This is a genomic window from Bradyrhizobium sp. B025 (assembly GCF_042257955.1).
Lineage (GTDB): Bacteria > Pseudomonadota > Alphaproteobacteria > Rhizobiales > Xanthobacteraceae > Bradyrhizobium > Bradyrhizobium diazoefficiens.
Window position 1 is genome coordinate 2,805,631 of the sequence record NZ_CP170150.1, and the last position, 56,881, is coordinate 2,862,511.

Consider the following 56,881-nt stretch of genomic DNA (forward strand, 5'->3'; position numbering starts at 1 on the left):
GCTGATCCGCATGATGCTCGGCCGCGAACTGGCCGAGACCACCGGCGCGCGGGCGGCGACACGCGAGCATCAGGCGCGCGAGATCTGCGCGAGCTTCGAGAATTACGGCAAATCCGGCTATGTCGCGCCGTTCAATCTCGAGCTGCGCCATGGCGAGGTCGTCGGCCTCGCCGGCCTGCTCGGCTCGGGCCGCACCGAGACGGCGCGGCTGGTGTTCGGCGCCGAGCGCGCCGATCGCGGGCAGGCGAAGGTTGAAGGCGCGCCCGTGCGGCTGCACTCGCCGCGCGTCGGCGTGCGCCACGGCTTTGGCTATTGCCCGGAGGAACGCAAGACCGACGGCATCGTCGCCGAGCTCAGCGTGCGCGAGAACATCGTGCTGGCGCTCCAGGCCAAACGCGGGCTGCATCGGCCGCTGTCGCGCCGCGAGCAGGACGAGATCGCGCGCCGCTACGTCAGGATGCTGGACATCCGTCCGTCCGATCCGGAGCGCCCGGTGGGCCTGCTCTCCGGCGGCAATCAGCAAAAAGTGCTGCTGGCGCGCTGGCTCGCGACCTCGCCGCGGCTGCTGGTGCTGGACGAGCCGACCCGCGGCATCGACGTCGGCGCGCATGCCGAGATCATCCGCCTGATCCGCGACCTCTGCGACGAAGGCCTCTCTCTGCTCGTGATCTCCTCGGAGCTGGACGAGATCGTGACCTATTCGGATCGGGTCGTGGTGCTGCGCGACCGCGCCCATATCGAGGAGCTCGCGGGCGAGGCGATCGACGTCAGCAACATTCTCGCCGCCATCGCGGCCGACGGCGCCGCCACAGCGCATGAGGGGCGGGCATGACAGCGCTGTTGCCGCGCCGCGGCCTTGCCCAGATCCTGGCGCTGATCGTCATCCTCGCGGTCGACCGCGTGGTGTCGCCGCAATTCTTCGATTTGCGTCTTCAGGACGGCCGGCTGTTCGGCAGCCTGATCGACGTGCTCAACCGCGGCACGCCGGTGGCGCTGCTCTCGCTCGGCATGGTGCTGGTGATCGCGACGCGCGGCATCGACCTCTCGGTCGGCGCGATCATGGCGATCTCGGGCGCGATTGCGGCGAGCCTCGCCGACAGCCACGGGCTTCCGATCGTGCTGGCGGCCGCGCTTGGTGCCGGCCTCGTCTGCGGATTGTGGAACGGCTTTCTCGTCGCGGTGCTCGGCATGCAGCCGATCGTGGCGACGCTGATCCTGATGGTGGCGGGGCGGGGCATCGCCCAGCTCATCACCGAGGGACGTATCGTGACGTTTTCCTCGCCCGACCTGGTCTGGCTCGGCAACGGTGCCATCCTCGGCCTGCCGGTGCCGGTCGCGATCGCCTTGGTCATGCTGATCCTCACCGGCGCGGTGGTGCGCGGTTCGGCGCTCGGGCTTCTGATCGAGGCGACCGGCGGCAATGCGCGGGCGAGCGAGCTTGCCGGCGTCGGCACCCGCGCGATGATCCTGTCGGTCTATGTCTGGTGCGGCGTCTGCGCCGCGCTGGCCGGCGTGATTGCGGCCGCCGACATCATGGGCGCGGATGCCAACAATGCCGGCCTCTGGCTCGAGCTCGACGCGATCCTGGCCGTGGTGATCGGCGGCACCTCGCTGTTCGGCGGCCGCTTCAGCCTCGTTCTGGCCGTACTCGGCGCGCTGATCATCCAGACCATGAACACCGGGATCCTGCTGTCCGGCTATCCGCCGGAGTTCAATCTGCTGGTCAAGGCGGTGGTCGTGCTCGCGGTTCTGCTGCTGCAATCGCCGAAATTCTCGGGGCTTGCCGGTATCGCCGCGCGGCTGCGGAGCGCGAAAGCATGAAAGGCCTGCCGCCCGTCCTGATCACGGCCATCGTGCTCGTCGCGGGCTTTGCGCTCTGCGCCGTGCAATTCCCCAACATCGCCTCCACCCGCGTGGTCGGCAATCTCCTCACCGACAACGCTTTTCTCGGCATCGTCGCGACCGGCATGACCTTCGTCATCATCTCCGGCGGCATCGATCTGTCGGTCGGCTCGGTGATCGGCTTCACCACCGTCTTCGTCGCGCTCGCGATCGAACGCTGGGGCGTGCCGCCGCTGGTCGCCTTCGTCGCCATCCTCGCGCTCTCGGCGGCGTTCGGTGCGGCGATGGGCGCGGTCATCCATGTCTTCGATCTGCCGCCTTTCATCGTGACGCTGGCGGGGATGTTCCTGGCCCGCGGCGCGAGCTTCCTGCTCTCGACGGAGTCGGTCCCGATCACCGCGCCGGTCTATTCCACCGTGTCGGACTTCGCCCTGCGGATGCCCGGCGGCGGGCGGCTGACCGCGATTGCGATCATCATGCTCGTGATCGTGATCGGGGGCGCCTTGCTGCTGCATCTCACGAGGTTCGGCGCCAATGTCTATGCGCTCGGCGGCAGCCGGAGCACCGCAAGCCTGATGGGCGTTGCGGTCGGCAAGATGACGGTGAAGATCTACATGCTGTCGAGCCTGCTCGCAGGCATCGCCGGCATCGTCTTCTCCTTCTACACCAGCGCCGGCTACTCGCTTTCCGCCGTCGGCGTCGAGCTCGACACCATCGCCGCCGTCGTGATCGGCGGCACGCTGCTCACGGGCGGGCAGGGCTCGGTGATCGGCACCTTCCTCGGCGTGCTGATCCAGGGCCTGATCCAGACCTACATCAATTTCGACGGGACGCTGTCGAGCTGGTGGACCAAGATCGCGACCGGCGTGCTACTGTTCGCCTTCATCGCCTTGCAGCAGGGGCTGGTCGCGCTCGCGCGCCGGCCCGCGGCCAAGAGTGCGGGAGCTGCCACATGACCTCGCGCATTGTCGTCATCCCGACGCGCCGGGCCCACTCCAATCACGCGGAGGTGGCCCGCTCGATCGGCGTCGACATCATCGCCGGCCGTTACGCGGAGGGGACACGCCTGCCTGGCGATGCCGAGATGATCGCGATGTTCGGCGTGTCGCGGCCGGTGCTGCGGGAGAGCGTGAAGACGCTGGTGGCCAAGGGCCTGCTCACCACCAAGGCCCGCGTCGGCACCGTCGTGCGCGAGCGCGCGGCCTGGAACATGTTCGATGCCGACGTGCTGGCCTGGCATCTCGACGCCGGCATCGACAAGCGCTTCCTCAACGACCTCGCAGAGATTCGTCTTGCGGTCGAGCCGCGCGCGGCCGAGCTCGCAGCGAAGCAGAGGTCCGAGGAGGACGTCGCCGAACTGCGGCGCAGCATGGAGCGCATGCGGCGTGAAGCCTCCGACTCGGTGGGCTTTGCCGATGCCGACCTCGCGCTTCACGTTGCCGTGGCGCGGGCCTCCGGCAATCTGTTCATGCGTTCGATCGGGCATGTCATCGAAGCCGCCTTGCGCGCCTCGTTCCTGCTCAGCGCCCCGGTCGAGCCGGAGGACCGCGACGCCGTGCTGCTCTGGCATCAGAAGATCGTCGACGCGATCGCGGCCGGCGATGCCGAGGCGGCATCGGAGGCCATGGTCTTTGTCATTCACAACGGCATGAGCCGCCACGAGGACACGGTGATCGAGACCGCCCCGGCCGAGGTGCTGCCGTCAGCCGATACTGGAGAATAAGCGTGACCGACCTTCGCATTGCCATCGTCGGATTCGGCAAGATCGCGCGCGACCAGCATGTCGGTGCGATCGCGGCGGTACCGGGCGCGACGCTCGCGGCTGTTGCCAGTCGCAATGCCTCGCTGCCGGAGCTGCCGCATTTTGCCACCATCGAAGAGCTGCTGGAGAAGGGCCCGGCGATCGACGCGGTCTCGCTCTGCACGCCGCCGCAGGTGCGGCGCGCCCAGGCCGCCACGGCGCTCGCCGCCGGCAAGCACGTCATGCTGGAGAAGCCGCCCGGCACCGGCGTTGCCGAGCTCGATCCGCTGATCGCGATGGCGGCCGATGCCAGCCGCACGCTGTTTGCGACCTGGCATTCGCGTTATGCGCCGGCGGTCGAGCCGGCCCGCGAATGGCTGGCGACACGCCGGATCAAGTCCGTGCACATCAACTGGAAGGAAGACGTCCGCGTCTGGCATCCCGGCCAGGCCTGGATCTGGGAGCCGGGCGGGCTCGGCGTGTTCGATCCCGGCATAAATGCGCTGTCGATCCTGACCCGCATCCTGCCCAAGCCGGTGTTCGTCACCGCGGCCGAGCTTGCCTTTCCGGCCAACTGCCAGGCCCCGATTGCCGCGAACCTGACGCTGACCGATATCGGCGGCCTGCCGGTCACCGCCGAATTCGACTTCCGCCAGACCGGGCCGCAGAGCTGGGATATCCTCGTGGAAACCGATCAGGGCCGGATGAATTTGTCCGGCGGCGGGCGTCGGATGGCTGTCGACGGCAAGGCCATTGCCGAGGCGCCCGATCAGGAATATCGCGAGCTGTACCGGCGCTTTGTCGAACTCGCGGCGACCGGCGCAAGCGATGTCGATCTGGCGCCGTTGCGTCTCGTTGCCGACTCTTTCCTGCTCGGCAGGCGCACGATCGTCGAACCGTTTGTGGACTGAACATGGCTGGCTCAAAAATAACAAAAGACGTCTTCGGAACGCTGCCGGACGGCCGCAATGTCGAGCGCATCGTGCTGCGCGGCGAGGGCGGCTTTGAAGCCCGTATCATCACCCATGGCGCGGTGATCCAGGCGCTGATCGCGCCGGACGCCAAGGGCGGCTACGACGATGTCGTGCTCGGCCACGACGCCTTCGCCGGCTATCTCGCCGAACGAAAATTCCTGGGCGCAACCGTCGGCCGCTACGCCAACCGTATTGCCAGGGGACAGTTCTCGCTCGATGGCGAGACGGTGCAGCTTCCCGTCAACAATGGCCCGAATGCGCTGCATGGCGGCCTCGACGGGTTCGACCGCAAGCTCTGGGCGATCGCCGGGATCGAAGAGGGCGCCGAGCCCGCGGTGACGCTCACTTATACGAGCCCGCACGGCGAGGAGAATTATCCGGGCCGGCTCGATGTGCGCCTGACCTATCGCGTCACCGGCCCCGCCGAGCTGTCGCTGATGATGGAGGCGCGGACGGACCGGCCGACCATCGTCAATTTGACCAACCACAGCTTCTTCAATCTCGAAGGCGCGACATCAGGCACGTCCATTCTCGACCACAGACTGACGGTCGCAGCCGAGCATTTCCTCGCGATCGATCCCACCGCCATTCCGCTGCCGGAGCCGCCGCGCAGCGTTGTCGGCACGCCGTTCGACTTCCGCAACCCGCATGCCGTAGGCGAGCGCATCCGCGAAAACGATCGGCAATTGCAGAGCGGCAGGGGTTACGACCACACCTACTGCCTCGGCCGCTACGGCAAGCTCGCGCTCGCGGCACAGCTGGAGGCGCCGCGTTCGGGACGCATCATGGAGCTGTTCACCAATCAGCCCGGCATCCAGGTCTATTCCGGCAACTATCTCGACGGCACGATCGCGGGCAAGGGCGGCAAGCTGATCCGGCAATCGGACGCCATGTGCCTGGAGCCGCACATCTGGCCTGACGCGCCGAACCGGCCGGACTTTCCGAGCCCGCGCCTCGATCCGGGCCAAGTCTACCGGCATCACACCGTCTATCGCTTTGCAGTGAGGGCGCCATGATGGAAGAAGTGCCGACCTCCGTACTCTCCGCCGAGCAATGTCATCTCGGCGAAGGGCCGACCTATGACGTCACCACCGATACCGCCTGGTGGTTCGATATCCGCGAAGGACGCCTGTTCGAGGCGCATCTCGGCAGCGGCAGCATCCGCGTCCACGCGCTCGGCCGGATGGCGAGCGCGCTCGGACGCATCGATGCCGACCGGCAGTTGATCGTCGCGGAGGACGGCCTCTACATTCGCAGTCTCGCCGACGGCGCGATGACGCTGTTCCATCCGCTCGAAGCGGACAATCCCGCGACGCGTTCCAATGATTGCCGCGTGCACCAGTCCGGTACGTTCTGGATCGGCACCATGGGCAAGAAGGCCGAGCCGAAGGCGGGCGCGATCTACGCGCTCCATCGCGGCAAGATCTCGACGCTGTTTCCTGGCATCAGCATTCCCAACTCGATCTGCTTCTCGCCGGATGGCGCGACCGGCTATTTCACCGACACCCCGCGCGCCATGCTCTACGCCGTCCCGCTCAATCCCGCGACCGGATTGCCGCGCGGCGAGCCGGAGGTGCTGCTCCGCCACACCGGCATCGGCGGCCTCGACGGCTCGGTGTGCGACGCCGACGGGCAGATCTGGAATGCGTGCTGGGGCGCGAGCCGGATCGACGTCTACTCTCCGCAGGGCGAGCGCCTGCGCTCGCTGAGTGTGCCGGCCAAGCAGGCGAGCTGCCCGGCCTTCGTCGGCCCTGACCTGTCGCGTCTCCTCGTCACCTCGGCCTGGCAGGATATGGACGCGGCGGCACGCGCTGCCGATCCGCAAGCCGGCTGCACGTTTTTATTGGAGGCATCCGCGCGCGGTCGCGCGGAGCCCGACGTCAAGCTCGCATAGGAGGCCCGGAGCCGCACACGACGAACGTTCTCGACGACACGAAAAACAGTCTGACACCCAAGGGAGTGAAGCATGCTGAAACTGAAGACGACATTCCTCGCGCTGGCGCTGGCCGGCGCTGCGACGATGGCCGCGGGCGTCACCGCCTCCGCGCAGGACAAGGCGACCGTCGGCATCGCCATGCCGACCAAATCGTCGGCGCGCTGGATCGACGACGGCAACAACATGGTCAAGGTGCTGAAGGAGCGCGGCTACAACACCGACCTGCAATATGCCGAGGACGACATCCCGAACCAGCTCTCGCAGGTCGAGAACATGGTGACCAAGGGCGCGAAGGCGCTGGTGATCGCCGCGATCGACGGTACCACGCTGTCCGACGTGCTCAAGCAGGCGAAAGCAAAAGGCATCACGGTGATTGCCTATGACCGCCTGATCCGCGGCACGCCGAACGTCGACTACTACGCGACCTTCGACAATTTCCAGGTCGGCGTGCTCCAGGCGGAGTCGCTCGTGCAGGGTCTCGGCCTGAAGGACGGCAAGGGTCCGTTCAACATCGAGCTGTTCGGCGGCTCGCCCGACGACAACAACGCCTACTTCTTCTACAACGGCGCCATGAGCGTGCTGAAGCCCTACATCGACAGCGGCAAGCTCGTCGTCGTGTCCGGCCAGATGGGCATGGACAAGGTCGCGACCCTGCGCTGGGACGGCGCCACCGCGCAGGCCCGCATGGACAACCTGCTCAGCGCCTACTACGGCAACAAGAAGGTCAACGCCGTGCTGTCGCCCTATGACGGCCTCTCGATCGGCATCATCTCCTCGCTGAAGGGCGTGGGCTATGGCAGCGCCGACCAGCCGATGCCCGTCATCTCGGGCCAGGACGCGGAGGTGCCCTCGATCAAGGCGATGCTGCGCGGCGATCAGTATTCGACCATCTTCAAGGACACCCGCGATCTCGCCAAGGTGACCGCCGACATGGTCGACGCCGCGCTCGCCGGCAAGCAGGTCACGGTCAACGACACCAACACCTATGAGAACGGCGTCAAGAAGGTTCCGTCCTATCTGCTCAAGCCGGTCGTGGTCTACAAGGACAATTGGGAGAAGGTTCTGGTGGACAGCGGCTACTACAAGAAGTCGCAGTTCCAGTAGACGTTCTTGTTCCGTCATTCCGGGGCGATGCGTAGCATCGAACCCGGAATCTCGAGGTTCCGGGTTCGCCCTTCGGGCGCCCCGGAACGACCGCGATTTAGGACACCAAAGCCATGACCGCCATGCTGGAGATGCGCAACGTCAGCAAGAGCTTTGCCGGCGTCCAGGCGCTGCGCGACGTCAACTTCTCGGTTCACGCCGGGCAGATCCACGCGCTTGTCGGCGAGAACGGCGCCGGCAAGTCCACGCTGATGAAGGTGCTCAGCGGCGTCTATCCGCACGGCAGCTACGAGGGCACCATCATCTTCGAGGGCGAGGAGCGCCGCTTCCGTGACATCAACGATTCCGAGGCGCTCGGCATCATCATCATCCACCAGGAGCTGGCGCTGATCCCGTTGATGTCGATCGCCGAAAACATCTTCTTGTCGCATCCGCCGTCGAAATTCGGCGTGATCGACCGCGACGAGGTGTACCGGCGCACCCGCGAGCTGCTGGCGCAGGTCGGCCTGAGGGAATCGCCGGATACGCTGATCACCGACCTCGGCGTCGGTAAGCAGCAGCTGGTCGAGATCGCCAAGGCGCTGTCCAAGCGGGTGCGCATGCTGATCCTGGACGAGCCGACCGCGAGCCTCAACGAAGCCGATAGCGCCGCGTTGCTCGAACGCCTGATGGCGTTCCGCGAGCAGGGCATCGGCTCGATCCTGATCTCGCACAAGCTCAACGAGGTGGCCAAGGTCGCCGACCACATCACCGTGCTGCGTGACGGCCGCACCGTCGACAGCATCGACTGCCGTGCCGAGCCGATCCAGGAAGACCGCATCATCCGCAGCATGGTCAACCGCGATCTCGCCCATCGCTTCCCCGAGCGCAGCGTGAAGATCGGCGAGCCCGTGCTCGCCATCGAGAACTGGTCGGTCTATCACCCCATTCATCCCGAGCGGCAGGTCATCAAGAACGTCAATTTCGGCGTCAAGCGCGGCGAGGTCGTCGGCATCGCCGGGCTGATGGGCGCCGGCCGCACCGAATTCGCCATGAGCCTGTTCGGCCGCTCCTGGGGCACCAATATCAGCGGCCATATCCGGCTCGAAGGCAGGGAGATCGTGCTGCCGAGCGTCGCGGCCGCAATCGATGCCGGCCTTGCCTATGTCACCGAGGACCGCAAGCAGCTCGGGCTGATCCTCGCCGACGACGTCCGCAAGAACATCACGCTCGCCAGCCTCGACCAGGTCGCGCCGGGGAGGGTGATCGACGACATCGCCGAGCTGAAGGTTGCCAGCGACTACAGGAATCGCATGCGCATCCGCTGCTCCGACGTCTACCAGGAGACCGGCCAGCTCTCCGGCGGCAACCAGCAGAAGGTAGTGCTGTCGAAATGGCTGATGACCGACCCCAAGGTGCTGATCCTGGACGAACCGACAAGGGGCATCGACGTCGGTGCCAAATACGAGATTTACTGTATCATCAACGAGCTTGCGGAGGCCGGCCGCGGCGTAGTGGTCATCTCCTCGGAGATGCCCGAGCTGCTCGGCATCTGCGACCGCATCTGCGTGATGAACGACGGCGCTTTCGTCGGCGAGTTCTCCGGCACGGAAGCGACGCAGGAGAAGATCATGCGCGCCATCATGCGCAACCAGAGAAGCAACGGAAACGGCGTGCCTGAGGCCGCGGAGATGGGAGGATTGCAGCCATGACCGACAAGACGGTTTCGCTGCCCGAGGAGCGCCGGCACGGCAGCTTCATCAAGAACAATTTGCGCAATTACGGCATGCTGATGTCGCTGATCGCGATCATGCTGTTCTTTCAGGTCATGACCGGCGGCACGCTGCTGCAGCCGCTCAATTTGACCAACCTGGTGCTCCAGAACAGCTACATCGTCATCATGGCGCTCGGCATGCTGCTGGTGATCGTTACCGGCCATATCGACCTCTCGGTCGGTTCGGTCGCGGGCTTCGTCGGCGCGGTGGCCGCCGTGCTGATGGTGACGTACAAGGTCGACTACACGCTGGCCTTCATCGCCTGCCTGCTGCTGGGCGCGGCGATCGGCGCGGCGCAGGGCTATTGGGTGGCCTATTTCAAGATCCCGTCCTTCATCGTGACGCTGGCCGGCATGCTCGTGTTCAAGGGTCTTGCGCTTGCGGTGTTGCAGGGCCAGTCGCTCGGGCCGTTCCCGGCGACCTTCCAGAAACTGTCCTCGGGCTTCATTCCGGAGATACTGCCCGAGGCCGGCACGCTGCATCCGACCTCCATGCTGATCGGCGCCGTGCTCGCGCTCGGCCTCGTCTATGTCAGCGCCAAGGGCCGGTCGCGCGAGCAGTCGCACGGCATCGAGGTCGAGCCTTATGCCTTCTTTCTCGGCAAGAGCATTTTGCTGGCCTGCGCCGTGCTCTACTTCACCTATCTGATCGCCTCGCATCGCGGCCTGCCCAACGTGCTGGTGATCATGGGCGCGCTGATCGCGCTCTACGGCTTCGTCACCCGTCGCACCGTGATCGGGCGGCAGATCTACGCGGTCGGCGGCAATGCCAAGGCGGCAAGCCTGTCGGGCATCAAGACCGAGCGGCTGACCTTCCTCACCTTCGTCAACATGGGCGTGCTGGCCGCGCTCGCCGGCCTCGTCTTCGCCGCGCGCCTCAACACCGCAACGCCGAAGGCGGGCTTGGGCTTCGAGCTCGACGTCATCGCTGCCTGCTTCATCGGCGGCGCCTCGGCCTATGGCGGCGTGGGCCGCGTCGGCGGCGCCGTGGTCGGCGCCATGATCATGGGCGTGATGAACAACGGCATGTCCATCCTCGGCATCGGCATCGACTATCAGCAGGTCATCAAGGGCCTGGTGCTGCTGGGAGCGGTGTGCATCGACGTGTATAATCAGCGGCGGTGAGTGGACTGTTGTAGGGTCGGCAAAGGCGCGTAAGCGCCGTGCCTACCACCTTTCCACGATCGCGCGAGAAGTGGTGGGCACGCGCCCACCCTACGGCAGCCGCTACTGCGTCGTGAACAGCACCGCCGCGATGGCGACGGAGAGGCTGACCGCCGAGACGGTCGCCACGGTCGACAGTACCCCCATCCGCCTGAGCGCGATGGCGAACGCGATGATGATGGGGGTCGCGGTCATCAGCCCGATTTGTGCGTCGCTCATATCGTTGCTCGCCGCTCCCTAAAATCCTGAGGCGGTTCCTACCGTGATCCGGGCGGGTGGACGTTGCGTCGGCGCAAACAAGCCGGCGCAATCCACCAGTTTGTCCGCCGACAAACTCGGATCGGGGCGGGTCAGCTAAGTCTGTCCGGTGTCCTGATCCGGAAGGCAGATGTCGGTAACCGATTGCGAACAACAGGGAACCGGCTGGGGCATCCTCGAGGAACTCCCCGGCGATCCCATGATCTGGGTGCTGATCTTCAGCGAGTTGGCCGCGTTCGGCCTGTTCTTCGGCGCCTTCATCGTCGCCCGCGCAATTCATCCCGCGATGTTCGCGGCCGGACAGGCCACGCTCGATGCGCATCTCGCCGGGCTCAACACAATCGTCCTGGTGACCAGCGGCTGGGCCGCGGCCCGCGGCACGGCTGCCGCACGGGCACAACGCAAGCAGGCCGCGCGCGGCTGGCTGTTCGGTGCCATGGCCCTCGGCGGCGTCTTCATCGCGATCAAGCTGCTCGAATATGCCGGCGAGATCGCGCAGGGAAACGGGCTGGAGACCAGCCCGTTCTTCACGCTGTACTTCCTTCTCACCGGCTTTCATCTCCTGCATGTCGGCCTCGGCATCGTGATCCTGGCCGTGGTTTCCCGGGGGGCGGAGGTGATCGGCGTCGAGACGGGGGCCGCCTTCTGGCACATGGTCGACCTGCTCTGGATCGTCATGTTTCCGATCCTGTATCTGGTGCGCTGATGATGCCGGATCGTCTCGACCTCACATGGATCGTGCTGGTCGGCCTCGCGCTCGCGACCGTCCTGGTGCCATCCCTTGTGACGCGTCCGCTGCTCGGCAACGCCCTGCTGCTGGCCTTCGCCGCGCTCAAGGGGCGCCGGATCGTGCTCGATTTCCTCGATCTCCGCGCCGCGCCGGCGCTCTGGCGCGGCCTCGTGAGCGCCTGGGTCGTCATCGTCGTGCTCTTTGCCTGGTCCGTGTCGGCCGTCGTCGCCCTGATCTGACGCGCTCATTGCGCCCTGACAAAGAACCGGCCGCGCGAAGCGGCAATAAATCACAGCATCGGACCTCGACAGGAATCAACCGGAAAGGATTGGCAATGGCTGAACGCCTGACCAAGTCGGCCGCTCGAAACGTCTTCTACGGCGGCTCGGCTTTTTTCTTCGCCATCTTCATAGGGCTGACGGCGCACAGCCACTACTACATGGCCACGACCTCGACGGACGCGTCGACGCTGACGTCGTCGGTCGCCCGCGGCAAGCATGTCTGGGAGAAGAACTCCTGCATCAACTGCCACACCTTGCTCGGTGAGGGCGCCTATTTCGCGCCCGAGGTCGGCAACGTCTGGGATCGCTGGGGCGGCAAGGAAGATCCGGCAAGCGCGCGCGAAACGCTGAAGGCCTGGATGCAGTCGCAGCCGTCGGGCGCCGAGGGCCGGCGGCAGATGCCGCAGTTCAACCTGACCGACCAGGAGCTCAACGATCTTGCCGACTTCCTGCAATGGGTGAGCACGATCAAGCGCCAGGACTGGCCGCCGAACAAGGCCGGTTGAGCGCCGCTAATCCTCTTTCAAGACAGAGAGAACCGAGATGAAATATCAGACCCAGAAAGTCGCGATGCTGTATTTCTACGGCGCGCTGACGCTGTTCCTGGCCCAGGTCCTGTTCGGCCTGCTCGCCGGAACCATCTACGTCCTGCCCAACACCCTGTCGACCCTCCTGCCGTTCAACATCGTCAGGATGATCCATACCAACGCGCTGATCGTATGGTCGCTGATCGGCTTCATGGGTGCGACCTACTTCCTGCTCCCGGAAGAGACCGAGACCGAGCTGTACAGCCCGCTGCTGGCGAAGATCCAGTTCTGGATGTTCTTCGGCGCGGCCGGCGTCGCCGTGGTCGGCTATCTCTTCCACTACCACGAGGGCCGCGAATTCCTCGAGCAACCCTTCATCATCAAGGTCGGCATCGTCGTGGTCTGCCTGATGTTCCTGTTCAACGTGACCATGACGGCGCTGAAGGGCCGCAAGACCACGGTGACCAACATCCTGCTGTTCGGCCTGTGGGGCGTTGCGATCTTCTTCCTGTTCGCGTTCTACAATCCGGCGAACCTCGCCGTCGACAAGATGTACTGGTGGTACGTCGTCCATCTCTGGGTCGAAGGCGTCTGGGAGCTGATCATGGCCTCCGTGCTCGCCTACCTGATGATCAAGCTCAACGGCATCGACCGCGAGGTGGTCGAGAAGTGGCTCTACGTCATCATCGGCCTTGCCCTGTTCTCGGGCATCCTCGGCACCGGCCATCACTTCTACTGGATCGGCGCGCCCGGCTACTGGCAGTGGATCGGCTCGCTGTTCTCGACGCTCGAGGTCGCGCCGTTCTTCACCATGGTGATCTTCACCGTGCAGATGACCTGGAAGGCCGGCCGCAAGCATCCGAACCGCGCCGCGCTGCTGTGGTCGGTCGGCTGCTCGGTGATGGCGTTCCTCGGTGCCGGCGTCTGGGGCTTCCTGCACACGCTGTCCTCGGTGAACTACTACACCCACGGCACCCAGGTCACCGCAGCGCACGGCCATCTCGCCTTCTTCGGCGCCTATGTGATGCTGAACCTGTCGGTGATGGCCTATGCGATCCCGCAGCTGAAGGGACGCGCGCCATACAACCAGTGGCTCAGCATGACGAGCTTCTGGATCATGTGCACGGCCATGATGACCATGACCTTTGCGCTGACCTTCGCCGGCGTGGTCCAGGTCCACCTCCAGCGCGTGCTCGGCCAGAGCTACATGGACGTGCAGGACCAGCTCGCGATGTTCTACTGGGTCCGGCTCGGTTCCGGCGTGTTCGTCGCGATCTCCGCGCTGATGTTCGTCTGGGCGGTGCTGGTGCCGGGCCGCGAGAAGCAGGCGACCGTGCCCGCCGCGCTGCAGCCGGCTGAGTAAACGCAAATGGCGGCCGCGGTTCGCCGCGGCCGCCTGCTTCCTGGAAAGTCCGGAGAGACATCATGAAACCTGCCCTTCACACGGTGACCTCGGCGCCCGCGTTGCCGGCCTATGTCGCAACCGGCAATGAATGCGCGCTGTTCGAGCACGCCTGGCGTCATCAGCTTCCGGTCCTGCTCAAGGGGCCGACCGGTTGCGGCAAGACGCGCTTCGTCGCGCATATGGCGGCACGGCTCGGACTGCCGCTCCACACCGTGGCCTGCCACGACGATCTCACCGCCGCCGATCTCACCGGCCGCTATCTGCTGAAGGGCGGCGACACCGTATGGACCGACGGTCCGCTGACGCGCGCGGTGCGCGAGGGCGGCATCTGCTATCTCGACGAGGTGGTGGAAGCGCGCAAGGACGTCACCGTGGTGCTGCATCCGCTCACCGATGATCGCCGCATCCTGCCGCTGGAGCGCACCGGCGAGGAGCTGGCGGCACCGAAGAGCTTCATGCTCGTCGTGTCCTACAATCCTGGGTACCAGACGCTGCTCAAGGCGCTGAAGCCCTCGACGCGGCAGCGCTTCGTCGCCATCGAGTTCGGCTTCTTAGCCCCAGAGCAGGAGGTCGCGGTGGTGTCCGCCGAGAGCGGGCTGCCGCCGGATCGCGTGCGGCCGCTGGTTGCGCTCGCCGGGCGGCTGCGCGCACTTAGGGGGCACGATCTGGAGGAGGGCGTCTCGACGCGCCTCGTCGTCTATTGCGCCACGCTGATTGCGGCAGGCACGCCGATCGCCGATGCCGTGCTGGCCGGCATGATCGAGCCCCTGACCGACGACGGCGACGTCAAGGCCGCGCTGCTCGACGTCGCGCGCGCCGTGATCGGGTGAGGCCGGGCCCATGCTCGACTTCCTCGAACTGGAGGAGACGGTCGGCCGTGCCTGGCACCGGATGGTCGGCGGCACCGCGAGCTATCCGGTTCACGTCGATCACGCGGTGTCGCTGGCGGAGGTGAGGGGCCGGATCGCGGTGATGTTCCGTGCGCTCGGTGGCGAGGCCGGCGTGCAGATCGCAAGCGCCGGCGCCCGCAAGTCCGGTCACCGGCTCGGCTGGCGGCAACGCATCGGCCTCGGCGACGAGCGTCTCGAGCAGCCGGGCCGCGACGCCGCAACCATCTTCCTGCCCGATCGCATCGCGATCTTTCCCGACCGCGAGCTCAACGCATGCCTCTATCGCTGGCTCGCGGCATGGTTCGCGGTCGCGCCGATCGAGACGATTGTGGAGGCCGATCCGCTCAGGCGCGATCTGCTGGTGCTGCGCCGCGCCGCCGAAACGGCGGTCTTTGTGCTCACGCAGTTTCCCGGGCTCGTCGCCGATTACGCGCAGCTTGCCGCGGCAACCGCCGCGGCCCGGCCGCGGCGTCCGTTGCCGCGCATCGAGCAGGAGATCGAGCAGATCGTTCTCGCCCTGCTCGGAGCGGGACCTGCGCCCGCGGGCAAATTATGGCCGGCGATGATGGGAACGGAGCCGCTGCCGGACAAGGCGCCGCCGGGCTATCATTCGATCCTGCCGTGCCCGCTCTGGGGCGATTGCTGGACGCGCGAGCTGTCGCCCGCGCATGCCGGCGAGGACGAGTGCGCTGATGGCGCGGAGCCCGCAGCCCAGGACAATCGCAAGCGTTTCGCCGTCCGCGAGCGCGAGGACGGCGCCAATCGCCGCGATCCCTTCGTGCTCAACCGTTTCGAAAAGATCCTCGCGATGGCCGAGATGGTCAATGTCGATCGCCCGGCCGACGACAGCGATGACGAAGACGCACAGAAGGCGGCCGACGATCTCGAGGAGATCACGCTCAGCCGCCGCAGCGGCAAGCCGGCGAGCCGCTTCAAATTCGATCTCGACCTGCCGCCGGAAGCCCTCGACGCCTCGCGCCTGAACGCGGATTTGACCTATCCCGAATGGGATTATCGCAGCAGCTCCTATCTGTCCGATCATTGCCGCGTGCTCGCCGGCGCGGCCTCCGAGCGAGGTGAGAGCTGGACGCCGGACGAGACCATGCGCCGCCACATCCGCCAGGTGCGCCGCCGCTTCGAGATCCTGCGGCCGCGCCACGAATTGATGCGTGCGCAGGCCGACGGACACGATCTCGATCTTGATGCGCTCGTGCGCGCGCGGTGCGATCTTCGCGCCGGCGGCAATGGCGCGGGTCTTGATCGCGTCCACACGGCGATGCGGCCGCAAGGGCACGATCTCGCCGTCACGCTGCTCGCGGACGTCTCACTCTCGACGGATGCCTGGGTTGACGGCTACCGCGTGCTCGACGTCGAGAAGGAGGCGTTGCTCGTGCTCGCACACGGGCTGTCGGCCTGCGGCGACCACCACAGCATCCTGACCTTCACCTCGCGCCGGCGGTCCTGGGTGCGGCTCGAAACGATCAAGGCGTTCGGCGAACCGATGAGCGGACTGGTCGAGCGCCGCATCGGCGCGCTCAAGCCCGGTTATTATACGCGGATCGGCGCCGCAGTGCGCCACGCCTCGGCCGAGCTGGCGCGCCAGCCGCAGCGCAAGAAGCTGCTGCTCGTCCTCACCGACGGCAAGCCGAACGACGTCGATCACTACGAGGGGCGCTTTGCGGTCGAGGACACCAGGAAGTCCGTGCAGGAAGCGCGCCGGCTCGGCATCGCCGTCTTCGGCGTGACGGTCGACGCGACCGCGCAATCCTATTTTCCAACGCTGTTCGGGCGCGGCGGCTATGCGATCGTCGGCAACATCAAGCGATTGCCTGCGGCGCTGCCGGCGATCTACCGGCAGGTGGCGCATTGAGGCGGGAACGCCGCGGCACCGCGTTCTTGCCTGAGCTATTGCCCATGCGGTGAGTATATGATCGAATGTCCGAATGGACCAAGGCCGGCCAAAACCCGATCTCATCATCTTCGATTGTGACGGCGTGCTCGTCGATAGCGAGCTCTTGAGCTGCCGGTGCTTGTCCGAGGTGCTGGCCGAATTCGGCCTCGCGCTCAGCGAGGAGCAGGCGCTCGAGCTGTTTCTCGGGCGCAGCACCAGGGCGATCGAGCAGCACTACCGTGATCTCGGGCAGGTCGTGCCGGATGGCTTCCTGCCGCGATTGAAGTCGCGTGTGCTGGAGACGTTCTCTGCTTCGCTCGAGCCGATCCCCGGGGTAGGGGCGGTGATCTCCGGGCTCGCCGCGCCGTTCTGCGTGGCCTCGTCCAGCGACATCGACCGTGTCTCGCTCTCGCTCGATGTCACCGGCCTTCGGGCGCATTTCGGCGCGCGGCTCTACACAGCGCAGATGGTCAGGCACGGCAAGCCGGCGCCGGATCTCTTTCTCCACGCGGCGGCGCAGATGGGCGCGGAGCCCGCGCGCACGCTGGTGATCGAGGACAGCGTCAGCGGTGTGCAGGCCGGCAGGGCGGCCGGCATGACCGTATGGGGATTTGTCGGCGGCAGCCATTATCGCGCCCGCGACGGCCGGGCTATATTGTCCGCCGCCGGGGCCGATCGGGTCTTCGCGCGCATGAGCGATTTCTGGGAGATGTGAGCCCGCATGGCCGCCGAGAACGACAAGTCGAGACTCGACGACGCCGCGCGGGCCGGCTGGCTCTATTTCATTGCCGGCCACACCCAGGACGAGATCGCAAAAATGCTCCAGGTCTCGCGCGCCTCGGCGCAGCGGCTGGTCTCGCTCTGCCTTGCCGAGCGGCTGATCACCTTCCGGCTCGAACATCCCATCGCCGCCTGCATGGAATTGGCGGCGCGTCTGAAGGAGCGGTTCGATCTCGTCCATTGCGAGGTGGTGCCAGAAGATCCCGCCGCGCCGCAGGCGACCGCCGGCATTGCCGAGCGCTGCGCCAACCTGCTCGATTCCACGCTGCGCTCCGAAACGCCCGTCATCGTCGCGCTCGGCACCGGGCGGGCGGTGCGCGCCGCGGTCGAGCGCGTCACGCCGATCGACCGGCCCAATCACCAGATCGTCTCGCTGGTCGGCAACATCTCCGCCGACGGTTCGGCGAGCTTCTACGACACCGTCGGGCGGCTCGCCGACCGCACCGGGGCGCGGCACTACCCGATGCCGCTGCCGTTCCTGATGTCGTCGGAGGACGAGCGCAACAGGATGGTGCGCATCGAGCCGATCGCCAAGGTGAAGGCGGTCGCGGCCAAGGCGGATCTGCGCCTCGTCGGCATCGGCCAGATGGACCAGAAGGCGCAGGTCCACATCGACGGCTTCGTCACCCGCGACGAACTGTTCGAGATGATGCGGCAGGGGGCGATCGGCGAGATCACCGGCTGGGCCTATGACGCCAAGGGTCGCCTGCTCAAGGCCGGCACCAACAAACGCCTCACCAGCATCCCGCCGGAAGTGCCGGCGAAGACCACGACCATTGGCGCCGCGGTCGGCGCGGCCAAGGTCCCGGCGATCGCGGCGGCGTTGAGCGGGGGCCTGATCAACGGCCTGATCACCGACGAGGCGACGGCCAGGGCGATCCTGGAGCGGTAGGCCGTTCGCTGTAGCGGCAACGGAGCTGCGCTCCCTCTCCCGCTTGCGGGAGAGGGCTGGGGAGAGGGTGTCTCCGCAGTGGGGCCCCCCAAGAGGAGAGAACCCTCACCCGTATCGCATCTTCGATGCGATACGACCTCTCCCGCAAGCGGGAGAGGTGATGCAGGCCGCGGCGCCCGTTCCGAACAACTATCGTCGCTTCTGCGCAGCACGACCTCCCGCCCCCTCCCGCATCGCAGCACTCAGAAGTTGCCCAAACGCCTGCGCGCCTGCTTGACAATCTTCCGTCCGTGAGTTGAACATACGCCCAACGCGTGGGCATATGCTCAAAACGCGAGTTTGAGGGAGGTCACCGTGAAACACGTCCTCGGCGCCGTCTGCGGCGCGTCCGTCCTGCTGGCCATCCCCGCGATGGCCGAAACCACCCTGACGATCGCCACCGTGAACAACGGCGACATGATCCGCATGCAGGGGCTGACCGGTGAATTCACCAAGAAGAACCCCGATATCACTGTGAAATGGGTGACGCTGGAGGAGAACGTGCTGCGCCAGCGCGTCACCACCGACATCGCCACCAAGGGCGGCCAGTTCGACGTGCTCACCATCGGCACCTATGAGGTGCCGATCTGGGCCAAGAAGGGCTGGCTGGTGCCGCTCGCCAATCTCGGCGCCGATTACGACGTCGCCGACCTGCTGCCCAGGATCAAGGACGCGGTCTCTGCCGACGGCAAGCTTTATGCCGCGCCGTTCTACGGCGAGAGCTCGATGGTGATGTACCGCACCGACCTGTTCGACAAGGCCGGCCTGAAGATGCCGGAGAAGCCGACCTGGGATTTCGTCATCGACGCCGCCAAGAAGCTGACCGACAAGAACGCGGGCGTCTACGGCATCTGCCTGCGCGGCAAAGCTGGCTGGGGCGAGAACATGGCGTTCCTCTCCGCGATGGCCAATTCCTACGGTGCGCGCTGGTTCGACGAGAAGTGGGTGCCGCAGTTCAATACGCCGGAATGGAAGACGACGCTCACGACCTATGTGAACCTGATGAAGGACGCCGGCCCTCCCGGCGCGAGCTCCAACGGCTTCAACGAGAACCTGGCACTGTTCAACGCCGGCAAATGCGCGATGTGGATCGACGCGACGGTGGCGGCGTCCTTCGTCACCAATCCCAAGGACTCCAAGGTCGCCGACAAGGTCGGCTTTGCGCTCGCGCCCAACACCGGGCTCGGCAAGAACGCCAACTGGCTGTGGGCCTGGAATCTCGCGATCCCCGCCGGCTCCAAGAAGGCGGAAGCGGCCGAAAAGTTCATCGCCTGGGCAACGAGCAAGGACTACACGAAACTCGTGGCCTCGAAGGAGGGCTGGGCCAACGTGCCGCCGGGCACCCGCACCTCGCTCTACCAGAACCCTGAATATCTGAAGGTCGCGCCCTTCGCCAAATTGACGCTGGCCTCGATCGACGCCGCCGATCCGAACAAGCCGACGGTGAAGCCGGTGCCTTACGTGGGCGTGCAATATGCCGCGATCCCCGAATTCCAGGGCATCGGCACCCAGGTGGGCCAGCAGTTCTCGGCGGCGCTTTCGGGCTCGATGACGGTCGATGCCGCGCTCACCGCGGCGCAATCCGTGACCGAGCGCGAGATGAAGCGCGCCGGTTACATCAAGTGAACCCGAGCTCTCCCTCCTGAGCTCAAACTGGCGGCCATCCTCCAGTCCAGCCCCGGATGGATGGCCGCCTTCTTTCGGCAAGCGGAGAAGTCAGGGATGGCAACCCGGCAGACGCAGTTTCTGGCGCGCGCGCTCCTGACCCCGGCCGTCGGGCTGCTCTTCATCTGGATGATCGTCCCGCTCGCGCTGACGATCTATTTCTCGACGCTGCACTACAGCCTGCTCGATCCCGGCTCGGAAGAATTCGTCGGGCTGGAAAACTTCCGCTACTTCCTCACCGATCCCGCCTTCCTCGCGTCGCTCCAGAACACGCTGGTGCTGGTCGGCTCGGTGTTGGCCATGACCATTCTGCTCGGCATTCCGCTGGCGTTGCTGATGGACCAGCCCGTGATCGGCCGCAACATCGTGCGCCTGATGGTGATCGCGCCGTTCTTCGTGATGCCGACGGTGAGCGCGCTGGTCTGGAAGAACCTGTTGATGCATCCGGTGTCCGGGCTGTTCGCCTGGCTCGCCAAGCTGCTCGGATTGACGCCGATCGACTGGTTCAACGACGTGCCGCTGTTCGCGGTGATCCTGATCGTCGCCTGGCAATGGCTGCCGTTCGCGACGCTCATCCTGCTGACCGCGCTGCAATCGCTCGACGAGGAGCAGAAGGAGGCCGCCGAGATGGATGGCGCGAGCGCCGTCTCGGCCTTCATCTACATCACGCTGCCGCATCTGGCGCGTCCCATCACCGTGGTGATCCTGATCGAGACCATTTTCCTGCTCACGGTGTTCGCCGAGATCTTCGTCACCACCGGCGGCGGGCCGGGCCTGCAGACCACCAACATCGCCTTCCTGATCTATTCGCAGGCGCTGATCCAGTTCGACGTCGGCAGCGCCTCCGCCGGCGGCCTCGTCGCGGTGGTGATCGCCAACGTCGTCGCCTTCTTCCTCGTCCGCATCGTCGGCCGCAATTTGGAGGCTTGAAGCATGGCGCGGATGGCAACGACGCAGCGGGTGGTGATCTCGACGATCGGGGCGTGGTTCTTCGGCTTCCTGATCTTCTTCCCGATCCTCTGGATGGTGCTGGCAAGCTTCAAGACCGAGCTCGAGGCCTTCGCCATTCCGCCGTCCTTCCTGTTCTTCCACTGGACCACGGAAAATTACGCGACCGTGCAGGAGCGGAGCGACTATCTGCACCACGCCATGAACTCGGTCATCATCGCCGGCGGCTCGACGCTCATTGCGCTCTTGATCGCCATCCCGGCGGCCTGGTCGATGGCGTTCGCGCCGACCAAGCGCACCAAGGACATCCTGCTCTGGATGCTCTCGACCAAGATGATGCCGCCGGTCGGCGTGCTGGTGCCGATCTACCTGATCTACAAGACCTTCGGCCTGCTCGATTCCCGCATCGGCCTCGTCTTCATCCTGTGCCTCGGCAATCTGCCGATCGTGATCTGGATGCTGTTCACCTATTTCAAGGAGATCCCGCGCGACATCCTCGAAGCCGCGCGCATGGATGGCGCCACCATCGGCCGCGAGCTGGTCTACGTGCTGACGCCGATGGCGATCCCGGGTCTGGCATCGACCCTGCTGCTCAATCTGATTCTGGCCTGGAACGAGGCGTTCTGGACGCTGAACCTGTCGACCTCGAACGCCGCGCCGCTCACCACGTTCATCGCCTCCTATTCGAGCCCGGAAGGGCTGTTCTGGGCAAAGCTGTCGGCGGCCTCGACGCTGGCGATCGCGCCCATTCTCGTCCTCGGTTGGTTCAGCCAGAAGCAGCTCGTACGCGGGCTGACCTTCGGCGCGGTGAAGTAGAGGGGCTGCCGGATCATGGGTCAGATCACACTTCAGGACGTGCAGAAATCCTTCGGCCCCGTGCACATCATCAAGGGCGCAGATCTCGACATTGCCGACGGCTCCTTCGTGGTGTTCGTCGGTCCCTCCGGCTGCGGCAAGACCACGCTGTTGCGGCTGATCGCCGGCCTCGAGGACGTCTCCGGCGGCAAGATCCTGATCGACGGCAAGAACGTCGTCGACACGCCGCCCGCCAAGCGCGGGTTATCCATGGTGTTCCAGTCCTACGCGCTCTATCCGCACATGAGCGTGCGCGGCAATATCGGCTTCGGCCTGAAGATGGCGGGGCTGCCCAAGGACGAGATCAACCGCAAGGTCGAGGCCGCCGCCGCGACGCTGAACCTCACGCCCTACCTCGACCGCAAGCCGCGCGAGCTTTCCGGCGGCCAGCGCCAGCGCGTCGCGATCGGCCGCGCCATCGTGCGCGAGCCCAAGGCGTTCCTGTTCGACGAGCCGCTGTCGAACCTGGATGCCGCGCTCCGCGTACAGATGCGCATCGAGGTGACGCGGCTCCAGAAGCAGCTCGGCACCACCGCGATCTACGTCACCCATGACCAGGTCGAGGCCATGACCATGGCCGACAAGATCGTCGTGCTCAACGGCGGCAAGATCGAGCAATATGGCTCGCCGCTGGAGCTTTACGAGAAGCCTGCCAATCTCTTCGTCGCCGGCTTCATCGGCTCGCCCAAGATGAACTTCGTCACCGGCGAACTCGCCAGGCAGCAGGGCGCGGCCACGATCGGCGTGCGGCCGGAGCACCTCAGGATCGAGCGCGATGGCGCCGGCGGCTGGCAGGGGACGATCGCGGTCGCCGAGCATCTCGGCAGCGACACCTTTCTCTACGTCGATGCCGGTCCGCTCGGCATGCTGACCGCGCGCTACATCGGCGAATTGAGCCTGCATGCCGGCGATCACGTGTCGCTGGTGCCGGACCCCGCGCGGATCCACCGCTTCGATGCGAGCGGCAACGCGCTTCGCGGCTGACAAGAGACGGCAAAGAACGGAAAGACCAACATGTACCTGGAAAAATTCAAGCTGAACGGCAAGACCGCGTTCATCACCGGCGGCGGGCAGGGCATTGGGCTCGCCTGCGCCGAGGCGCTCGCCGAAGCCGGCGCCAGGGTCGTCATCGGCGACCGCGACAGCAAGGTCGCCGACAGCGCCAAGGCCAGCCTGAAAGCCAAGGGGTTTGACGCCGAGACCGCGATCATGGACGTGACCGATACCAGGCGCGTCGCCGAGGTCGCCAATGACCTCGTCGCCCGCCACGGCAGGGTCGACATCCTCGTCAACAATGCCGGCATCGCCCGCAGCGAGACGCCGGCGGAGACCGTGACCGACGAGCACTGGCTCAACGTCATCGACGTCAACCTCAACGGCACCTTCTGGTGCTGCCGCGAATTCGGCAAGCACATGCTGAAGGCGCAAAGTGGCGCCATCGTCAATGTCGGCTCGATGTCCGGCTTCATCGTCAACAAGCCGCAGGAACAGTGTTTCTATAATGCCTCCAAGGCCGGCGTGCACCATCTGACCAAGTCGCTCGCCGCGGAATGGGGCGCGCGCGGCATCCGCGTCAACGCGGTGGCGCCGACCTATATCGAGACGCCGCTCAACGCCTTCGTGAAGAGCAATCCCAAAATGTACGACGCCTGGATCGGCGGAACCCCGATGGCGCGGATGGGGCAGGTCGAGGAGATCGCCTCCGTCGTGCTGTTCCTCTCCTCGGAAGCCGCGAGCCTGATGACCGGCAGCATCGTGCTGGTGGATGGCGGCTACACTTGCTGGTAGGCTTGCCGTCAAAACTGACGAGAGCGACCAGGAGCGACAATGCCGCGAGCGTATATCGGCGTCGACGTGGGGACCACCAGCACGCGGGCAGGGGTGTTCGACGAGGCCGGCACGCTGCTGGCGACGGCGCGGCACCCGATCAGGATCTGGCACGAGGCCGGCGATATCGTCGAGCAGTCATCCCGGGACATCTGGGAGGCCTGCGCAAAATCCGTGCGGGCGGCGATGGCGGAAGCTGCCATTGCGCCCGACAGCGTCGGCGGCATCGGCTTCGACGCCACCTGTTCCCTCGTGGTGCTCGACCGCCAGGGCGAGCCGCTCACCGTCAGCGCCTCAGGCGAGGCGCAGCGCAATGTCATCGTCTGGATGGACCATCGCGCCACCGCCGAGGCGCGGCTGATCAACGAGACCGAGGATGCGGTGCTGCGCTATGTCGGCGGCTCGATCTCGCCCGAGATGGAGATGCCAAAACTGTTGTGGCTGAAGCGCCATCTGCGCGCGAGCTTCGATGCCGCAGGCCACTTCTTCGATCTGGCAGATTACCTGACCTGGCGCGCAACCGGCTCGCTGCAACGCTCGACCTGCACCGTCACCTGCAAGTGGAACTATCTCGCCCATGACGGTGGCGGCTGGAGCGCGCAATTCTTCAAGCGCATCGGGCTGTCCGACTTCGTCAACGAGAAATACGCCCGCATCGGCACCGAGATCGTCGCGCCGGGCACGCGGCTCGGCGCAGGCCTCACCCGCACGGCCGCCGCTGAGCTCGGCCTGTCGCCGGGAACGCCGGTCGGCGCATCCCTGATCGACGCGCATGCCGGCGGCATCGGCGCGATCGGCGGTCGCGACGGCTCGGGCGGAACGACCGATGTCAGCGACCGCCTCGCCTACATCATGGGAACGTCGGCCTGCATCATGGCGACGACGAAGGAGCCGTGCTTCGTGCCGGGCGTGTGGGGGCCTTATTATTCCGGCATGGTGCCGGACTTCTGGCTCAACGAGGGCGGGCAGTCGGCGGCGGGCGCGGCGATCGACCATCTCCTCAAATCGCATCCGGGCTTTGCCGAGGCGAGCGCGGCTGCGCGGGGCGAGGGCCTCGACCTCATCGACTTCCTCGAGCGCCGCATCATCGCGCGCGCCGGCGATGCCAGCCGCGCCGCGCTGCTCGCCCGCGATGTCCACGTCCTGCCCGAATTCATCGGCAACCGTTCGCCTTACGCCGACCCAGATACGCGCGCGGTGATCGCGGGCCTCGATCTCGACACCGATGCCGCTTCGATGGAGCGGCTGTTCGTCGCTGGCCTTTGCGGGCTCGCTTACGGGCTTGCCGAGGTGATCGAGGCCTTTGCCGCGCATGGCGTCCGCTCCAGCATCATGATCATGGGCGGCGGCGCCAGCCGCAGTCCGCTGGTGCGCCAGATCATGGCCGACACCACAGGCCTCACCGTCGCGCTGCCGCAGACCAGGGAGCCGGTGCTGCTCGGCGCCGCGATGCTCGGGGCGGTGGCCGGCGGCGCCTGTGCCTCGATCGGCGAGACCATGGCAAAGATGTCGGCGCTGGGACGCACGAGCGAGCCGACCGCGCCTGATATGGCCGCGTTTCACGCCCGCAAGCGCGAGGTGTACAAGTTGCTGCGCGAGGTCGATCGCGGCAGCCGTGCCGCGATGCGCGACATCGCAAAGGACTGAATTCGGGGTTGAAACGAATGCTGATTGCTAGCGGCGATGCGCTGATCGATTTCGTGCCGACGCGAAACGCCGATGGACGCGAGGCGGTGATGCCCGCGGTCGGCGGCTCCTGCCTCAACGTCGCGATCGGCATGGCGCGGCTGGGCGCGCCGACCGGCTTCGTCGGCGGCATCTCCACCGACCTGTTCGGACGTTTGATCGCGGACCACGCAACCGCCTCGCATGTCGAGCTCGGTCTTGCCACCCGCAGCGATCACCAGACCACGCTCGCTTTCGTGCGCATCGTCGCGGGCGAGTCGCATTACGCCTTCTACGATGCCGAGACGGCGACACGGAACTGGACCTACCGGCGCGGGTCCATTCCCTTCGATACGGTCGAAGTCCTCCATGTCGGCTCGACCACGCTGGTCAACGACCCGGGCGCCGCCGAAACGAAAGCCCTGATCGCGGACGCGCGGATGTCGTCGACCATCTCGTTCGATCCGAACTGCCGCCCCAACCTCGTCAAGGACAAGCCGGCCTATCTCGCCCGCATGGCCGAGTTCGCGCATAGCGCCGATCTCATCAAGATGTCGGACGTCGACTTCGCCTATCTCTTCGGCGACGAGCCCTATCAACAGCGCGCGAGCACGCTGCTCGGGCAGGGCACGAGCCTCGTCGTCGTCACCCGGGGCAACAACGGCGCGATCGCCTGGCACGCCGGCGCAGGGCAGATCGAGGTCACCGCGCCCAAGGTCGCGGTCGCCGACACCATCGGCGCCGGCGATAGTTTTCAGGCGGCGCTGCTGTTCGCCCTGCACAAGCAGGGACGTCTGGCGCGGCAGCAGCTGAAAGTCATCAATGCCGACGAGCTCCGCCGCGCGCTGTCCTTTGCCGCCAATTGCGCCGGCCTGACCTGCACCCGCCCGGGCGCCGATCCGCCCTGGAGCCACGAGATCACCTGGAGCCCGTAGCGCCGCGTCACATCCGCGCGACGGCCTTCTCGGCGCATTTGATGAAGGTTCCGATCAGCGGGCTCTGCGAATCCCGCCGCCAGCACACCGCGATGTCGAGGGAGTCGGTGGCATCGCGGAGCGGCCTGAACACGATGCCGCGCGGGGCGCCGAGCTGCGCGCAGGCCGGCAGGATCGCGAGGCCTTCGCCCGCCAGCACCAGGCTCATCGCCGAATGCACCGTCTCCACGCGGCTCGCGATCGGCATCACCACCTGGTGCCGGCGCAGCAGGGGGACCACGGCGGACGATGCGGGACCATGGTCCGGATGCGGCAGCGCGATCAGCGGACGTCCGTGCAACCGGGCCATCGGCACGGAGCCCAGGCGGGCGAGCGGCGAGCTGGTCGGCATCGCCAGCATGAAGCGCTGTGCACCGATCCGCGCCACCTGGATCTCGGGATGGTTGATTGCCGGCATGCACAGCGCGACCGTGACGCTGCGATCGAGCACCCGCGCCTCGCGTGTCGATGCGCTGAGCTCGGCGAAGTCGAGGTCGACACCGGGAACCGAGCGGCGCAGCTCGGGGATCAGCCGCGGCAGGATCGCATTGGCCAGCACGAACATGTAGCCGACCGACAGCCGCCCGCGCTTGCCGGATGCGACCGCGCGGGCGGCCTCGATGCCGTCGGACGCCAGCGCCAGCGCCTCGCTGGCGCGCACCAGCAGCGCCTGGCCCGCCTCGGTCAGGTCCATGCCGCGGGTGCCGCGGCGGAACAGCGGCGCGCCGACCTCGGCCTCCAGCTTGCGGATCTGGACCGAGAGCGGCGGCTGCGCCATGCGCAGCCGCTCGGCGGCCTTGCCGACGCTGCGTGCCTCGGCGACGGCGACGAAATAGCGGAGCCGACGAAGATCCATTGGCATACCGAAAACGTATGGGTTGGCGACCAAAATCGTATTGGACGGCGAGTTAACAAAACTGTCATTCTGGCTGTCAATGGCTTGTCTAATGCCTTGGCCAACGGTGGCCGGCTTCGGAGCGTGATGTGACGATGAACGGCGATCCCTGCCTGCTGTCCGCAACCGAACTGCGCGGCCTCATCGCCGACAAGCGGATCTCGCCCGTCGAGATCACCCGGGCCGTGCTCGCGCGCGCCGAGGCGCTCCAGCCCCAGTTGAACTGCTTCATCACGATCTGCGGCGACGAGGCGATGGCGGCCGCGCGCGCCGCCGAGCGCAGGGTCATGGCCGGCGAGCCGCTCGGCCTGCTGCATGGCATTCCCTACACCGTCAAGGACATCGTCAACACCAAGGGGGTGAAGACCACCTTCGGCGCCGTTCCCTACAAGGACAATGTGCCTGTTGAGGACGCGGTGGCGGTCGCGCGGCTGCGCAGCGAGGGTGCGATCCTGATCGGCAAGACCACGACGCCGGAATTCGGCAGCAAGTGCCTGACGGATTCGCCGCTGTTCGGCCGCACTCGCAATGCGTGGGACGCCTGCCGCTCCTCCGGCGGCTCCAGCGGCGGCGCGGCGGTTGCTGTTGCCAGCGGCATCGCGCCGCTCGCGGTCGCGACCGACGGCGGCGGCTCGACGCGGATTCCAGCGGCCTGCAACGGCGTGGTCGGCCTGAAGCAGAGCAACGGAATCATCCCGCACAGCCAGGCGCTGGATGTGTTCGGCAACCAGACCTATGTCACGCCGACGACGCGCACCGTCGCCGATACCGCGCTGATGATGCAGGCGATGGCGGGCGAGGACCCCTGCGATCCCTGGTCGATCGGCATTCCCGTATCCGACTTCGTCGGCACCGCCGCCCCGCGCGGCGATTTGCGCGGGCTGAGGATCCTGTACTGCCTGACGCCGCCGGGCCGTCCGGTGTCCGCCGAGGTCGCGGCCAGCTTCAGGGCGAGCCTCGACCGGCTGGCCGGGCTCGGCGCCGAGCTCGAGGAATTCTCCGGCGAGGGTTTCGACATCGAGCCGATCTGGCGCGCCATCAACCACACCGTCTGGCGCACGCGCTTTGCAAAACTCGCGGCCGAGCACAAGGACGAGCTGAGCGAGGCGTTCCTCAAGCAGCTCGCGCTTGCCACCGAGGTCAGCGGCGTTGACTACCAGGAGGCGATGTTCGCGCGCACCGCGCTGTTCCGCCGCGTGCAATCCCTGCTTGCGCGCGGCCACTTCCTGGCGATGCCGACGCTCACGCGCTCCGCGCTGCCGATCAAGCAGGATCTGTTCGGCACCATCGAGATCGACGGGGCGCATTTCGACAGCGTCCGGCCGCACTGGTTCCCCTGGACCATGCCGTTCAACATGACCGGGCATCCCGCCGTCAGCCTTCCCTCCGGCTTCGGCCGCGACGGCCTGCCGATCGGGCTTCAGCTCGTCGGCCGCTTCCGGGCTGATGCGGAATTGCTCCGCGTCAGCACGCTGTTCGAGGCCTCCGTCGACCTTCTGTCCCGCTGGCCGGAATAACGACATGCGCATGCAGCAAAGCACTTGCGCGCAAAGCACTTGCGTCCGCCGTCCGGACATGTTGATCGTGCCGCGGATGAGCTTCGAAACCGGGCGCGCATGAGCGTATTTGTCCTCCGACGTGTCTTGACCTTGCTGGCGACGCTGGTCGGCGCGTCGCTGATCATCTTCCTGGTGCTGGATGCGCTTCCCGGCAACGCCGCGCAGATGCTGATGGGCGCCGATGCCTCGGCCGACGCGGTCCGCGCGCTCACCGTCAAGCTCGGGCTCGACCAGCCGCTGGCGGTTCGCTACCTGCAATGGATCAAGGGCCTGCTCGTCGGCGATCTCGGCAACTCCTATGTCTACGGCACGCCGGTCGCCAGCCTGATCGCGGAGCGGCTGGTGCTGACCATTCCGCTCGCGATCATGGCCATGTCGATCACGGTGACGCTGGCGCTCTCGGCCGGCATCTACACCGCCGCCAACCACAACAAGCTCGGCGATGTCGGCGTGATGTCGCTGACTCAGGTCGGCATCGCGCTGCCGAACTTCTGGTTTGCGATCCTGCTGGTCCTGTTGTTCTCGGTGCGGCTGCAATGGCTCTCGGCGGGCGGCTTCGCCGGCTGGGAGGACGGCATCTGGCTGGGGGTCAAGTCGCTGCTGCTTCCGGCGATCTCGCTCGCGGTGGTGCAGGCCGCGATCCTCGCCCGCGTCACGCGCTCGGCCGTGCTCGAAGTGCTGCGCGAGGATTTCGTGCGGACGGCGCGGGCGAAGGGGCTCGGCAAACGCGAGGTGCTGTGGCGCCACGTGCTGCGCAACGCCATGATCCCCGTGATGACGGTGATGGGCCTGCAATTCGCCAACCTGCTCGCCGGCACAATCGTGATCGAGAACGTGTTCTACCTGCCGGGCCTCGGCCGCCTGATCTTCCAGTCGATCGCCAACCGCGACCTGATCGTGGTGCGCAATTGCGTGATGCTGCTGGCGACCATGGTCGTTATCGTCAATTTCGTGGTCGACGTGCTCTATGCCTTCATCGATCCCCGCATCAAGGTTCACGACCTGTGAGCGCGCCCCTGACCACCCCGATTGACGCAGCAGTCGCGACGCGCCGGCTGCCGGCCAAGACCTTCTGGGGCCGCGCGCTGCGCCATCGCAGCTTTGTCCTCGGCGGCGCGCTGAGCCTGCTGGTGCTCGCCTCGGCGCTGCTTTCGCTGGTGTGGACGCCGTGGTCGCCCTACGAGATCGACATCGCCTCAAAACTCCGGCCGCCATCGGCGGCGCACTGGCTCGGCACCGATTCCTTCGGCCGTGACATCGTCTCGCTGCTGCTCGCCGGCGCCCGCTCCACCATCATGGTCGGGGTCATCGCGGTCAGCATTGGTCTCACCTTCGGCGTTTGTCTCGGCCTGATCGCCTCGGCGCGGCGCGGCTGGACCGAAGAGATCATCATGCGCTTCTCCGACTTCACCTTCGCCTTTCCGGCCGTGCTCTCCGCGATCATGCTCGCCGCGGTCGTAGGGCCGGGCATGGTGACCTCGATCGTCGCGATCGGCATCTTCCAGATCCCGACATTGACCCGGCTGACGCGCGGCTCGGCCAACGCGATCTGGGCGCGCGAATTCGTGCTGGCCGCGCGAGCGTCGGGGAAGGGAAGATTCCGCATCACCATCGAGCACGTGCTGCCCAACATCCTGTCGATCCTGATCGTGCAGGCGACGATCCAGTTCGCACTCGCGATTCTCGCGGAAGCCGCACTGTCCTATCTCGGCCTCGGCACGCAGCCGCCGCAGCCATCCTGGGGCCGCATGCTGAACGATGCGCAGACCCTGCTGTTCCAGTCGCCGATGCTCGCGGTCTATCCGGGGGCCGCCATCGCGGTCGCCGTGCTCGGTCTCAATCTCCTCGGCGACGGCTTGCGCGATCTGCTCGATCCACGACTGGCGCGGGAGCGATGAGGATGGCTGAGCGCTCCACCATGCCGCTGATCGAGGTTGATAATCTTGGCGTCCGCCTCAACACCAGCCGCGGGCCGGCGCAGGCCGTGCGCGGCGTCAGCTTTGCCCTGAAGCGCGGCGAGACGCTCGGGCTCGTCGGCGAATCCGGCTGCGGCAAGTCGGTGACCGCGATGTCCCTGATGGGCCTGTTGCCGGACAGCGCCGTCGTCACCGGCAGCATCAAGCTCGATGGCAGCGAGCTCGCCGGGCTTGCGGACGCGGATTACTGCCGCCTGCGCGGCAACCGCATCAGCATGATCTTCCAGGAGCCGATGACCGCGCTCAATCCGATGCACACGATCGGCCACCAGGTCGCCGAGCCGCTGCGGCGTCACAAGAACTACTCGGCGTCGCAGGCGCGGAAGGAGACGATCGCCTTGCTCGACCGCGTCGGGCTGCCCGATCCGGCGCGGCGCGTCGATGCCTATCCGCACCAGTTCTCCGGTGGCCAGCGCCAGCGCATCACCATTGCGATGGCGCTCGCCTGCGAGCCCGACCTGTTGATCGCGGACGAGCCGACCACGGCGCTCGACGTCACCATCCAGGGCCAGATCCTCGACCTCATCGCCGATCTCGTCGAGGAGCGCGGCATGTCGATGATCCTGATCTCGCACGATCTTGGCGTCATCGCCGAGAACGTGCAGCGCATGATGGTGATGTATGGCGGCACCGTGGTCGAGAGCGGGCCGACCGACGAGGTGTTCCGCCGCATGGGCCATCCCTATACGCAAGGCCTGTTCCGCGCCCGTCCGAAGCTCGGCGCGCGCAAGGGGACGCGGCTGAAGACGATCTCGGGCACCGTGCCGGAGCTCGCGGATCTTCCGGCCGGCTGCACCTTCTCCGCGCGATGTCCGCTCGTGATCGATCGGTGCCGCGCCGCGCTGCCGCCGATGGTCGAGGTCGGACCCGGTCATGTCGTGCGCTGCGTGCGCACCGATGTCTCGATGGCCGAGAATGTCGGAGCCCTGTCCGCATGAGCACCGCGCCTCTTCTCGACGTCAGGGATCTGGAGCAGCGCTACATGCTGCCGCGCGAGAGCCTGTTCCGTCCGCCCGGGCAGGTGCGCGCGCTCAACGGCGTGAGCGTGCAGGTCCTGCCCGGCAAGAGCCTCGGCATCGTCGGCGAGTCCGGTTCGGGCAAGTCGACCTTCGCGCGCGTCGTGATGGCGCTGGAGCGGCCGACGTCGGGGCAGGTCGCGCTGCTCGGCCGCGACCTCAACCGCCTCCCAGCCGACGAGCTGCGCCGTGCGCGTCGCGATTTCCAGATGGTGTTCCAGGACCCTTACGGCTCGCTCGATCCGCGCCAGACCATCGCGCGCATCGTTGCCGAGCCATTGACCGTGCTGGACGGCGCTGATCGCACCACGTTCCGGGAACGCGTCGCCGCGGTGCTGCGCCAGGTCGGCTTGCGCGATGCCGACATGGACAAATATCCGCACGAATTCTCCGGCGGCCAGCGCCAGCGCATCGCGATCGCGCGCGCGCTGATCACCCAACCGAAGCTGATCGTCGCGGACGAGCCGGTCTCGGCGCTCGACGTCTCCGTGCAGGCCCAGGTCCTGAACCTGATGCAGGACCTCCAGGACCAGTTTGGCTTGAGCTATGTCCTGATCAGCCATGACCTCGCCGTCGTCGACTATCTCTGCGACGAGGTCGCGGTGATGTATCTCGGCCGGATCGTCGAGCAGGGGCGGCCGGAGGATCTGTTCGAGCGCTGCGCCCATCCCTATACGCGGGCGCTGCTGGATGCCGTGCCGCGGGCGCGCGCGGGCGGCGGCCGGCGCCGGCGCGGGGCCCAGGCGATCGCCTCGCAATCGGCGGCCGCCACGGGGTGTCCCTATGTCGCGCGTTGCGCGCTCGCCGACCAGCATTGCCGCGAGGCCCTGCCTGAGCTACGCAAGGTGGGCGAGGGACACCTTGCCGCCTGTCACAAGGCGGAGGCCGTGATGGCGTTGCCGCCGCCTGCTGCGGAGGGTTAGTCTCGGGCGCAGGATTGGCGTAGACTGGGAATTAAGAAGGCAGGGGAGTTACGCATGTTCAGGAAACTATCCATCGTCGCACTCACTGCCGCGTTTGTCGCGGCGCCGCTGCCGGTGCTGGCACAAAGCAAGAAGGACAGCGTCGTCATGGCGATGGCGCTGGAGCCGCCGGGGCTCGATCCCACCAACGCGGCCGCTGCCGCGATCGCCGAAGTCGCGCTCTACAACATCTACGAGACCCTAACCAAGATCAACGAGGACGGCACCACCTCGCCGCTGCTGGCGGAGAGCTGGACCGCTTCGCCCGACCTGAAGACCTACACCTTCAAGCTGCGCAAGGGCGTCAAGTTCCACAACGGCGAGCCGTTCGACTCCGCCGCGGTGAAGTTCTCGTTCGAGCGCAACGCGGTGCCGACCAGCACCAACAAGGACAAGAGCCTGTTCCAGAGCTTCGAGTCCGTTGCCGCGCCCGACGCCGACACGGTCGTGATCACCCTGAAGAATTCCGAGCCGAACCTGCCGTTCCTGCTGGGGCAGGCGAGCGGCTCGATCGTCGAGCCGAAGAGCGCGCCGACCAATGTCACGCAGCCGGTCGGCACCGGGCCGTATCAGCTCGGCGCCTGGGCCAAGGGTTCCTCGATGACCCTGACCAAATGGGCCGACTATCGCAACGCCGCGGCGATCAAGCTGTCGAAGGTGACGATCCGCTTCATCTCCGATCCGGCGGCGCAAACCGCGGCGCTGCTCTCCGGCGACGTCGATGCCTTCCCGCGCGTCGCGGCCCAGCGCACCATTGCCCAGTTCAAGGCCGATCCGCGTTTCACGGTTCTGGTCGGCGGCTCCAAGGCCAAGACCATCGTCGCGATCAACGAGCGCAAGAAGCCGCTCGATGACGTCCGCGTCCGCCGCGCCATCCTCGCCGCGATCGACCGCAAGGCCATGATCGACGGTGCCGTCGACGGCTTCGGCACGCCGATCGGCAGCTTCTACGTGCCGGGATCGCTCGGCTATGTCGACACCACAGGCATCAACCCCTACGACCCCGAGAAGGCCAAGAAGCTGCTCGCCGAGGCCGGCGTCACCACGCCGCTCGAATTGTCGCTGAAGCTGCCGCCGCCGTCCTATGCGCGGCAGGGCGGCGAGATCGTCGCAGCCCAGCTCGCCAAGGTCGGCATCATCGCCAAGATCGAGAACGTCGAATGGGCGCAATGGCTGTCGCAGGTATTCGCCGGCAATGGTCCGCACAATTTCGACCTCACCATCGTCAGCCATGTTGAGCCGTTCGACCTCGTGAAGATCACCGAGCCGGACTACTATCTCGGCTACAACAACGAGGCCTTCAACGCGCTCTACAAGCAGATCGTGTCCACGCCGGATGAAGCCGCCCGCGCCAAGCTGCTCGGCGACGCCCAGCGCATGCTGGCCACCGACGCCGTCTCCGCCTACATGTACCAGCCGCAGCTCATCACCATCACAGCCAAGAAGCTGAAGGGCGTCTGGAAGGACGTCCCGCAATACGAGAACGATTTCTCGACCTGGTATTGGGAGTAGGGGGCGCGGGGGCACCCTCGTCGTTCGAGGCGCGCCCTGCCCGTTGCTGTGCCCTCTCCCCTTGTAGGAGAGGGCGGCGACGCCGGTAGACACTGACTCGCAAGGTGAGGGGTCTGTCTCCGCACACGAATCTCGCGAGATGAATTCGCGGAGAGCGCGATCTTAAGCCGACCATCCGGTGGCGGTCTCTAGAGCCCTGGCCTCAGCCCACGGCGCGCCCCCATCCAGACATCGCGCTCGTTAAGGAACTGGTTACCCGTCAGTGTCACCATTTGCATATAGCTCGTCGCCATGCGCGGGCAGCGTATTCTAAGAACGGTTGGATATTTCGACACGCCCGGTTGGCGGTCTCTTTCAGGAGAGGCCCAATGTTTAAGGGCTTTACGGTGGCAGTTGTGGCGCTGATTAGCACAGCGCAAGTGGATCGATACCTAACCAACGGTCAGTACACCGACGCGGCCATGGCCATGCTGCGGCAGATCAGGCACGCGTTTGGGTTTTGAGATACCCTTGGGGACAATTTTTAGGTGCTTTGATGGAAGGCATCTTGTGGACTGATCTCGACGCGGATGAGCAACGCGCCCTTGCGACCTTGGGAGCCGGACTTTCTATCGAGCTGTGTGACCCCGTTGCTCTCCTGACTTTAAGGCGGCTCGGTCTGATCGTAGGCTCTCATTTGACGGCTGCTGCGCACGAGTTGCGGAGGGGCGTTGTTCTGGACGAACTCAGGCGCGTGATTGCATGATGTAACCAAGCGCACGGCCGCGAACAGGCAGTCGAAAGTACTCGCCCGCGATAAGCGGTATGCAGGATCGCTTAGGTCGTTAGTATCGGTCAGTCATGCCCTGTGTTTGAGCTGGAGATGATCCTGGCACGCCATCGCTCTTCAAAAGTGTCAGGGCCCTCTTTCAGTGCCAACGCTCGTGCATCCAGGGGATTGCCGGGCTTGCTAGCTATGACAATGCCTGTCGCTTCTCCGCGAGCACCGAGTTGGGGGGACCGCTCCATAGGCCATTCCAGCAATGCTTTCGACAGCATGGGCTTACCCGCGTACCAGCATTTTTGTCCGTCAATGAGACGATAAGACCACCATTGCCCTTGCGGATTTGGCGGCATTGCGGTCCTGCATTGTTGCTTGGCATGCACGCTAGTCATTTCGAGCAATGAGAGCGCAGCAATGCAAACGGTTAAAGCAAACGATTGAAGGGGTTTGCTCATGGACGCGCTCAATTGCCCTGTTGCTGCAATCGACTTACGGCAACGATCAAGGCAGGCCGTTCGAGGACTTCCACCAACTTTTCAAGGATAAGCGCATTATCCTTGGGGCAGGGCTGAAGGTATTCTTCCAGTATGAGTTGCGCGTCGCTAATCGCTTCCAGGGCTAATTGCTGATCAGTCATCACTGCTTACTCATCAATTAGTTGCGCCAGGAGAGCGAGCGGAGAGAGAAATCAAGTCAGCTTTGAGGAATATCCCCGCTCTTCTTTTCACTTTTTATTTCAAGTTCTCGGCTTCCCGCTGTTTGTCTCGATGTCGTCGGGGTCAATGTTGCGCAAGTAGTCCCGCGAGGGTGTGTCGCGAGCGAGGGGCACGGCGACCAACGTCACGCAGCCGGTCGGGACAGGGCCGTACCAGCTCGGCGCTTGGGCCAGGGCTCCTCGATCACGCTCAACAATGGGCCGACTACCGCAACGCCTCGGCGATCAAGCTGTCGAAGGTGACGATCCGCTTCATCTCCGATCCGGCCGCTCAGGCCGCGCCGCTGCGTTGCCATCAACGAGCGGCCTGTATCTCAATTCCCACACTTGCGAGCAAAAGAGATCCGTTTGTCGCTTTTCGAACAGACGGAAAAAGCCCGGTCCGTTCCAATTCCCCAACGATTGAAAACAGTCATCGGTTGGGGGAGACGAAATGGAACGTTCCCTGCTCATTGAGCTGGCGCGCGATAGATATGTCGAGCGTTGCAAGCAACGGGCCTTCGATCATCTGGACCGAGGCGATCTCAAGAACGCGGTCGCCTCGTTTGTCGCCAATATGAACGCGCGTCCTGATTGCGAACTGCCATCCTACTTGGCAACGCTTGGCGCTTTGCTGCTGACGGCGAACGATGCGTTCGGCTGGAGAGCGCTGATTGAAGGATTGAGGTGATGATCAGATAAACGCGGCCGTTGGGAGGTGTGGGGATGGCTCATTACAGGGCTTACCTTTTGGATCAGCACCGCCACGTGATAAGCGTAGCCAAATTGCAGTGTGCCGACGAGCAGGAAGCACGAGAACGTGCTGCGCAACTGGTTGATGTCAACGACGTCGAGCTGTGGCAACTCGATCGCCGTATTGCGGTCTTTGAGGTCCCCGCAAGCCGAACCTCGCAGGCGGCGAGAAGGGAAAAGCCGCAGCGCCCCAGGGACAAATGAAGCAGCCTGTCAGTACGCGAATTCTTCAGCGCATTGATGGGGTAGCCTGGCTTTGCGGATTTTCCGATGTTGGCAATATACCCCTGTTTGCCCGACGGGTCAAACCGCGGCGATGACCGTTGTGGTGCTCTTTCCCCTCGCGGGAGAGGGCCGCGACTCCGGTGGACGCAGACTCACTCGGGTGAGGGGTCTGTCTCCGCGGATGCACCTCTCTCAGTCCTAAGCAGCTCTATCCGCGTAAGCCATTGATCTCGCTATCCCCGGCTACTGTGCATGGGGTTGTTTTCGAGTTTTATTTTGACAGGGGTGGAGGCCGACACGCGAGGTCGTCGTGCCGGGCTCCCGGCCCGCATCCGCTACGCCGCCGCCGGCAGATCCGGATCGGCAATCGCCCCTGCAACACGCACGCGCACGCGCAGCGCGTTGCCCGGCAGATACGCGATCGGCATGTCCTCGACATCGACCGTCTTGAGGCTGTCGCGTGCCGCACCTGCCTGCACCGCGCGGTCCGCCGCGATGTCGCGCGCGGCTGCGATCGCGTCCTCGCGGCTGAGGTCGCGGAACACCTGGTCGGCTTCGCCGCTGACCTGCGCGATCGCGGCGCCCACCGCGTTGGCGCAGTCGCCGTGCGGTACGCGCACGATCTCGGAGATGCCGGGCAGGCGGTCCGGCACCAGGAAGGCGCCGCCGCCGACCGCGAGCAGCGGTACGTCGCCGGCCTCGGTCTTCATGCGGTCGATGTCCTCCTCCAGCTTGCGCCAGGCATCGCGCAGCGCGGCCTCGATCAGGCGCTTCGGCAGCTTGGCGACGCGGGAGCGGTCGCCGATGTCGATGAGACCTGCGGCCACCGCAATGTCGGTGGCGGTGAGGCGCGAGCCACCGAACACCAGAGCATCCGACGTCAGGCGGTAACCGACACTGAGCGGACCGACGCGGACCGGGTCCTCGTCGACATGGCTGCCGCCGCCGAGCCCGATCGAGAGCAGGTCGGGCATCCGGAACAGCGTGCGCACGCCGCCGACCTCGACGACCGCATTCGCCTCGCGCGGAAAACCGTGACGCAGCTGGCCGATGTCGCTTGTGGTGCCGCCGACATCGACGACCATGGCGTCGTCGAGGCCGGACAGATGCGCGGCGCCGCGCATCGAATTGGTGGCGCCGGAGGCAAAGCTCATCACCGGGAAGGCGGTGGCGATCTCGGCCTGCATGACGGTGCCGTCGTTCTGGGTCAGGAACAGCGGCGCATCGATGCCGCTGTCGGCGATCGCCTTGCGGAAGGCGGCGACCGTGGTGACCGCGAGATCGTGCAGGGAGGCGTTGAGCAGCGCGGCATTCTCGCGCTCCAGAAGACCGATGCGGCCGAGATCGTGCGACAGCGTCACCGCGACGTCGGGACAGATCTCCGCGAGGATTTCGCGCGCTGTCGTCTCGCAGGAGGGATCGAGCGGCGAGAAGCTCGAGCACACCGCGACCGAGCGCAGGCCCTTGTCCCTGATTTTTCGCGCGGCCTCCTTCAGCCCGGCGGTGTCGAGCGGCATGAACGGACGGCCGTCGTAATCGTGGCCGCCTTCCAGCATGAAGATTTCGCCGTTGACGAGTGTCGCGAGATCCGCCGGCCAGTCGCAGAACGGCGGCAGTGAGGCGCTTGCGGGCATGCCGATGCGGATCGCGCCGATCTTCTGCACATGGCGGCGCTGCACCACCGCGTTGATGAAATGCGTGGTGCCGATCACGACCGCGTCGACCTTCACCGCGGCCGTAGGCTCGGCACGCAGCGCCTTGAGGGCGTCGAGGATGCCCGAGGTCACGTCGGCAGTGGTCGGGCGCTTGACGGAATGGACGACCTTCTCGTCGACGATCAGCACGGCGTCCGTGTTGGTGCCGCCGACATCGATGCCAATACGCTTCATGGGATCTTAAGCTCCAGCCGCAGCGGGCGCGAAGAGGGAACGGTAGTCGAGGTCGTAGCCGAAGGCGCGCGGGCCGACGAATTCGAGACCCCGGGGACTCGTCAGCACGGCCGGCGCCGGCAGCGCCACGACGGTGACGCGCTGGCCATAGCGGATGGTTTCGGTGCCGACGCCGTGGCCGTTGACGCTGTCGAGCACGCAGATCAGATCGGGCGATGTCGCGATCGCTTCCTCGCCGCGCCAGGCCACGATCCATTCGTTCTGGAACGAGAGTGTTAGCTTTGTGCCGCGATCCGCGTCGCTGCCGTCGACCATGGCCGAACCGCGCAAGAATCCTTCCGTCGTGCGCCGGGCGACGTCGACGATCTTGCCGGTGAAGAGTTTCTTGCCGCCTTCGGTCGAAAGCAGCGCGGCGATCGGATCCTCGTGACGACGATTTGCCTCCTGCACGGCGCGGCCGATGCGAATCGCCTTGGTGGTGGTGAAGTGGATGCCCCAGTCCTTCACCTCGCGTCCGGTGCGCGGCGCCTTGCTGGTGGAGGCGATCGAGCCCATCTCGACGCAGATCTTGCGGCTCGCCCGCTCCATCCACTTCCAGCTCGGGACCTTCGTCACGACGGCCTCGATGCCGCGGGGATCGTAGAGGGTGCAGGGATAGGGACGCAGGTCCCCGATCGCGACCGAGGTCATCTGCGCTTCGGGGAAGGCGCGGCCCATGCAGTCCGCGTCGACCACGGGAATGCCGAGATGCGCGGCCGCCATCAGCGCCTGCACGCCGTTGCCGCCGCCGATCTCGACCGACATCACGGCGCGGAACTTGATGCCATTGATCTCTTCCTGCATCCGCACGGCGCGCGCGATGTTGCGGCTGTCCGCGAGGCGCTCCTGTCCGACCAGCGGCGCGCCCATGTTGGAGACCACCGCGACCCAGTCCTCGTCGTCGAGATCGAGCGGCGACATCAACTGCACACGATGGCCTTCGGCGTAGAGTCGGCGCAGATTGAGCAGGCCGAGATAAGGGCTGCCGCCGCCGCCGGTGCCGAGAATCCAGGCGCCGACCGCGAGCGCCTCGATCTCCTCGAGGCTGATCGTCTTCAATTCCACCTTGCTCACGACACCAGTTCCTCGACGATGCGGGCCGCGGCGGCAATGCCGAGGATCACGGGACCCGGATAGGCCGTGCGCACGCGCGCCTTGTTGGCGCTGGTGTAGCTGATGCAATCCATCACCACGAGATCGGGCTCGAGGTCCGCCATCGTGCGTGCGGCTTCGTCGACGACGGCGTCGCTCGAACCGGGTCGCAGCGTGATGCCGACGACCTCGACGCCGTCGCGCTGCCATTTCTTGTCGATCAGTACGGTCTGCTCGGGCAGCGGCGAGAACACGCCGAGCCGGCCTTTCGGCAGCACGGCCTCGACGAGATTGTGCAGGATGGCCGAGGGCAGGATGACGAGGCCATCCGCCGCGAGGTTGGGAAACTTGCCGGTGCAGGCCATCAGCGTCACGCCGACGCCCTCGTGCTTGAAGCGGGTGATCTGCTGGCTTGCGCGACGCTCGACTTCCTTCTTGCTGATGGTGACGCCGTCGCCGTTCGGCAGCAGCGTGAACAGCGTGTCGTAGCCGTCCATCGGCGGGATGGCGTCGATCTCGGCGCGGCTCATGCCGTCGAGCGCGCCGCGCAGCTCGATCTCGATGCCCGGCGACAGCACGGCGGCGATCTCGGAGGCGACGGTGGGGCGCGGGCTCTGGCCGATCACGACAACCCCGATGCGCTGGTGCTTCAATGGCATGTTCATTTGGTCTAGTCCTTCAAGACGACGAGATCGGCCGGCGTCCAGTCGAGCGTGACACCGTTGCCGGGAACGAACAGGCGGCTCGTGCCTGCATTGGGCTGCTGCACGAGGACACGATGGCCGCCCTCGAGCGTGATGCGATAGAGCACCGCGCCGCCGAGGAAGTTGGTGTTCTCGACGGTGCCGTGGGCGGAGCTGCCGGCTGCGGTGGCGTCGGCGCGCGGGATGAGGCGAATCTTTTCGGGGCGCAGAGCGACCGAGAGAACGCCGGTGCCTTGCGCCTCGGAGGACGGGAGCGCCAGGATCAGACCCTTGCCGACGTCGAGCGCAGAGGCGCCTGCGCTCGTCGTGGTGCGCTCGCCGCGAAAGATGTTGGTGTCGCCGATGAAGTCGGCGACAAAGCGCGTCGTGGGCTGGTTGTAGATCTCGGTCGGCGTGCCGACCTGCTCGACACGGCCGCCGTTCATCACGGCGATGCGGTCGGACATCGCGAGGGCCTCCTCCTGGTCGTGGGTAACGAAGACCAGGGTCAGGCCGAGCTTCTTCTGGAGCTGCTTGAGCTCGAACTGCATCTGCTGGCGCAGCTTCTTGTCGAGCGCCCCTAACGGCTCGTCGCAGAGCAGGACGCGCGGTGCGATCACGATGGCGCGGGCAAGCGCGACGCGCTGCTGCTGGCCGCCGGAGAGCTGAGCAGGGCGGCGGTCCTCGAGGCCGGACAGCTCGACCATGGCCAGCGCCGCCTTCACCTTGGCTGCGATGCTCGCCTTGTCGAGCCCGCGCATGCGCAGGCCGAAGGCGACGTTCTCGGCGACGGTCCGATGCGGGAACAGCGCGTAGTTCTGGAACACCATGCCCATGTCGCGCTTGTGCGCGGGCACATGGGTGATGTCGGCGCCGTCGACGCGGATCGCGCCGGCGCTCGGGGTTTCGAAGCCGGCGATCATGCGCAGCGTCGTAGTCTTGCCGCAGCCGGACGGGCCGAGCAGGGAGAAGAACTCGCCCTGCCTGATGTCCATCGCGACCGCGTCCACCGCGCGCACGCCGCCGTCATAGACCTTGCTGACGCCGGCGATTTCGATCGATGCGCTCATGCGCGGAAGATCCGGTTGACGCGCTGGTCGATCTCGTCCTTGCGCTCGTTGTACCACTTCCAGTCGACCTGGATCAGCTTCGAGACCTTCTCGGGCGTGGTGAGCAGCTTGGCGTCGTACTTGGCGTCGAGCTTCACCTTCTTGTTGGCCGGGGAATACCACACGGTCTCCGCAAGGCGCTTCTGCACCTCCGGGCGCAGCATGTAGTTCACGTAGGCGTTGGCAAGCTCCTTCATCTTGCTGCCGGGCGTGATGGTCAGGACCTGCTCGAGCGACAAGACGCCTTCGCTCGGCGAGACGAAATCGGTCGGCTGGTTCTGGCCGTCATAGCGGTAGATGCCGGAATCGTGGATGACGCAGAGGCCGACTTCGCCGGACAGCAGCATCTTCTCCATCGCGCCGGTGAAATCGACGATCTTGATCGGCTTGAGCTTCTCCAGCGCGGCATAGGCCGCGTCGAGATCGGTCTGGCCCTTGCCGAACAGGGTACCGCACATCATCAGGAAGGCCTGGCCGAGGCTGTTGACGGGAATGACGTAGCCGCCGCGGACGCCGTTGTATTTCGCGTCCCACAGCTCCTTCCACGAGGTGATGTTGCCGTAGCCCTTGTCGGTGCGAAGTCCAAGGCCGATGGCGCTGGTGAAGATCGAGACGCCGACGATCTTGTCGCTGATCGCGTAGGGGTAGACGTCGGCAAGGTTCGGGACGAGCTTGGGATCGATCTTCGGCTCGACCAGGCCCATCTCGGCCGCCGCCCACTGCTCATTGGAATTGGTGTGCAGCACGTCGTAGATCGGCGCCGAGCGCGAGCTTGCCTGGAGCTTCGGCAGATAGGGGAAGGCGGAGTCGGTCTGGAGCTTGCACTTGAACTCGCTCTCGAAGGCGGGGCCGATCTCGGCCTTCATGATCTCGCCCCACTTGCCGCCCCAGCCGGTGATGCGCAGCGTCGGATCGTCGGCGCGCGCGACATAGGGTGCGGCGATCGTGCCGATGCCGAGCGAGGCGCTCGCGGTCAGAAAGCGGCGGCGGCTGAGCCGTGAGGATCCCAGAGCTTTCATCATGTCTCGATTCCTTCGGTGCAATGAGCGGTTACAATTTGACGTAGGAGCGCAGGCCGACCGTGCGATCGAGCCCGATGACGACGACAAAGGCGAGGACGATGGAGACCACCGAGGCGGCGCCGATGGTGCCGTCCAGATCGAACTTGAGATAGTTGAACAGCGTGACCGGCAGGGTCTCGTTGCCCGGTGAGACCAGGAACAGCGACACCGGAAACTGGTCGAAGGAAACGATGAAGGCGAAGATCGCGCCCGCCAGCACGCCCGGCTTGATCAGCGGCAGCGTCACCTCGAAGAAGGTGCGCAAGGGACTTGCGCCGAGATTGCGCGCGGCTTCCTCGAGGCGCAGGTCGAAATTATGCAGCACGGCAAGCGTCGTGCGCACCACGTAAGGCAGCGTCACCAGCGTGTGGCCGGCAACGAGGCCCCAGGTCGGACGTCCCACATCGAGCAGCACATAGGTCTGGAACAGCGCAAGGCCCGTCAGGATCGCCGGCAGCATCAAGGGCGAGAGCATCGTCGCCACGATCAGCCGCGTGCCCGGCAGATTGCCGCGCGCGAGCGCGAGCGCCGCGGATGCGCCGAGGATCGTTGCCGATATGGTGGTGAGGACGGCGACTTCGAGGCTGAAACCGAGCGCATGCATGAAGTCGCGCGAGGCGAAGAACTTCTCGAACCAGCGCAAGGACACGCCGACCGGCGGAAACTGGATGAACGGCGTCGGGTTCAGGGCGAACACGACGACGATCGCGATCGGCGCCAGCAGGAAGATCAGGATGGCGATGTTGACGGCGAGATAGAGATAGCGGCCGTAATGCCTGACGCTTCCCGTCGTCCGCGCGGGAGCTGCCTGCCGGGCCGCCGCGAGCGATGGGCTGTGCGAGGCGGTGGTTTGCATCGTCGGCCTCACTGCAATTCGCGCTGGCCGGAGACGAGGCCGAGCGCGCGGTTATAGGCGACGACGAGCCCGAGCGAGATCATCAGCAGGATGATGCCGAGCGCGGCGGCGAAGCCGACGTTGAAGTTCGCCGAGATCTGCTGGTAGATCAGGATCGGCAGCGTCATGATCTGGAAGCCGCCGAGCAGGATTGGCGTGACATAGGCGCTGATCGCGAGCGCGAAGACCAGCAGCGAGCCGGCGAGGATGCCGGGCAGGCTCAAGGGCAGCGTCACCTCGAGGAAGGCGCGCAAGGGGCTCGCGCCGAGATTTTCCGCGGCCTGCTCCAGCCGCTCGTCGATGCCGCCGATCACGCCGGTCAGCGTCAGCACCATGAACGGAACGTAGATGTGGACGAGGCCGACCACGATGCCGGTCTCGGTGTACATCAGCTTCAGGGGCTGAGAGATGACGCCGAGCGACATCAGGGTCTGGTTGACGACGCCCTTGTCGGAGAGCAGCGTCATCCAGGCGAAGGTGCGCACCACGATGCCGGTCAGCATCGGCGCCAGCACCGCCATCAGCAGCAGCGCGTGCCCGGTGCGGCTCTTGATGCGCGCCATCCAGTGCGCCAGCGGATAGCCGATCGCGAGCGCGACCAGCGTGGTCACGAGCCCGATCCGGATCGTGGTCCAGATCACCTCGAGATAAAAGGGATCGTCGATCATGCGGGCGTAGTGGCGCGTGGTGAAGGCGACCTTCGGCGCCACCACCGGATTGCCGGTGAGCACGCTCATCAGCGCCATCAGCCCGATCGGCAGGAAGAAGAAGAGGGCGAACAGCAGCGCGCTCGGCAGAATGAAGAGCGCAAGGCCGTTGGGGCGCTGGGTGGTGGCGCTGCTCATCGCGTCCCCGTCTGAACGCGCGCTGTATCCTGGTCGAGCGGATCGCCGGTCATGCGCCGCAATTTTGCGGCCATCGCCGCCAGCTCACGGCGGACATTGGCGCGCTCGGCGGCAGTGGTCGCCTGCACCGAATAGGACACCGCGATCCCGATCATCTCGCCGGTTTCGCCGCTCTTCAGCGCAAAGCCTTGCGAGCCGACGCCTTCGATGGATTCGTCAGCAGCTTCCGACACTCCGGTGCGGCGGATCTCGTCGAGGCGCGCCATCAGCTGCTTGAAGTTCTGCGGCGAGTTGCGTGGCAGCTTTGGATAGGTCGCGGGCACCCGCGCGCGGACGTCCTCGTCGGCGAGGCGGGCGAGCATGGCGCGGCCGTTCGAGGTGGCGAGCGCCGGCGTGCGCTGGCCGGGCGGATTGACGACGCGCAGGGGATTCGAGCCCGGAACGATCCGGAGCACGACCTGCTCGTAGCCGTCGAGCACGGCGATGTAGCCGGTGTGGCCGGTGCGCGCGCAGACCTCGCGCAGCTCGCGCTCGGCCATGCTGATGAGATCGTCATGGGCGCGGTGCAGCCGGCCGAGCTCGAAGGTGAGGAGGCCGGGCCGGTAGCGGCGGGTGTGCGGATCCTGCTCGAGCAGGCCGCAATCGCGCAACGACCGCAGCAGCCGCGAGGTCGAGCTCTTCGGCTTGCCGGTCAGCGCCATCACGTCCGCGAACGACAGATCCGGCCGCGCGCTGGAAAAGCAGCGCAGGATCTCGATCACGTTGGTGAGGGCGCTCATGCAGGTCGGTCCAAGGTAGTTCCACATTTCGGAACCTTGTCCCAAATTCTAAGCCTGGCGCGGAAACGAGCAAGCGGAAATTTCCGGCAGGGTGGTGCCCGATTGCGCAGATGCGGCGGAAGGTCGCTCGGATATAACGAAGCGGCGCACCGCGGTCAGGCGGTACGCCGCTTTGGGATCAGGCCGCCTCCACGGCGACGTTGCCGATCCAGTCGCGGGCGAGCGTCACGTCGGCTTGCGACAATTGATGGCCCGCTGGCAGGACCCTGTGATCGACACGCGCACCCGCTTCCGACAGCAGCGTAGCGAGCCGGGCCGAGTTGCTCGCCGGCACGATCGGATCAGCCTGTCCGGACAGGAGCAGGACGGGCTTGCCGCCGAGCTCGGCCTTGGGCGGATCCGACAGTGGCACCATGGCGCGCATCAGGATCGCGCCTGCCAGCACGCCCGGCTGCAGCAGCAACAGCGCGGCTGCAATGTTGGCGCCGTTGGAAAAGCCGACAGCAACCGGCGTGGCGATGCCGTAGCGCTGCCGCGCCTCGCCAACGAAATCGCCGAGCTCGCGCGCACGCCGGCGCACATCGTCCTCGTCGAACACGCCCTCGGCAAGGCGGCGGAAGAAGCGCGGCATGCCGTGCTCAAGCACGCGGCCGCGCGGCGAGAGCAGGGCGGCACCGGGCGAGATCATCTTGCCGAGGCCGAGCAGGTCGTTCTCATCGCCGCCGGTGCCGTGCAGCAGCAGGAGTGGAGGGGAGCCCGCGTTGGTCGCGGGCTCGAAGCGATGGATGAATGAGCTCTCGGTCACGACACACTCTCTTCCAGGCTCGGCAACACACCCTCGATCTGCTTGCGATGCGCTTCGAGGAAGGCCGGCAGCTTCAGGTCGCGTCCCAGCGTCGCAACGGGTTCGTCGACGGCGAAGCCGGGAATATCGGTCGCGATCTCGAACAGCACGCCGCCGGGCTCGCGGAAGTAGATCGAGCGGAAGTAGTTGCGGTCCCTCTGCTCGGTCGGGTGCAGGCCGTGATTGCTGACGAGCTTTTGCGCCATCGCTCCCTGCTCGGCGTCATCGGCCGCACGGAAGGCGATGTGGTGCACCGAGCCGCCGCCCTGATGGCCGCGCAAGAAGCCCTTGGCCTCGTAGATGTCGACGACGCTACCCTCGGCATCGCCCGGCGCCTTGAAGCGGATCACCGAGCCCTCGCGTCCCGTCTCCTTGAAGCCGAACACGTCGGTGAGGACGGCGGCCGTCTTCGCCGCGCTGTCGAGCAGCAAGGTCACGCCGTGGAAGCCGCGGATCGCATGCTCGGCCGGCACGTTGCCATTGCTCCAGCCGGGCTCGTTCTCGGCACCGGGAACGCCGACGAGTGCGAGCGCCATGCCATCGGGGTCGGTGAACGGCAGCACGGATTCGCCGAAGCGCTTCTCCAGGGCTTCATAGGCGATGCCCTTCTCGGTGAAGCGCTGCGTCCAGTAGCCGAGCGAACGCTGAGGCACGCGGAAGGCGGTCTGATGGGTTTCGCCGACGCCGCGGCGCCCAGCCGGCACGCCGGCCCAGGGGAAGAAGGTCAGGATAGTGCCGGGGCGGCCGGTCTCGTCGCCATAATAGAAGTGATAGGTGCCGGGATCATCGAAATTGACCGTCTTCTTTACGAAGCGCAGGCCGAGATCCCTGGTGTAAAAGCCGAAATTCCTGATGGGATCGCCGGCGATCGCGGTGACGTGGTGCAGTCCAGACATTGTCGTCCTCCAAATTCGGGGAGCAGTCTTGCTCTGGCCGGAAATATCGTTCCGCTTTGGATTGGAGACAATCCATGCAAATATGACGTCTATGTCTACGATTTGGAAACAATCGCTGGAGCGGCAGCTTGGATAAGGTCGCTAGCCTCCGGGCCTTCGTGAAGGTGGTCGAAAGCGGCAGTTTTGCCGAGGCGGGCCGTCAGCTACGGCTGTCGCGGTCGGCGATCAGCAAATACATCGCCGACCTCGAGGAGAGCCTCGGCGTCCAGCTCCTGAACCGGACCACCCGCCACGCGAGCCCGACCGAGAACGGCCAGCGTTATTTCGAGCGCGCGGTCGTGATCCTCTCGGAGATCGAGGCCGCGGACCAGGCGGTGGCGCAAGCCCAGTCCGCGCCGCGCGGGCTGCTGCGCGTCAACGCGCCGATGTCGTTCGGCACCATGCGGCTCGGGCCGGTGCTCGCCGATTTCATGGCGCGCTATGGCGAGCTTCAGCTCCAGATCGTGCTGAGCGACGATCTGCTCGATCCGGTCCAGGACGGCTTTGACGTGACGCTGCGGATCGCCGAACTGGAATCCTCCAGCCTGATCGCGCGCAAGATCACGCCGGTGGCGCGCATGATCTGCGCCTCGCCCGATTATCTCGCGCGGCACGGCACGCCAAAGCATCCGCAGGATCTGCGCGAGCATGCGTCGCTGACCTACGGCTTCCTGCTCACCGGCAATCAGTGGAAGCTTACCGGCGCGGATGGCGATCACTGGATCCAGCCGACCTGGTCGCTCTGCGTCAACAACGCCGAAGTGCTGCGCGACGTCGCGATCAAGGGCAGGGGGCTCGCGCTGCTGCCGGAGTTCATCGCGGCCGACGCTTTGCGGAAAGGCGAGCTGCGCACGGTGCTGGATGATTATTCGGCGCCGCCGCTCGCGCTCTATGCGGTCTATCCGCCGACGCGGCATTTGTCGGTGAAGGTACGGCTGTTCATTGATTTTCTGGTCGAGCGGTTTGGACGGGAGGATGAGGCGGGCGTACGCAGCCGCGCCGCGGCTAGCTGACCGAACGCTGTTCGACGGGCAGAAGCAATTCGTCCAGCGCGCTCATCGAAGCTTTCTGGAGGGCGGCAAGTTCGCGGGCGGCACCGTGGCATTCGGATGCGGACATCGTGGCTACCGCCAGCTCAACCTCGCGGCAGCGTTCGAACAGGCGAACGAGGCCGAGCGCGCTCGCCGCGCTGCCAAGCTGGTGTGCGGATCGCGCCAGCTGCAGGTGATCGTCGATCGCCGCAGCCTCGGCGATATCCTCGATCAGTTGTTGGCTCGTTTGCCGCAGAAGCTGGTGGAGCTTGGCGATTTGCGTGGCGCCCAGCAGTTCTTTCTGGTCGTCGAGGAAATGCCGGTCGATCAACGCGCCTGCGGCGAGCCGCACTTCTGCCGGCTGGTCCGGCGGATCGTCCTCGATCGCCTCGCGCAGGGCATTGATCAGGATCGGCTTGCTGACAACCTTGGCGATCCCTGCACTGGCGAGCCGCTCGCGTGCGCTGCGCGAGACGTCGGCGGTCACGGCGATGATGCGCGGCATCCTCGGCAGACCGAGCTTGCCGATCTGCGAGGCCGCTTCCACGCCGTCCATGTCGGGCATGTGCAGATCCATCAGGATGATGTCGAACGCCTGATCGCGGGCGAGTGCGACGGCCGACGCGCCGTTTCTGGCGATGGTGGGATGATGGCCGAGCCGGTTCAGGATGGCTTCGCCGACCTGGCAATTGACGGGATCGTCGTCGACCAGCAGCACGCGAAGCCGCCGCGACGGCGGCGGAAGCGCACCTTGCGCGATGCCGCTCGCGGCAAGGCCGAGCGGTACTTCAAGCGCGAACGTGCTGCCTGCGCCCGGCGTGCTCTCCACCGTCAGCTCGCCGCGCATCAGGCGCGTCAGCCGCCGCGCGATCGCAAGGCCAAGGCCGGTGCCGCCGAACCGCCGTGCGATGCTATCGTCCGCCTGTACGAAATCCTCGAAGATCCGCTCGTGCATGTCCGGCGCGATGCCGATGCCGGTATCGCGAACCGTAATGCTCAGCAGGATGTGATCCTCGTGCTGCTCCGCTGACGCCTTCAGGCCGATCCCGCCGCGCGGAGTGAATTTGATGGCATTGCCGATCAAATTGAGCAGGATGCGATTGAGCCTGACAGGATCGCCGTGCACGGACGTGTTGACCGTCACGTCGCTGGCGAGATCGAAGGTCAGTCCCTTGCCGAAGGCCTGTGGGCGCATCAGATCGGCGGCGGCCTCGATGAGCTGATCGAGACGGAAGTCGCGCATCTCCAGCGTTTCGGCGCTGGCCTCCAGACGGGCATATTCCAGGATGGCATCGACCAGCGCGATCAGCGTCTCGCCCGATGCGGCGGCGGTGGCGAGATGGCGTCGCTGCGCTTCGCCGAGGCTGCCGTCGTCCAGCAGTTGCAGCACGCCCATGACGCCGTTCAGCGGCGTGCGCAGCTCGTGGCTGACGACGGCGAGGAAGCGCGACTTGGTCTCGTTGGCCTGCACGGCAATGCTGCGCGCACGTTCGGCCGCGTCATGCTCGGCGAGGGCGTGGTCGCGCGCCTTCTCGAGCTCGGAGGTCCGCTCGATGACCTTGCGCTCGAGCGTCGCGTAGGATTCGCGCAAGTGCGCGGCCATCCGGTTGAACTGGTCGCCGAGCGCCTCCAGCTCGTCGCCGGTCTTGATCGCGAGCCGCAGGCCGAGATCGCCGCTGCCGATCCGGCGCGCACCCTGTGTCAGGATCTGGATCGGCACGGTCATGCGCCGGCTGAGAAAGAGCGAGACCAGCACCGCGCAGGCGAGCAGAGCGACCAGGAGAAACGTCGAGCGGCCGATCGACGCGTAGATCGGCGCATAGGCTTCGGTGAGCGGAAGCTCGACGAATACCAACCAGCCGAGCGAGGGCACCGTCGCATAGGTCGACAGCACGCGTTGACCGGACAGATCTTCCTTGACCAGGCCGCCTGACGGCGGCCCGACGCCATCGAGTGCGGCTCGAACGTCGGCATGTCCCGAAAGATCGCTGCGGCGTAGCGCCGGCCACAAATCGGGATGTGCGATCAACAGCCCCATGCGGTCGACCACATAGGCCTTGCCGGTGTTGCCGACCCTGATCCCCGCGACGAGGTCCCAGATGAAGCGCAGATTGACCTCGGCGACGATCACATTGGGACCGCGGCCGACCCCGCGCGCGGCGAGGGTCATGAACGGCTCGGTGTCGCCGATGAAGTAGACCGGCCCGTAATAGGTCCGGCTTTCGTTGGCGCCGCGGAAGGCGGGCGAAGCGGACAGGTCGATCTTGCTGCCGACCCTGTCCGCGACACGGCGCGACACGCGCACCTGCTCGCGGCCCTGCGCGTCGAGCTCGGCAATCTCCGCGATCGCAGGCGAGAGGCGCAGGAGGCGGATCGCGTTCAAGCGCTCGTCCTCGTTCGTCGACAGCTCCGGGGGCAGGCGGGAAAGCCATCTGATCTGGTTTTCGATCTGGCCGATGAACTGGCCGATCTGAATCGCCGCAGACGCTGCCTGCTCGCGCTGGGTTGCCGCGAGGAGCTGCTTCTGCTCGCGATAGGAGAACCAGACGTCGAAGCCGGTGTTGATGGCGAGCGCGGCAAAGGCGAGGGCGACGATCGAGTAGAGATATTTGCGGAACAGCCGGCCGGGAGGCGTCCGCAAATGTCCCTGGTCGACCTGCTCGTTCACTCGCGGATCTCGTCGGCGCGTGCCAGCAGCGTGAACGGTATGGTCAAATCCAGCGTACGGGCGACCGTGCGGTTGATCAGCAGCTCGTATTTGCGTGGCGATTGCACCGGGAGATCGCCGGCCTTGGTGCCGCGCAGGATCAGATCGACATAGTCGGCCGAGCGCACTTCGAGCGTCGGCCCGTAGCTCATCAGCCCGCCCGCATCCATGAAATAATGGAACGGATAGATCGTGGGGACGCGATATTTGGCCGCTGCCGCCACGACCGCCTGCCGGTGGATCACGAGGAAGCTGTCGACCAGCGCAACCATCGCCGCTTTGGGCGGTTCGGAGAGGCGCCTGATGACTTCGTCAATTTCCGTTGGCGCGTTGACGGGGGCGGGGACCACGGAGACGCCGGATGCTGCGGCCTCTTGCTCGATGGAGTCGAGGAAGAAGCGCCCGCCGCGCGGCGTGGTCGCCGGGTTGAACAGCACACCGACGCGCGCAACGTCAGGCACGGCCTCCCGGATGAGCTGAAGCCATTTGCCGCCCATCTCGGCGGAGCTGTTGGTGAAGCCGGTGACGTTGCCGCCGGGATGCGCGAGGCTCTCCACGAAGCCATTGCCGACGGGATCGTTGGCCGTCGCGAAGACGATCGGGATGGTTTTGGTGGCTGCCAGGACTGCCGCGGTTTCGATCGTCGAGCCGGTCAGGATCACGTCCGGCTTCAGCTCCAGCAATTCCTGGACCGCGGTCTTCAGTCTATCGGAGCTGCCGAAAGTCGAACGGAGTTCGAGGCGGAAGTTGACGCCTTCGACCCAGCCTCGCTGCCTCAAACCCACGATGAGGCCGCCGAGGCGGGAGGTCGGGCTGTCGGTCATGCTCCTTCTGGTCAATTCGTCGTCGAGCGGTAATCCCGTCAGCGAGGCGACGATCCGCATGCGATCAGATGTTGCGCCGAGCGCGAGCCATCCCGCAGCGCTTGTCCCCGCAAGGCGAATGAACCCGCGGCGATCGACCGCGAAAGCGGAAGGCCGTTCGGTCATGAAATTCTTTGCATGATGATTGCCCCAAGGCGGATGCTTAGCGCGAACCGCCGGCATCCACAATTGATGAAAAAATGCGCTTGTGAATGTTCATTCGCAGCGTTTGGCAACCCGATACCGTATTCCTACGCCGCTGAGGAGTCGCTGTTTCGAGCCTTGTCTGCTCCGTGATGTTTTGTAGCGCCTTATGGCATTGCAACATTTTCCGTCTCGGTTGCGACGGCGGTTCGGAGAAGCCGATTTCGTGACTGCCGATTTTTGAAGCGTTCTTTCAAGTTGTTTCGAAGGTTCTCGATGCGCAAAATCTATCTCGTTCCGGCCCTCGTCGGCCTTCTCACCTTTGTGGCTACAGGTCCGGTGGCGGCTCAGGGCGCCGTTCCAAAGCAGAAGGCGGCGCAAGCCCCGAAGGCTGCTGCGGCTGGGGCTGCTCCGGCGGCCGGCGCCCCGGCGGCGGCCACGACCGAGGCGCCGAGCGCCGGCGCGGACGACAAGGCAAAGTCAATCGACGGCTTCCGCTCCGCCAAGTTCGGCATGGGCGAAGCCGACGTGCGCGCGGCGATGATCAAGGACTTCAACGCCAAGCCCGACGCCATCAAGGCGCAGGACAACGCGTCCGAGCTGACGCATAGCATCCTCATGTCGGTTCCCGAGCTGCTGCCGAACGGCGGTACCGCCGAGCTCTCCTACGTGTTCGGCTACAAGTCCAAGTCGCTGATCCAGGTGGGCGCCGTCTGGTCGAAGGGGACCGACGCGGCGATAACGCCGGAAAAGCTGTTCTCCAACGCCAACATCCTGCGCGCCCATTTCATGGGCGAAGGCTTCAAGCCTGATTCCATCGCGGTCAACATGCCGGTTGCCGGCGGCATCGTGATGTTCCGCGGCAGCGACGCCAAGGACCGCTCGGTGATCCTGCTGCTCCAAGGCACGTTCGAGAACAAGGAGAACAACCAGCGTGTGCTGACCCCGACCAGCCTGCTGCTGTTCTACGTGGCCGACGCCAAGAGCCCCGACATCTTCAAGCTGCCGCCCGGCCAGTTCTGATGCCGGACGCCTTCGACGACATTCTCCCACCCGGTTGTGGATCGGCGCCAATGCCGATGAAGAGGATATGAAATGCGCGGACCATCTGCGACGCGAAACAACGATGAGCTGACGACGCTGCGGGGGCTTGCGCGCTTCCGCTCGATGTCGCTGCTCTGCGCGATGCAGATGGTCTTCCTGCCGGTGTTCAGCGTCCGCGTTCAGGCGCAGACGGCGAACGTCATCGTTCCGGACGGACGCACCGGGACGTCCTTGCAGACCTCCGGCGGCGTCACCAACGTCACGACGTCGACGGTCTCCGGCAACAACGCCTTCAACTCGTTCTCGCAGTTCAGCGTCGGGCAGGGCAACACCGTCAACCTGCAACTGCCGACCGGCACGCAAAACCTCGTCAACATCGTTCGCGACGCGCCGGTCTACGTCAATGGCACGCTGAACTCCTACATGAACGGTGCGATCGGCGGTAACGTCTATTTCGCCGATCCCAAGGGGTTCGTGGTCGGCCGTTCCGGCACGGTGAATGTCGGCAGCCTCAACGTCTCGACGCCGACGCGCGAGTTCACCGACAGCCTGATCGGCGCGGGCGGGGCGATCAACCAGTCGGCCGTCGGCAATCTGATGGCCGGCTCGTTCCCGGTCTCGCCCGACGGCAACATCCGCATCTACGGCCGGGTCAATGCGCAGGATGGCGTGCGGTTGACCGGGCAGAACGTCTATGTCGGCGGCGCCACCCAGCGCGACATCGCCAATCTCGATCACGCCGCGAAGTTTGCGGCCTCCGTCAACTCCAAGGGCCTGCGCAGCGCCAGCGCGATCACCGTCAGCAACGGCTCGATCCATATCGGCGCGGTCAACAACGCCAGGGTCAACGGACGTCTGACCGCGCAGAGCAAGACCTCGACGCCGAGCAACATCACGGTTCAGGCCGGCAACAACATCGATATCGGCAAGAAAGCCAATCTCAACATCGCAAGCGCAAACGGCAATGCCGGAGAGATCCGCCTGAAGGCGGCGCAGAACCTGACCGTCGCGGGCGGCGCCAGGTTCGATGCCAGCGCGAAGACGGGCAATGCCGGTCTCGTCGACTTCAGCGCGAACGGGATCATCGACATCGGGAAAGGCATCAAGGTCGATCTCAGTGCGCACAACGGCAAGGCCGGCACGCTGCTGATAGACCCCACCGACGTGGTCGTGGGCGATGCCGCCCAGGGCGACTCCGGCGTGACGCTGTCGAACAGCTCCATCGCTAATGCGCTCGCCGGGCTCAGCGCGGGTGCCGACTACCTCATCCAGGCGGATCATTCCATCACGCTCGCCGCGCATGCGATGATCGATGCCCGCCGTCTCGATGCCTCTTCGGGTCATTCGACCGGCAACGCCAACAACGTCATCATCGACGCGCCCAACATCGAGATCATGAATGGCGCGCAGATCCTGGCCCAGTCGGTCAATTTCGGCGGGACCACCTACGCCGACGGTAACGTGACGCTGAGGGCGACGGCGAGCGACATCAAGCTGTCCGGCCAGGCCACTGCCGCGACGGCGATCACGGTCGACGGCAAGATCACCGGCGGCATCATCTCGATCACCGCAACCTCGACCGCCGTGTCAAGTTTCCTGAACGGTTCTGTGGCCGGTGATTTCGCGCTTGTCGGCTCGACGCTGGCCGCCTCGCTGCTCGGGCTCAATGGCGGCTATGTCGCGGCAAGCGCCACTGCGACCATCAACATCAACAGCCATGCCGACATCAACGGCCGCGGCGATGTCACCATTTCCGCGCATGCCACGGAGACCGCGTCGGATCCGGCGGTCGCCTCCACCTTGCTTGGCAGCCTGACGCCGGTCGCGGCCGGCGTGGTCGTCGGCAAGATCGACGGCACTGCCACGACCAACGTGGCCTCGGGCGCGACGGTCAACGCCGGCGGCAACCTCGAGGTCAAGGCGCTCAACGATGCGACCATCGCCGTCTCTGCCCTCGCGGCATCGACGAGCGCGCAGATCGTCCCGACGGTGGCCTATTCCAAGGGATCAGTGTCGACGACCGTCAACGTCGCGACCGGCGCGCATATTGCGGCGGGCCTGGTGAACACGACCGGCAGCACCCTGAAGGTGCGCGCGATCAACAACAATTCCTTCTCGACCAGCGCAACGTCGGTCGCGGCACCCGGGACGGGGGCGAGCGGCGCCGTCGGCGGGGCGTTCGCCATCAGCGACATCACGACGTCCGTGACCGCGACGCTCGGCGCATCGCTCGGAACCGATACCGCCAACCGGATGAACGGCTCCGTTCTCGTTGAAGCGACGTCGGACACGACGAGCAATTCCACGATGGCCTCGTCCATCGCCGGCCTGCCGGCGCTGATCGCGGCGATCGAACGAGGACTGCGCGCCGTCACCTCGCCGACGTCGATCATCAGGGACCATATGGGCTCGCTGATGCCGTTGAGCTTCGATTTCAAGGTCGCAGGCGCGCTGTCGCTGGCCAACAGCAGCCAGAGCGCGACCGCTGCGATCGTGCAAAATCCGAGCGGCGGCGCGCCGAGCATCTATGCCAGCGGCAACGTTGCCGTTGCCAGCAATGTCATCGATCGCGGCGTTCGCAGCAATGCGACGTCCAGCGCGATCACGAAGGATCCGGTGTCCGGCGAGAGCACCGCGATCAGCGCGGCCGTCGCCTGGAGCAATTTCACGCATAATTCGAACGCCTATGTCGGCAATGGCACACTGATCAACGCAGCGAACATCGCCGTCGATGCCACCACCGAACTGCCGATCACCAATTCCTGGCTGAAGTGGGATGGTTTGGGCGCGGTGCTGAGCCACCTCAACGGCAATCTCGGCGTCGGCGGCAACATCCTGACCAGCTACGCCAATGCCACCGCGGACGCCGGCGACACGATCGGCATCGCCGGTTCGCTGAATCATTTCGTCGTGAACAACAACACGACGGCGTGGGTGGCCGGAAGCGCGAGCCTGACGGCGACCTGCGCGACCGCGGCCTGCGGCAGTGGCACCGGCTGGTCGGTCGGGATGGACAATGGCGACGTCCATACCTACAACGCCAGCATCCAAATCGCGGCCACCACGACCACGGCGTCGATCGACGCCGCCGGCAATGTCGGCACGCTCGGCTTCCTGTTCGGCAACACCTCGGGCGGCTCCTCCGTCGGCGGCGCGCTCAATCTCGTCCAGTTCAACACCAATACCATCGCCGGCGTTTCGGATCGCGCGACGCTGCGTGCGGCGGACGACATCGCCGTCAACGCGATCACTTCAGACCGGTTCGTCGCTGTCGCACCGTCGTCCGGCAAGGCTGCCGGCACGCTGGCGCTGAATGGCATCACTTCGCTCGGTTTCCTGAACAACACGACGCACGCGTCGATATCGAGCCAGGCCACCGTCTATGCACCGACGGTCGGCATCCTGGCGCAGCAGGATCTGTCGGTCGTGACGCTGTCCGGCGCGATGAGCTATAACGGGAGCGGCGGTTCGGCGGTCGGCTTGTCGGTCGCCTATCTCGGCGCAAATACCGACACCTCCGCCTATATCGGCGACAACCATTCCGACATCCGGCCCGGCGTGTTCAGCGCCAACGATCCGTTCGCTGGCACCAGCGGCGGAAGCGGGGCGGTCAATGTCGACAATCTGACACTCAGCGCGACCACGTCGGGGCGAATCACCGCGGCCGCCGTGGCGGCAGCCGTCTCCGACCCGGCGTCGTCGAATTTCTCCGACAAGGCAGGCGCTGCCGGCGCCGCCTCGACCGGAGGCACCGCCGGCGTGACGACGGCGGCGGGCAAGATCGGTTCGACTTCGGGATCGAGCACCAGCGGCTTCAGCCTCGACCTCGCCGGCAGCTCGTCGGTGAGCGACGTCTCGCTCGGCACCAGCGCCTATATCAAAAACACGACGGTCAACAAGTACACCACGACCGGCGCCGTGCTCACCAACACGATCGTTCAGGCGCTGAACGACACCATGCTTAATAATGGTTCCGGTTCCGCGGCGCTCAATCTGGCCGGAGGGTCCGCCCAGGGGGCTGCGATCGGCGGTGCGATCGCGGCGGCGATGTCGAACAACGCGACACTCGCCTATATCTACGGCACCACCGTGAACAACCAGAGTTCGGTGACGGTGCAGGCGCTCAACGGCGGCTCGGAGACCGTCGTCGCCATCGGCGTGGCGGGATCGAAATCCAATGCGGCGTCGCTGTCGGCCTCCGTCGGCATCATCACGGACAGCGCCAACGCCTATATCGAGAGCTCGACGATCACGGGGCAAGCGACCGGCGTCAATCGCGCGCTCGAGGTCGACGCCTACCAGACCACGAACATCGCGATCGGCGGCGGGTCGCTCTATATAGCCGGTGGCCAGGCCGGCGTCGGCATCGGGCTGACCTACGCGTCGATTGCCGATCCCACGGGTGGGAACGCGACCGACGCGCAT

General features: G+C 65.8%; 53 protein-coding genes and 1 pseudogene (2 of these 54 running past the window's edge). 38 read left to right on the top strand and 16 right to left on the bottom strand.

Going from position 1 to position 56,881, the window contains the following annotated elements; all coding sequences use genetic code 11:
* From ACE10W_RS12885 to mmsB, 10 genes are all read left to right on the top strand, one after another.
* Positions 1–832 carry the 3' portion of a sugar ABC transporter ATP-binding protein gene (locus ACE10W_RS12885; protein ID WP_370204063.1) on the top strand. The gene continues 713 nt to the left of window position 1, outside the view, so the window shows 832 of its 1,545 coding nt (coding positions 714–1,545); its start codon lies beyond the left edge, outside the window; its stop codon occupies positions 830–832.
* Positions 829–1,821, top strand: a complete 993-nt coding sequence (locus ACE10W_RS12890) for an ABC transporter permease (protein ID WP_304551931.1) — start codon at positions 829–831, stop codon at positions 1,819–1,821. The genes ACE10W_RS12885 and ACE10W_RS12890 overlap by 4 nt, the downstream gene beginning before the upstream one ends.
* Positions 1,818–2,798, top strand: a complete 981-nt coding sequence (gene yjfF / locus ACE10W_RS12895; RefSeq protein WP_304551933.1) for a galactofuranose ABC transporter, permease protein YjfF — start codon at positions 1,818–1,820, stop codon at positions 2,796–2,798. The genes ACE10W_RS12890 and yjfF overlap by 4 nt, the downstream gene beginning before the upstream one ends.
* Complete coding sequence (locus ACE10W_RS12900) at positions 2,795–3,565, top strand: FadR/GntR family transcriptional regulator (protein WP_011085988.1); 771 nt, start codon at positions 2,795–2,797, stop codon at positions 3,563–3,565. The genes yjfF and ACE10W_RS12900 overlap by 4 nt, the downstream gene beginning before the upstream one ends.
* A gap of 2 nt (positions 3,566–3,567) precedes the next feature.
* The gene (locus ACE10W_RS12905; protein ID WP_304551936.1) at positions 3,568–4,494 is read left to right on the top strand and encodes a Gfo/Idh/MocA family protein; all 927 of its coding nucleotides are present in this window, start codon (positions 3,568–3,570) and stop codon (positions 4,492–4,494) included.
* Positions 4,495–4,496: 2 nt separating this feature from the next.
* Positions 4,497–5,573, top strand: a complete 1,077-nt coding sequence (locus tag ACE10W_RS12910) for an aldose epimerase family protein (protein ID WP_304551939.1) — start codon at positions 4,497–4,499, stop codon at positions 5,571–5,573.
* Entirely contained in the window at positions 5,573–6,451 is an 879-nt protein-coding gene (locus ACE10W_RS12915) for an SMP-30/gluconolactonase/LRE family protein (RefSeq protein WP_304553744.1), read from the top strand. The genes ACE10W_RS12910 and ACE10W_RS12915 overlap by 1 nt, the downstream gene beginning before the upstream one ends.
* Before the next feature lie 72 nt (positions 6,452–6,523).
* Positions 6,524–7,597 (top strand): multiple monosaccharide ABC transporter substrate-binding protein, encoded by a 1,074-nt coding sequence (gene chvE / locus ACE10W_RS12920; protein WP_011085992.1) that lies wholly within the window; start codon positions 6,524–6,526, stop codon positions 7,595–7,597.
* 113 nt (positions 7,598–7,710) lie between these two features.
* Entirely contained in the window at positions 7,711–9,288 is a 1,578-nt protein-coding gene (gene mmsA / locus ACE10W_RS12925; protein ID WP_304551941.1) for a multiple monosaccharide ABC transporter ATP-binding protein, read from the top strand.
* On the top strand, positions 9,285–10,475 hold the full coding sequence (gene mmsB / locus ACE10W_RS12930; RefSeq protein ID WP_011085994.1) for a multiple monosaccharide ABC transporter permease: 1,191 nt from the start codon (positions 9,285–9,287) through the stop codon (positions 10,473–10,475). The genes mmsA and mmsB overlap by 4 nt, the downstream gene beginning before the upstream one ends.
* Before the next feature lie 102 nt (positions 10,476–10,577).
* On the opposite strand, the gene ACE10W_RS12935 is transcribed toward mmsB, so the two are convergent.
* Complete coding sequence (locus tag ACE10W_RS12935; protein WP_091892367.1) at positions 10,578–10,733, bottom strand: hypothetical protein; 156 nt, start codon at positions 10,731–10,733, stop codon at positions 10,578–10,580.
* A 169-nt stretch (positions 10,734–10,902) separates the two neighbouring features.
* Here ACE10W_RS12935 and ACE10W_RS12940 point away from each other — a divergent pair, with 169 nt between their 5' ends.
* From ACE10W_RS12940 to ACE10W_RS13010, 15 genes are all read left to right on the top strand, one after another.
* On the top strand, positions 10,903–11,478 hold the full coding sequence (locus ACE10W_RS12940; protein WP_304551947.1) for a cytochrome c oxidase subunit 3 family protein: 576 nt from the start codon (positions 10,903–10,905) through the stop codon (positions 11,476–11,478).
* Between the two features lie 2 nt (positions 11,479–11,480).
* Positions 11,481–11,741: a cytochrome C oxidase subunit IV family protein gene (locus ACE10W_RS12945; protein ID WP_370205720.1), complete on the top strand. Its 261-nt coding sequence runs from the start codon at positions 11,481–11,483 to the stop codon at positions 11,739–11,741.
* Positions 11,742–11,836: 95 nt separating this feature from the next.
* Entirely contained in the window at positions 11,837–12,289 is a 453-nt protein-coding gene (locus ACE10W_RS12950) for a cytochrome c (RefSeq protein ID WP_011085998.1), read from the top strand.
* 37 nt (positions 12,290–12,326) lie between these two features.
* On the top strand, positions 12,327–13,673 hold the full coding sequence (locus ACE10W_RS12955) for a cbb3-type cytochrome c oxidase subunit I (protein ID WP_028172167.1): 1,347 nt from the start codon (positions 12,327–12,329) through the stop codon (positions 13,671–13,673).
* A 62-nt stretch (positions 13,674–13,735) separates the two neighbouring features.
* Entirely contained in the window at positions 13,736–14,545 is an 810-nt protein-coding gene (locus ACE10W_RS12960; RefSeq protein ID WP_304551952.1) for a CbbQ/NirQ/NorQ/GpvN family protein, read from the top strand.
* A 10-nt stretch (positions 14,546–14,555) separates the two neighbouring features.
* Positions 14,556–16,475, top strand: a complete 1,920-nt coding sequence (locus tag ACE10W_RS12965) for a nitric oxide reductase activation protein NorD (RefSeq protein ID WP_304551954.1) — start codon at positions 14,556–14,558, stop codon at positions 16,473–16,475.
* A 73-nt stretch (positions 16,476–16,548) separates the two neighbouring features.
* The gene (locus ACE10W_RS12970; RefSeq protein WP_028172164.1) at positions 16,549–17,211 is read left to right on the top strand and encodes an HAD family hydrolase; all 663 of its coding nucleotides are present in this window, start codon (positions 16,549–16,551) and stop codon (positions 17,209–17,211) included.
* 6 nt (positions 17,212–17,217) lie between these two features.
* Positions 17,218–18,168, top strand: a complete 951-nt coding sequence (locus ACE10W_RS12975) for a DNA-binding transcriptional regulator (protein ID WP_011086003.1) — start codon at positions 17,218–17,220, stop codon at positions 18,166–18,168.
* 354 nt (positions 18,169–18,522) lie between these two features.
* Entirely contained in the window at positions 18,523–19,833 is a 1,311-nt protein-coding gene (locus ACE10W_RS12980; protein ID WP_161535693.1) for a sugar ABC transporter substrate-binding protein, read from the top strand.
* A gap of 96 nt (positions 19,834–19,929) precedes the next feature.
* The gene (locus tag ACE10W_RS12985) at positions 19,930–20,802 is read left to right on the top strand and encodes a carbohydrate ABC transporter permease (RefSeq protein ID WP_161535692.1); all 873 of its coding nucleotides are present in this window, start codon (positions 19,930–19,932) and stop codon (positions 20,800–20,802) included.
* Positions 20,803–20,805: 3 nt separating this feature from the next.
* On the top strand, positions 20,806–21,636 hold the full coding sequence (locus ACE10W_RS12990; RefSeq protein WP_038966046.1) for a carbohydrate ABC transporter permease: 831 nt from the start codon (positions 20,806–20,808) through the stop codon (positions 21,634–21,636).
* A gap of 15 nt (positions 21,637–21,651) precedes the next feature.
* Positions 21,652–22,659, top strand: coding sequence for an ABC transporter ATP-binding protein (locus tag ACE10W_RS12995; RefSeq protein ID WP_011086008.1), 1,008 nt, complete (start codon positions 21,652–21,654; stop codon positions 22,657–22,659).
* Positions 22,660–22,689: 30 nt separating this feature from the next.
* Complete coding sequence (locus tag ACE10W_RS13000) at positions 22,690–23,463, top strand: SDR family NAD(P)-dependent oxidoreductase (RefSeq protein ID WP_028172159.1); 774 nt, start codon at positions 22,690–22,692, stop codon at positions 23,461–23,463.
* Between the two features lie 39 nt (positions 23,464–23,502).
* Positions 23,503–25,149, top strand: coding sequence for an FGGY-family carbohydrate kinase (locus ACE10W_RS13005; protein WP_304551962.1), 1,647 nt, complete (start codon positions 23,503–23,505; stop codon positions 25,147–25,149).
* A 17-nt stretch (positions 25,150–25,166) separates the two neighbouring features.
* Positions 25,167–26,102 carry a carbohydrate kinase gene (locus ACE10W_RS13010; protein ID WP_304551964.1) on the top strand — a complete coding sequence of 312 codons (936 nt, stop codon included), beginning with the start codon at positions 25,167–25,169 and terminating at the stop codon, positions 26,100–26,102.
* A gap of 7 nt (positions 26,103–26,109) precedes the next feature.
* On the opposite strand, the gene ACE10W_RS13015 is transcribed toward ACE10W_RS13010, so the two are convergent.
* Positions 26,110–26,997: a LysR family transcriptional regulator gene (locus tag ACE10W_RS13015; RefSeq protein ID WP_028172156.1), complete on the bottom strand. Its 888-nt coding sequence runs from the start codon at positions 26,995–26,997 to the stop codon at positions 26,110–26,112.
* Between the two features lie 134 nt (positions 26,998–27,131).
* Here ACE10W_RS13015 and ACE10W_RS13020 point away from each other — a divergent pair, with 134 nt between their 5' ends.
* The 7 genes from ACE10W_RS13020 (at position 27,132) to ACE10W_RS13050 (ending at position 34,564) form a co-directional block, all read left to right on the top strand.
* Complete coding sequence (locus tag ACE10W_RS13020) at positions 27,132–28,553, top strand: amidase (RefSeq protein ID WP_304553746.1); 1,422 nt, start codon at positions 27,132–27,134, stop codon at positions 28,551–28,553.
* Between the two features lie 99 nt (positions 28,554–28,652).
* Positions 28,653–29,603 (top strand): ABC transporter permease, encoded by a 951-nt coding sequence (locus tag ACE10W_RS13025; protein ID WP_028172154.1) that lies wholly within the window; start codon positions 28,653–28,655, stop codon positions 29,601–29,603.
* Complete coding sequence (locus tag ACE10W_RS13030) at positions 29,600–30,493, top strand: ABC transporter permease (protein WP_304551968.1); 894 nt, start codon at positions 29,600–29,602, stop codon at positions 30,491–30,493. Before ACE10W_RS13025 ends, ACE10W_RS13030 begins: the two co-directional genes overlap by 4 nt.
* 2 nt (positions 30,494–30,495) lie before the next feature.
* Positions 30,496–31,509 carry an ABC transporter ATP-binding protein gene (locus ACE10W_RS13035; protein WP_304551970.1) on the top strand — a complete coding sequence of 338 codons (1,014 nt, stop codon included), beginning with the start codon at positions 30,496–30,498 and terminating at the stop codon, positions 31,507–31,509.
* Entirely contained in the window at positions 31,506–32,510 is a 1,005-nt protein-coding gene (locus ACE10W_RS13040) for an ABC transporter ATP-binding protein (RefSeq protein WP_304551972.1), read from the top strand. The genes ACE10W_RS13035 and ACE10W_RS13040 overlap by 4 nt, the downstream gene beginning before the upstream one ends.
* 54 nt (positions 32,511–32,564) lie before the next feature.
* Positions 32,565–34,061, top strand: coding sequence for an ABC transporter substrate-binding protein (locus tag ACE10W_RS13045; protein WP_028172151.1), 1,497 nt, complete (start codon positions 32,565–32,567; stop codon positions 34,059–34,061).
* 368 nt (positions 34,062–34,429) lie between these two features.
* Positions 34,430–34,564 (top strand): hypothetical protein, encoded by a 135-nt coding sequence (locus ACE10W_RS13050; protein WP_370204064.1) that lies wholly within the window; start codon positions 34,430–34,432, stop codon positions 34,562–34,564.
* 331 nt (positions 34,565–34,895) lie between these two features.
* On the opposite strand, the gene ACE10W_RS13055 is transcribed toward ACE10W_RS13050, so the two are convergent.
* Positions 34,896–35,279: a hypothetical protein gene (locus tag ACE10W_RS13055; RefSeq protein ID WP_304551975.1), complete on the bottom strand. Its 384-nt coding sequence runs from the start codon at positions 35,277–35,279 to the stop codon at positions 34,896–34,898.
* Between the two features lie 8 nt (positions 35,280–35,287).
* Complete coding sequence (locus ACE10W_RS13060; RefSeq protein WP_165448148.1) at positions 35,288–35,461, bottom strand: hypothetical protein; 174 nt, start codon at positions 35,459–35,461, stop codon at positions 35,288–35,290.
* 184 nt (positions 35,462–35,645) lie between these two features.
* Between ACE10W_RS13060 and ACE10W_RS13065 the strand changes: the two are divergent.
* The 3 genes and pseudogenes from ACE10W_RS13065 to ACE10W_RS13075 all read left to right on the top strand — a co-directional run.
* A pseudogene (locus ACE10W_RS13065) lies at positions 35,646–35,826 on the top strand (ABC transporter substrate-binding protein); the annotation flags it as partial.
* Between the two features lie 146 nt (positions 35,827–35,972).
* Positions 35,973–36,209, top strand: coding sequence for a hypothetical protein (locus ACE10W_RS13070; protein ID WP_304551977.1), 237 nt, complete (start codon positions 35,973–35,975; stop codon positions 36,207–36,209).
* 35 nt (positions 36,210–36,244) lie between these two features.
* The gene (locus ACE10W_RS13075; protein WP_039184132.1) at positions 36,245–36,475 is read left to right on the top strand and encodes a hypothetical protein; all 231 of its coding nucleotides are present in this window, start codon (positions 36,245–36,247) and stop codon (positions 36,473–36,475) included.
* A gap of 356 nt (positions 36,476–36,831) precedes the next feature.
* Here ACE10W_RS13075 and ACE10W_RS13080 read toward each other — a convergent pair whose 3' ends face one another.
* The 10 genes from ACE10W_RS13080 to ACE10W_RS13125 form a co-directional block, all read right to left on the bottom strand.
* Positions 36,832–38,385 carry a hydantoinase/oxoprolinase N-terminal domain-containing protein gene (locus tag ACE10W_RS13080; RefSeq protein WP_161535678.1) on the bottom strand — a complete coding sequence of 518 codons (1,554 nt, stop codon included), beginning with the start codon at positions 38,383–38,385 and terminating at the stop codon, positions 36,832–36,834.
* A 6-nt stretch (positions 38,386–38,391) separates the two neighbouring features.
* Entirely contained in the window at positions 38,392–39,498 is a 1,107-nt protein-coding gene (locus tag ACE10W_RS13085) for a DUF917 domain-containing protein (protein ID WP_304551982.1), read from the bottom strand.
* Entirely contained in the window at positions 39,495–40,181 is a 687-nt protein-coding gene (locus ACE10W_RS13090) for an AroM family protein (protein WP_028172145.1), read from the bottom strand. The genes ACE10W_RS13085 and ACE10W_RS13090 overlap by 4 nt, the downstream gene beginning before the upstream one ends.
* A gap of 5 nt (positions 40,182–40,186) precedes the next feature.
* Positions 40,187–41,269, bottom strand: a complete 1,083-nt coding sequence (locus ACE10W_RS13095) for an ABC transporter ATP-binding protein (protein ID WP_304551985.1) — start codon at positions 41,267–41,269, stop codon at positions 40,187–40,189.
* The gene (locus tag ACE10W_RS13100) at positions 41,266–42,330 is read right to left on the bottom strand and encodes an ABC transporter substrate-binding protein (protein ID WP_304551987.1); all 1,065 of its coding nucleotides are present in this window, start codon (positions 42,328–42,330) and stop codon (positions 41,266–41,268) included. The genes ACE10W_RS13095 and ACE10W_RS13100 overlap by 4 nt, the downstream gene beginning before the upstream one ends.
* Before the next feature lie 28 nt (positions 42,331–42,358).
* Positions 42,359–43,225 (bottom strand): ABC transporter permease, encoded by an 867-nt coding sequence (locus tag ACE10W_RS13105; protein ID WP_028172142.1) that lies wholly within the window; start codon positions 43,223–43,225, stop codon positions 42,359–42,361.
* A gap of 8 nt (positions 43,226–43,233) precedes the next feature.
* Entirely contained in the window at positions 43,234–44,109 is an 876-nt protein-coding gene (locus tag ACE10W_RS13110) for an ABC transporter permease (RefSeq protein WP_304551990.1), read from the bottom strand.
* Entirely contained in the window at positions 44,106–44,888 is a 783-nt protein-coding gene (locus tag ACE10W_RS13115) for an IclR family transcriptional regulator (protein WP_304551992.1), read from the bottom strand. The genes ACE10W_RS13110 and ACE10W_RS13115 overlap by 4 nt, the downstream gene beginning before the upstream one ends.
* A 178-nt stretch (positions 44,889–45,066) precedes the next feature.
* A complete protein-coding gene (locus ACE10W_RS13120; protein ID WP_304551994.1) occupies positions 45,067–45,693 on the bottom strand; it encodes an alpha/beta hydrolase in 627 nt (208 codons plus the stop codon).
* Positions 45,690–46,628: a ring-cleaving dioxygenase gene (locus tag ACE10W_RS13125; RefSeq protein WP_304551996.1), complete on the bottom strand. Its 939-nt coding sequence runs from the start codon at positions 46,626–46,628 to the stop codon at positions 45,690–45,692. The genes ACE10W_RS13120 and ACE10W_RS13125 overlap by 4 nt, the downstream gene beginning before the upstream one ends.
* Positions 46,629–46,756: 128 nt before the next feature.
* Between ACE10W_RS13125 and ACE10W_RS13130 the strand changes: the two genes are divergently transcribed.
* A complete protein-coding gene (locus tag ACE10W_RS13130) occupies positions 46,757–47,680 on the top strand; it encodes a LysR family transcriptional regulator (protein WP_304551998.1) in 924 nt (307 codons plus the stop codon).
* Here the strand turns inward: ACE10W_RS13130 and ACE10W_RS13135 are convergent.
* Positions 47,673–50,366 carry a hybrid sensor histidine kinase/response regulator gene (locus ACE10W_RS13135; protein WP_304552000.1) on the bottom strand — a complete coding sequence of 898 codons (2,694 nt, stop codon included), beginning with the start codon at positions 50,364–50,366 and terminating at the stop codon, positions 47,673–47,675. The two genes, ACE10W_RS13130 and ACE10W_RS13135, sit on opposite strands and share 8 nt — an antisense overlap.
* On the bottom strand, positions 50,363–51,394 hold the full coding sequence (locus ACE10W_RS13140) for an ABC transporter substrate-binding protein (RefSeq protein WP_304552002.1): 1,032 nt from the start codon (positions 51,392–51,394) through the stop codon (positions 50,363–50,365). Before ACE10W_RS13140 ends, ACE10W_RS13135 begins: the two co-directional genes overlap by 4 nt.
* Positions 51,395–51,688: 294 nt before the next feature.
* Here ACE10W_RS13140 and ACE10W_RS13145 point away from each other — a divergent pair, with 294 nt between their 5' ends.
* Both ACE10W_RS13145 and ACE10W_RS13150 read left to right on the top strand, forming a co-directional pair.
* Positions 51,689–52,435 (top strand): hypothetical protein, encoded by a 747-nt coding sequence (locus ACE10W_RS13145; protein ID WP_028172137.1) that lies wholly within the window; start codon positions 51,689–51,691, stop codon positions 52,433–52,435.
* Positions 52,436–52,507: 72 nt separating this feature from the next.
* Positions 52,508–56,881 carry the beginning of a leukotoxin LktA family filamentous adhesin gene (locus ACE10W_RS13150; RefSeq protein WP_304552005.1) on the top strand. The gene runs 12,684 nt beyond the window's last position, so the window shows 4,374 of its 17,058 coding nt (coding positions 1–4,374); its start codon is at positions 52,508–52,510; its stop codon lies off the right edge, out of view.

What these genes read in the sequence shown, in the direction of transcription:
- yjfF (WP_304551933.1), top strand. Translation starts at nt 1,818, where the DNA reads ATGAAAGGCCTGCCGCCCGTCCTGATCACGGCCATCGTGCTCGTCGCG.
- ACE10W_RS13055 (WP_304551975.1), bottom strand. Translation starts at nt 35,279, where the DNA reads ATGAGCAAACCCCTTCAATCGTTTGCTTTAACCGTTTGCATTGCTGCG.
- ACE10W_RS13045 (WP_028172151.1), top strand. Translation starts at nt 32,565, where the DNA reads ATGTTCAGGAAACTATCCATCGTCGCACTCACTGCCGCGTTTGTCGCG.
- ACE10W_RS13090 (WP_028172145.1), bottom strand. Translation starts at nt 40,181, where the DNA reads ATGAACATGCCATTGAAGCACCAGCGCATCGGGGTTGTCGTGATCGGC.
- ACE10W_RS12970 (WP_028172164.1), top strand. Translation starts at nt 16,549, where the DNA reads ATGGACCAAGGCCGGCCAAAACCCGATCTCATCATCTTCGATTGTGAC.
- ACE10W_RS13000 (WP_028172159.1), top strand. Translation starts at nt 22,690, where the DNA reads ATGTACCTGGAAAAATTCAAGCTGAACGGCAAGACCGCGTTCATCACC.
- ACE10W_RS13110 (WP_304551990.1), bottom strand. Translation starts at nt 44,109, where the DNA reads ATGAGCAGCGCCACCACCCAGCGCCCCAACGGCCTTGCGCTCTTCATT.
- ACE10W_RS13020 (WP_304553746.1), top strand. Translation starts at nt 27,132, where the DNA reads ATGAACGGCGATCCCTGCCTGCTGTCCGCAACCGAACTGCGCGGCCTC.
- ACE10W_RS13025 (WP_028172154.1), top strand. Translation starts at nt 28,653, where the DNA reads ATGAGCGTATTTGTCCTCCGACGTGTCTTGACCTTGCTGGCGACGCTG.
- ACE10W_RS12910 (WP_304551939.1), top strand. Translation starts at nt 4,497, where the DNA reads ATGGCTGGCTCAAAAATAACAAAAGACGTCTTCGGAACGCTGCCGGAC.
- ACE10W_RS13125 (WP_304551996.1), bottom strand. Translation starts at nt 46,628, where the DNA reads ATGTCTGGACTGCACCACGTCACCGCGATCGCCGGCGATCCCATCAGG.
- ACE10W_RS13105 (WP_028172142.1), bottom strand. Translation starts at nt 43,225, where the DNA reads ATGCAAACCACCGCCTCGCACAGCCCATCGCTCGCGGCGGCCCGGCAG.
- ACE10W_RS12975 (WP_011086003.1), top strand. Translation starts at nt 17,218, where the DNA reads ATGGCCGCCGAGAACGACAAGTCGAGACTCGACGACGCCGCGCGGGCC.
- ACE10W_RS13015 (WP_028172156.1), bottom strand. Translation starts at nt 26,997, where the DNA reads ATGGATCTTCGTCGGCTCCGCTATTTCGTCGCCGTCGCCGAGGCACGC.
- chvE (WP_011085992.1), top strand. Translation starts at nt 6,524, where the DNA reads ATGCTGAAACTGAAGACGACATTCCTCGCGCTGGCGCTGGCCGGCGCT.
- mmsB (WP_011085994.1), top strand. Translation starts at nt 9,285, where the DNA reads ATGACCGACAAGACGGTTTCGCTGCCCGAGGAGCGCCGGCACGGCAGC.
- ACE10W_RS13010 (WP_304551964.1), top strand. Translation starts at nt 25,167, where the DNA reads ATGCTGATTGCTAGCGGCGATGCGCTGATCGATTTCGTGCCGACGCGA.
- ACE10W_RS12965 (WP_304551954.1), top strand. Translation starts at nt 14,556, where the DNA reads ATGCTCGACTTCCTCGAACTGGAGGAGACGGTCGGCCGTGCCTGGCAC.
- ACE10W_RS12890 (WP_304551931.1), top strand. Translation starts at nt 829, where the DNA reads ATGACAGCGCTGTTGCCGCGCCGCGGCCTTGCCCAGATCCTGGCGCTG.
- ACE10W_RS13140 (WP_304552002.1), bottom strand. Translation starts at nt 51,394, where the DNA reads ATGACCGAACGGCCTTCCGCTTTCGCGGTCGATCGCCGCGGGTTCATT.
- ACE10W_RS12940 (WP_304551947.1), top strand. Translation starts at nt 10,903, where the DNA reads ATGTCGGTAACCGATTGCGAACAACAGGGAACCGGCTGGGGCATCCTC.
- ACE10W_RS12935 (WP_091892367.1), bottom strand. Translation starts at nt 10,733, where the DNA reads ATGAGCGACGCACAAATCGGGCTGATGACCGCGACCCCCATCATCATC.
- ACE10W_RS13035 (WP_304551970.1), top strand. Translation starts at nt 30,496, where the DNA reads ATGGCTGAGCGCTCCACCATGCCGCTGATCGAGGTTGATAATCTTGGC.
- ACE10W_RS12915 (WP_304553744.1), top strand. Translation starts at nt 5,573, where the DNA reads ATGGAAGAAGTGCCGACCTCCGTACTCTCCGCCGAGCAATGTCATCTC.
- ACE10W_RS13095 (WP_304551985.1), bottom strand. Translation starts at nt 41,269, where the DNA reads ATGAGCGCATCGATCGAAATCGCCGGCGTCAGCAAGGTCTATGACGGC.
- ACE10W_RS13070 (WP_304551977.1), top strand. Translation starts at nt 35,973, where the DNA reads ATGGAACGTTCCCTGCTCATTGAGCTGGCGCGCGATAGATATGTCGAG.
- ACE10W_RS12955 (WP_028172167.1), top strand. Translation starts at nt 12,327, where the DNA reads ATGAAATATCAGACCCAGAAAGTCGCGATGCTGTATTTCTACGGCGCG.
- ACE10W_RS13005 (WP_304551962.1), top strand. Translation starts at nt 23,503, where the DNA reads ATGCCGCGAGCGTATATCGGCGTCGACGTGGGGACCACCAGCACGCGG.
- ACE10W_RS13145 (WP_028172137.1), top strand. Translation starts at nt 51,689, where the DNA reads ATGCGCAAAATCTATCTCGTTCCGGCCCTCGTCGGCCTTCTCACCTTT.
- ACE10W_RS13100 (WP_304551987.1), bottom strand. Translation starts at nt 42,330, where the DNA reads ATGATGAAAGCTCTGGGATCCTCACGGCTCAGCCGCCGCCGCTTTCTG.
- ACE10W_RS12995 (WP_011086008.1), top strand. Translation starts at nt 21,652, where the DNA reads ATGGGTCAGATCACACTTCAGGACGTGCAGAAATCCTTCGGCCCCGTG.
- mmsA (WP_304551941.1), top strand. Translation starts at nt 7,711, where the DNA reads ATGACCGCCATGCTGGAGATGCGCAACGTCAGCAAGAGCTTTGCCGGC.
- ACE10W_RS13040 (WP_304551972.1), top strand. Translation starts at nt 31,506, where the DNA reads ATGAGCACCGCGCCTCTTCTCGACGTCAGGGATCTGGAGCAGCGCTAC.
- ACE10W_RS12900 (WP_011085988.1), top strand. Translation starts at nt 2,795, where the DNA reads ATGACCTCGCGCATTGTCGTCATCCCGACGCGCCGGGCCCACTCCAAT.
- ACE10W_RS12960 (WP_304551952.1), top strand. Translation starts at nt 13,736, where the DNA reads ATGAAACCTGCCCTTCACACGGTGACCTCGGCGCCCGCGTTGCCGGCC.
- ACE10W_RS12950 (WP_011085998.1), top strand. Translation starts at nt 11,837, where the DNA reads ATGGCTGAACGCCTGACCAAGTCGGCCGCTCGAAACGTCTTCTACGGC.
- ACE10W_RS13060 (WP_165448148.1), bottom strand. Translation starts at nt 35,461, where the DNA reads ATGACTGATCAGCAATTAGCCCTGGAAGCGATTAGCGACGCGCAACTC.
- ACE10W_RS13075 (WP_039184132.1), top strand. Translation starts at nt 36,245, where the DNA reads ATGGCTCATTACAGGGCTTACCTTTTGGATCAGCACCGCCACGTGATA.
- ACE10W_RS12945 (WP_370205720.1), top strand. Translation starts at nt 11,481, where the DNA reads ATGCCGGATCGTCTCGACCTCACATGGATCGTGCTGGTCGGCCTCGCG.
- ACE10W_RS13050 (WP_370204064.1), top strand. Translation starts at nt 34,430, where the DNA reads ATGTTTAAGGGCTTTACGGTGGCAGTTGTGGCGCTGATTAGCACAGCG.
- ACE10W_RS13080 (WP_161535678.1), bottom strand. Translation starts at nt 38,385, where the DNA reads ATGAAGCGTATTGGCATCGATGTCGGCGGCACCAACACGGACGCCGTG.
- ACE10W_RS12990 (WP_038966046.1), top strand. Translation starts at nt 20,806, where the DNA reads ATGGCGCGGATGGCAACGACGCAGCGGGTGGTGATCTCGACGATCGGG.
- ACE10W_RS12985 (WP_161535692.1), top strand. Translation starts at nt 19,930, where the DNA reads ATGGCAACCCGGCAGACGCAGTTTCTGGCGCGCGCGCTCCTGACCCCG.
- ACE10W_RS13115 (WP_304551992.1), bottom strand. Translation starts at nt 44,888, where the DNA reads ATGAGCGCCCTCACCAACGTGATCGAGATCCTGCGCTGCTTTTCCAGC.